The following is a 57,320-nucleotide window of genomic DNA, read 5'->3' on the forward strand; positions in this document are numbered from 1 at the left end:
GGGAGGCGTCGTAGACGAGCGCGCGGGCGGACGTGGTGCCTTGGTCGATGGCGAGGATGAGGCTCATGGTGGGTCTCCCGATCAGGTTGTCGGCGCTCTAACGGCGCCGTTGGTCAGTGCATGCTTGTGTCTGGGTGTTACGCGGCGGCGCGCCTTGCAATCAAGGTATCAATCGCGGCCTGCACCTCGTCAAACGCCTCTTGGGGTCGGTCGATTCCAAGTTTGCAGCGGCGGAAAAGGACATCCTCGGCCGTGCGTGCCCATTCCTCCTCCACCATGTGAGCAATCTCGCTTGGAAAGAGGCCGCATGTCAGTGGCGTCTCTTTGCCCGCGCCGATGATGCCAGCGATTGACTGTGCCGAGCGTCCATAGAGCCGCACCAGCCGTTCGGCCTGGGCGCCTGCATCGACGACGCCGAGTGCCTGCGAGAGCTGGGCTTGAACCTGTTCCAAAACGTGACCGCGTGCCACATCGTCAACAAAGGCATCATCGAAGGCGGTGTATCCGGTCCAACCGCTTTCCAGGCCGTTTGACGACGGGCTGGTGACCGTTGCCAGATCGTCCACGACCTTTTGGGAGAGCGTGCGGAAGGTGGTCAGCTTGCCGCCAAACACATGGGTAAGACCGGCTTTGAGATGCTTGGCCGTGATGATCTTGTAGTCGCGCGTGACTTCCTGAGCATTTTGCGACCCATCGTCGAGCAGCGGGCGTACGCCGGCAAAGGTCCAGGCGATGTCGTCGTGGGTGAGCGGTGTATTCAGATAGAGATTGGCGGCTTTCAAAAGATAGTCGGTCTCTTCCTCGGATATGTGGACCTCTCCGGGATCAAGATGATCGGCGTCCGTCGTTCCGATCAGCGCAAATTCACCTTGATAGGGAATGATGAAAACCACGCGCTCGTCAGGCTGTTGGAAGAGGTAGGCATCATTGAGGCCAGCCGGTCGGCGCACCACAATGTGCGAACCGCGCACCAAACGAAGTCCGATAGGTGAGTTCGATCCGGTGAGCAGATGCGCGACTTTGTCGGCCCATGGGCCGGCCGTATTGACCACATGACGGGCGTGGATCTGATATCGGGCGCCGTCGCTCTGGCGCTCCATGGTGAGTTTCCAAAGGCCGTCGCTGGGGGTTGCCTCGACCAGTTTTGTGCGCGGCTGAATGGTGGCGCCGCGCTCAGCCGCATCAGTGAGGTTGGCAAGCGTCAGGCGCACATCATCCACCTGGCAGTCATAATAGGTGAAGCCGCGCGTGCGCAGGTCGGGTTTCAGGACATCGCCTGCCGGATCAGCGGCAAGATTGATGCCCTTCGAACCAGGCACCTTCCGCGTCATCGACAGATTGTCATAGAGAAACAAGCCAAGCCTGATCAGCCAGGCCGGGCGCATGCCCGACCCGTGCGGCAGCACGAACCGCAGCGGCTCAACCAGGTGCGAAGCCACCGAAAGAAGCCTGGCGCGTTCAATGAGCGAGGCGCGTACGAGGTTGAACTCGTTGTGCTCCAGATAGCGCAGGCCGCCATGGATGAGCTTGGTCGACCAACTCGATGTGGCGCTAGCAATGTCGCCCATCTCGACCAACAGGACCGAGTAGCCGCGTCCGACAGCATCGCGCGCAACGCCGGCACCGTTGATGCCGCCGCCGATCACGCACACATCGACCGCTTTTGGGTTTCGCTCGCTTTGCGACTGGCTCATGGAGGCGGGTCCTGAACGTTGCTGGTGGGCCACAGTTGCCACGCGCGAAGGTCTAGCATGTGGCTCAACTTTGGTCTTAAGTCGCAAGGACGTCGGTGAAAACCGGCAAATCGTCACCAATTATGATTTACCACACCGCAGCGAGCGGACTTACGAGGGAATGAAAGAGCATGGCACGCGCAAAGTTTGATGAGTTGGAGCGCGGCATCGCGCAAACGCGGGCCCAAGTGCAGGAGATCAATTCCACGCAAGAGAAGATCGATGAGCGTCTTGGCACGGTGCTCGGCGACAGCCAGATGCAAACGATCGACGTCAACATCGATGATCAGGACTTCAAGGCTGTGGTGGAGAACGAAGACAAGTTGCAGGGCAACATTGCCTCGCTTGTCTACGGCCTGGACGAAATCACCCAGACGTTTGGTTCTGAGTTCAAGTCGATGAGCGAGTCGACATTCATGGAAAAGCTGACGGGCATTTTCTCGCGCCGCCGCGCTGAAGAGATGAAAACGAGCCGTATCCGCAACGCGGACATTCGCTCCAACCTCAACAATCTGATCGAAAAGTCCGAAGTGATCCGCGGTCTGCTGGAAGAGCAGTTGGCGGTGATCGATGACCGGCTGGACAAATCCAAGACGGCCCAGGCCGATGTGCTGGACCGCGCGCAGACGACCGCCCGCCAGATCGAGGAAACCGATGCACAGCTTGACGAGTTGGCGCCGCAGATTTCGGCCATTGATGCCAAGATTGCTGATGCGACCGGCGAAGAGTTGAAAGCCCTCCAGGCCGACCGGGCGGAGCTTGCCAACACCTACAATGAGGCGACGGCCAAGAAGCAGGAGCTTGTGGCCACGCAGCAGTCTTTCGAGCGTTACGGCTCGATCTACGCCAACTATGTGGAAAGCTTGGCCAAGCAGAAGGCTGCACAGCAGACTCTGATCTCCAAGCTCAACATCGACACCGAACAGCGCACGATCATGTACGATGCGCTGGTGGAATCGCTGCGCACGTCGGCTCAGCAGAACATTGGTCACCGAATTGATGATGTGGGCCGGGAAACTGATGCGCAGGCCGAGGCCATGATCACGCAGATTGGCATTTCTTCTGAAAACCGCATCGTTTCCATGATGGAAGCGCATGAGATTTACATGAAGCGGACTGCTGACATTCGTCAGAAGGCGGACCTTGCCAACGCGGAGTTTGCACGCCGCTTTGGCAAGATCGTCGATCAGGTCGAATCCGGCAAATATGTCGAATAGGTCTGCGCAGCTTTGAATGCGATCCACCAAACAACCCCCGATGTTCGGCGGGTCTATTTCCAGACACTGGCGCGGGTAACCGCTGGGCTTCTGCAATCCTCCGACACGGTGTTGGTGGATTTGGCCGCGCGCCTTGATGCGCTGTTTGGCTTGCTCGACAAGCGTGATGCTGGCGGCCTGCCGGCGCGGGTTGACCGCAATGATAGCGGCTTGCCGATCCTTGCCGATGTGATCGCGCTGGCGCGGGACGTGAAAGAGCGCAAAGAGCCGGAGCAAAGTTCTGCAAGCCTGCGCGAACGCCTGCTCGATCAGATGATGGAGCGACGTCGCGTGCCACGCGCCTTGCAATTGCAGGAGATTGGCCGGGTCATCTATCAGGAGGCGGTGCGTGGCGCGTTGCCGATATTCTGGCCGGAGGGGCGTTCGCTGAACCCCCAGGATGAGGGGCGGTTGAAGCAGATTTCCTGGGATCATTGGGACGGTGGCACCAACCGGCCTGTGTTCACCCAGGCGTGGCTCGAATATCGCCAGCCCCAAGCCTTCCCTCATACCGAGATGCAAGCTTTGGCGCGCAAGTTCTCCGGTACCGGATTTACGCCTTTGGCCAGTGCTATTGAGTTCGATGATGCGTTCGACACGATAGCGCTGAAACGCCTGAAACGGTGGACGCTGGGGCCGTTTTATTCGCCCATCTTCATGGATGTTCCGCCAGCATTTGAGCCCTTGTTTGCCGATCTGCCCATCGAGGATGCCTGGATGTTTGTTTGGCACGTCGATGAGGTGATGTCTGTGGGCACCGAAGAGACCAAAAGCTGGTTTTTGGCGCCGACCCGGTACCGCGAAACCTATGCGGTGGACACTACCGATGGGCTGGCCACAGAGCGTGGCGCCAGCGCCTCGCGCGCCCATGCACTGCTGCCGCACCGCGCTCATCAAAAACTGGCTGGCTATGATGGTGGGATCGACACGCTGATGCGCGGCATGCGCGTGCACTCGCTTTCGCCGGGCGGTGAGCTGTTTGAGGATATCTGAGCAATGTCAGTAAAAGTTGCAGACTTTTACGCCCGCGACATTGCGGCAAGGGGAAGTGTTCTATGATCGAAGCGAGTTCGGTTCGCATTCCCGAAGCGCGGATTGTCGAAGCCTATCCGGCAGCGCTTGGCCTGATGGAAAACGCGCAAGTTGAGGAGGCTCTGCCGCGTCCCGCCGATGCGCCGGGCAGAACGCGCTTTGTCTCGCCTATCGCCGGTGCTTCGGCGCCACGCCGTATGGTACGCGCGAACTTGGAGGTGGCGCTTCGTAAGTCCGGCGGCGATGATCCACTGCTTTCGACGCGTGAGCACGGCATTTTGGTGTCGCTGCGTCGGGCGCTGGCTGTCGGGATGACGGTTTCAGAGTTTTTCATCGAGCCGCTGGGGTATCTTGATCTCGGTGAAAAAAAACGCTCGTCCGGTCTCTCAGCCGCGGATGAAAGCCAATTTCGTTCGCTTGTGCGGGCACGGGCTCTGGTGGCGGCGTTTGTGACCGCTTCGCACTTCCTGCACGCGTTAGGCGACAGTCCGGCAGGCGACCCTACGGCGCTTGATGAGCCAGGCTATGACACGGCCAACGACGCGTTGAGTTTTGTGGTGGCGCAGGTTGCTAAGGCTGCGACCGATGCGGTGGATGATGAAGATCTAGGGCCGCGTATCGCGCGTGCCATGGCCGACGTGATCGACCGTGTTGAAGGCGATGCGCACCGGATTATGGGCGACAGCTTGGCGGCGTTTCTGGCGCGCACCTATGCAGTGGAAGCCGATGACTTCCATGTGCGTGGGTTCGAACGGTCAGCCTCGACGAAAGGCCGCAAGCCGCTGGTCATGCAGTTCAAGCAGGTGCACGAGGTTGTCGGCAACCACATCGCCAAGGCGCAGGCGATCAAGCTCGCCAAGATGCTTGTCGCCTACGACTTCGAACGGCAGAAAAACCCATTTGTCGAGCTGGGAGGGTTTCTTTTCACCTTTGTCGGCGATGGCTTTCCGGGCACTGGCAAAACGACGCTGATCCAGATGACTGCAGGTCTTGTGAAAGAATATTGCGATCTAGCCGGATACCCCTTCGTTTACGAGAATTTCGGCATCGATCAGATCAGCGAGTACCAGGGAAAATCAGGTCAGAACTGCCGGGCGTTCATTGACCGGGTTTTGGACCCGCAAGCCATCGGCTTTGGCACGATTGACGACATCGATCAGGTGGCCGGCAAGCGCGATGATCGGCAAAGTTCCTCGGGACAACAAGAGGTTACCGGTGTCCTGATGGCCGCATTCTCCGGCGCGGAAACCGTTGTGCGTGGTAACGCCAGTTTCGGGATGTTTTCCAATTATCCAGAGAAGGTGGACGATGCTTTGCGCCAGCGCGCAGGCGCGCGTTGGCTGGTGGATGGGCCGCAAACCGAGAACGACTATATCGATATCTTCCACCTGCTTCTCGGCAACAAACATGACGTACCGCTCGGCCAGGATGACTTCTTTGCTGACCAGGCTTTGAAACAGGCGGTGGCGAAATCCTACGCGCAGCATAACCGCCCACAAGAGGATGGTTTGCTGGCGGTGTGGGAGCGCTTTGTGGATGAGCATGGGGAGCCGAAGACGATCCGTGATGTCGGGCTTTATCTCCATGCGATCAAAGAGGCCGAGCCACGTTTCACTGGACGTGCGATTAAGAACGTGACGGATGCCATCAAATACCGTGCGATGGATGTCGAACTGCCGGATGAGTGGTTCGAGAATCCTGAGGCGTTCTTGCAGAAGGGGTATGACGACAAGCTGGCGATGATTGAGGACCTGCAAAAACCGATCTCGATGGACTTCATCTTGCAGGAGATCAACCGGTACGCGGACTCGGAGTTCCGCTACTCCGACAAGTCCGATGAGGCGGCGATTCAAGCGCTGCTGCGCGACCATCGCGTGCGCCAGAAAGCGTCTGAACGCCTCGACGACTTAGAGGACGACTAGTGCAACGTCTCATTGAAGAGGGTCTGCGCTTTGGTGGGCTTTTGCATGTCGATCACGCCCATTTGGTGGCGCGCTACAACGCGGCGCTGAAGGCGCTCGGGCTGCCGGAAACGGAACTGACCGACTTTTACATCGATGCGTCGGGCTATTCCTACGAAGTGGCGCTGGAGATGCAGAACGCCAGCTATCTCGATCCGGAAGGCATCAACCGGCGCTTCATTATCCTGTCGCCTGACCAGGCCGATCTGCCGCTGATCCGCACCTCGTTCTCCGCCGATGGGCAGGTGATCCGTGCCTTCTTTGCGGCCAATGACCGGATGATCCGCGCGGTGACGCTAAAAGACGCGCTCTATGGCGAGATCGAGAACCTTGTGTTCGATGTCGAACGCCCTGCCGATGTGCTCGGCATCCGCGATGTGCGCTTTTTGGTGCGAACGCCAACCGGCCTGCTTGAAGAAGCACAGACGCTGAAGGTACAGATGGACCGGTTCCTGAAGGAGCCGAATGCTTGGGCGGACCAAAAACTGCTCGATGCCATCGTGTCCGGTGCCAGCCGTGTTGGCGATGTACGCCGCAACGGATTCCTGCCGCAAAAGCTCTCCTTCCAGTGGCCGAACGTCTTTTGGACCAGCCATTTCGGTGGCGCCTATGTGATCAGTAAGGACGATGGTGCTGTTATGATCGGCGATCCCGATCAGCTTCAGCCCAAGCCCTTTGGTGCGTCGATCATCGCGTTGCACGAAACGCCGGTGCTCTTTTCCTATCTTGAGGAAGAACGCCTGCTGGAGCCATTCAATCCAAGATGGCTGAAAGAGTCCGGTATTTTGGAGCATCGCCTGCGCCTGCTGGTGGCGGAGCTTTTGATGCTGGGTGACCATGAGTTTGATGCCACGCCGATGATTGACGACGCGTATCTGTCGCGCTGGATCGCCGACAACATGGCCAAGCTCAATCCCGATCGCAGGTTCCGCGTGGTCAGCCAGATGCGCGGGCTGCTCGATACACCGGCAGAAGCATCGGCCTATGAGCGGCGCTTAACCGCCGAGCAGCGCTTTTACTTCCGCCGCGCGGTGCCCGATGCGCCGGGTGCTGGCGACATCAATCGCATCATTGTCGAGCATCTGCCGTTCGATCTGCTCTCGACGTTTATTCTCAACAAACGCCGTTTTTATGCGATCTATGAAACCTACACTGAGCGGCAGAAGGCGTTTGCGGTGGACTATCTGACCACCCATTATGCGCCCAACACCCATGACCGCTGGCGCATGCGCGCCAAAGTGCGCGAAGCGTTTTTCGGGCTTCATTAGGCCCGCGCAAGAAGGACGAGAGACATGCTCGACCCCCTAATTGACTGGATCAAAGCCATGTGGCGCGGGTTTATCGCGCTGTTCCGCCTGCGCTTGCCAAAGCCTGAAGAGGGCGGGCCGGAGAAGATGCGCGGCGTTCGCGCCACGGGCCGTATCTTTTGGCGCGGCGGGCTGCTGATCTTCATCATCCTGTTCCTTATCTGGAACATCACGTTTTTCTGGAATGTGCTTTGGACGCGCGGCGATACGCTGACCTATCCGCAAGAGGTGCTGCGCGCCAACGCGATGATTGCCACTGAAGAGACCGCGACGGTCGATGGCTCGCCAAGTGATGCGCGCACCTGCGACCGCTCACAGATCGTCGATATGCAGGTCTACCTGCTCGACTTGATGGTGAACCGCAACGCTTGGGTTCCGTCGATGCCGCAGTATAAGGTGGGTATTTTGGGGCTTATTGAGTGGGAGGCGACGCCCTATTTCGACAACAAGGCTGCTTTTCAGACCGGCGTGTTGATCGCGTTGCGCCGCACCGCCGTTGAGCTGGTGGATGTGCTTGGTCGTGAGCGCGGAACCTCGGGCGCCGATAGCGATTTGGAAACCGCCCGTGGTCGCTTGCAAACCGACGAGCAGACCTGGTGGTTCAACCCGTTTGACGATCAGCGTCCCTTTGGGCCGGTCCAGCCGTCCTCCCGGCTCTACGCCAACGCCATCCCGCTTTACGAGCGCTACAATGACCGGCTGGAAGCGTGCGATGCGCTGTTCGATGCGCGTGCCGACAATCTCATTCAGTTCCTGGATCGTGTTGCCCGCGATATTGGCTCGTCAGTCGATCAGCTGTCGCGTCGCTCCACGGGCCGCCAGTATGACGCTGAGCTCGATACATTTGTGCGTGGCGAGGGCAATGATCGCGGCTGGTTCGACTTCCGGGCCGACAATCTTTTCATGGAAGCCTCGGGCCAAATGTTCGCCTATCACGGTCTGCTCCAGGCGGCGCGGGAGGACTTTGCCGATGTTGTGGCTTCTCGTAATCTTGGCGGCGTCTGGGACCGCATGGAGCAGCATATCGCTGAGGCGGCAGCGCTCGACCCGCTGGTCATCTCCAATGGCCGCGAGGATGGCGTGCTGATGCCCGATCATCTCTCGATCATGAGCGAGAACATCTTGAGGGCTCGCACGAATATGAGCGAAATCCGGGGCATTCTAGAGCGGTAGTAATCTCACTCACCGTCGTTGTCCCTGTGCCTATCACATGGATCCATTTCTCAATCGCTGCCGACTGGACCCTCGGACTAGCCCGAGGGTGACGGGGCCGGCCCGTCGTGCTTTTCCGAAGTGACGATCCATCACCGAGGGGCACCCATGATCGAACACGCGCTTGATATTATCGTTCTAGCGATTGAGATCGCGGGCATTGGTGCCATCGTGATTGGTGCGGTGGTGTCGCTTGGCATTTATCTGCGCGGCTGGCTTGGCAAGGCGCCGCACGAAGAATGCTTCAAAGCGCTGCGGGCCAATCTTGGGCGTTCGATCCTGCTTGGGCTGGAGTTTTTGGTGGCCGCTGACATCATCAAGACCGTGGCGTTTGAGCTGACATTGGAGAACGTGCTGCTGCTCGGAGGGATCGTGCTCATCCGCACGTTCCTCAGCTTCGCCCTTCAGGTGGAGATCGAGGGGCGCCTGCCTTGGAGCGGCAAAAGCGAGACGGTTTAGGCCCATCTTCGGTGATCCCTGTTGCGTCACAGGGTCGAGATGACGATCTAGCATGAGGGTCGGTTGATGCGATCGGGCGGCAGCGTGTTGCGTGCCGTTGATCCAACCCCACTATCCGTTTTTGACGAGCAGGCTTCGGTGCAGTTCGTTGCTGTTTAAAGTTGAATGGCCGGGTCACACGCTTGCGTGTCGCCCGGCCATGACAACCATGAAGGGCTAGGCTGTCGCCTTCAATTCCAAACGTGCCTGGTGCAGCAAGGGCTCGGTGTAGCCCGACGGCTGCTCGCGGCCCTTGAAGACCAGATCGCAGGCCGCTCTGAAAGCCACACCGTCATAGCCGGGCGCCATCGGCGTATACGTCGGGTCGTCGGTGTTCTGCTGATCGACCACTTTGGCCATGCGCTTCATGACGTCCATCACCTCGTCCTCGCTGACGACGCCATGATGCAACCAGTTGGCCATGTGCTGGGAAGAAATGCGCAGCGTCGCGCGATCTTCCATCAAGCCGACATCATGGATGTCGGGTACCTTGGAACAGCCGACACCCTGGTTCACCCAGCGCACAACGTAACCCAGGATCCCCTGAGCGTTGTTTTCAAGCTCATCTTTAACTTCGTCCGGCTGCCAGTTGGGTCGGTCGGCCAAGGGAATGGTGAGCACATCATCAAGGCCTGCGGTGGCGCGCGAACGCAACTCTGCCTGTCGGGCTTTCACATCGACCTCATGATAGTGCGTCGCGTGAAGCGTCGCGGCGGTCGGGGACGGCACCCAAGCGCAGGTTGCGCCGGCTTTCGGGTGGCCGATCTTCTGTTCCAGCATGGCGTGCATCCGATCAGGCATCGCCCACATGCCTTTGCCGATTTGCGCTTTGCCGGGCAGACCACAGGCCAGGCCCACATCGACGTTGCGATCCTCATAGGCAGCGATCCAAGGCGTCGCCTTCATGTCGCCTTTGCGGATCATCGCGCCAGCTTCCATGGAGGTGTGCATTTCATCGCCCGTCCGATCGAGGAAGCCGGTGTTGATGAAGACCACACGGTTCTTTGCGGCACGGATACACTCCTTCAGGTTCACCGTGGTGCGGCGCTCCTCATCCATGATCCCCATTTTGAGCGTGAACTCCGGTAATCCAAGATGGCCTTCGATGGCCCCGAACAAATCGTTGGCGAAGGCAACTTCGTCTGGTCCATGCATTTTCGGTTTGACGATGTAGACCGAGCCTTGCGTGGAGTTGCGCTTTTTGTGGCTGCCGTCCTTGTTGAGGTCGTGCATTGCGATCATCGCGGTGCAAAGACCATCCAAGATGCCTTCAGGGATTTCGTTGCCGTCAGCGTCAAGAACGGCAGGCGTCGTCATCAGATGCCCCACATTGCGCACGAGCATCAGCGAGCGCGTCTTGACCATGAACGGCTCACCGTTTGGCGCTTTGTATTCAAAATCGCCATAGAGCTTGCGGGTGATTGCCTTGCCGTTTTTCTCCAGCTTCTCTTCCAGATCGCCTTTCATCAGGCCGAGCCAATTGCGATATGCGAGCGCCTTGTCGGGTCCATCGACAGCGGCAACCGAATCCTCGCAATCCATGATCGTGGAAACGGCGGCTTCCAGATTGATGCCTGCAATGTTGGCCTTGTCGGTCTTGCCGATCGGGTTTTCGGCGTCGAACCACATCTCGAAATAAAGGCTGTTGTTCTGGAAGAGCAGCATGGACGGCGCCATTGGGTCACCATGAAAGCCCTTGAACTTCTCCGGGTCCTTCAACTCGGTGATCGTACCGTCTTCGAGCGTCGGCACCAGGCGGTCATGGGCGACAACATAGGTGACCACATCAGCATGGCTGCCGACTTCCAGCGGGATGGTTTTGTCGAGAAAGGCTCGTCCCCACGCGATGACGCGCGCGCCACGCTGCGGATCATAATCTTTGCCCTCTGGCAGATCGCCCAAGGCGTCGGTTCCGTAAAGGGCATCGTAAAGTGATCCCCAGCGAGCGTTGGCAGCGTTCAGCGCATAGCGGGCGTTCATTATCGGAACGACAAGCTGCGGCCCAGGGATCGAGGCGATTTCCGGATCGACATGGGTGGTTTCGACGGTGAAATCGGGGCCTTCGGGTACCAAATAGCCGATGTCGCTAAGGAAGGCTTTGTAAGCGGACAGGTCAATTGGCTGACCTTTGCGTTCGCGGTGCCAGGTATCGATCTTGGCTTGCAGTTCCTCGCGTTTTTCCAAAAGTGCGCGGTTACGTGGTGCGAAATCGCGCACGAGCGCGTCAAGCGCTTGCCAGAAGGCAACGGCGGTGACCTCAAGGCCCGCCAGGGCGTCCTCTTCGATCAACGCGCACAGGTTGGTTTCCACCTGCAGGCCGACTCGCGAAACGTAGGAATAGGTAGGCAAATGAGCCATCGTGATCTCCATGGGCGTTTAATCGCTGGGGACGTTACTTATCCGAACATGCGGGTCAATGCGGTGCAGCATAGATGGTGTTTTTCTTTTGCGATTAGGGCCGTAGAGCGTCTTCTCAGTTTGCGTTTTTTCTAAAAAACGTTTGTTCGGGCCACCTTTCGTTTACCGTTGGTTTAATGCGCGTCGTTTAGTTTGGCGCCTATGTACATCGACGTCGCGCCTCTCGACATCATGGTAATCGACGATTCGGCTTATATGCGCCGGATCGTATCGGCCATGCTGCGCGGGTTTGGCGCCCGGCGTATTCATGAAGCCGAGGACGGTGCCGATGCGCTCGAAAAAATCGAGATGCAGCCGCCCGACATGATCATTGTCGACTGGGTGATGCCGGTGTTGGACGGTGCGGAGCTGGTCAAGCTGATCCGTCAGCCGAACTTTGTGTGCGCGTATGTGCCAATCATCATGCTGTCAGGGCACACCGAGCGCAGCCGCGTGCTGGCCTCGTCGAAACTAGGCGTCAATCACTTCCTGTCCAAACCAGTGTCCGCCAAGGCTCTCTACAACAGGATGGCCGACTGCATCCTCTATCCGCGCCGCTTCGTCAGTACCGATGAGTATTTCGGGCCGGAACCGCGCAGTCAGAACGAAGGCCAATTGCGCACGCAAATTGGTGTGGCGCTGGACGAAAACGGGATGCCGGTGGAACAGACCGGCTGATCGATAGTCCAGGCCCGGATCGCGCTCATCCTGCGCCAGCCCTCCAATCGCCAAAAAAAAGGTGCCTTGCGGCACCTGGAGGAGATTCAAGGGAGGATGGATGCCGAGGCACCCATTGGCAAATCACAGGATCGCCAATGGTCAGAGCATCTCACGCAATCCAAACCTTTGGAAGTCGGACGAACCCCGTTCGTGCAGTTGCTTAGCGGCGTTAGTCTAAGAAGGGCCAAGCAAAGCCGAAGTATAGGCCGAGGGATTGGGTGTGGCAGTTACCTACCCGGAAGGCCTTGAAAGCTAGATGACCTTAAGGTCGTTTTCGCTGGCGCGGGGCATGCTGGTCGACTTCTCGGCTGTAGCGCCCGACGCCGTCGCAGCGACGATCTTCGATCCGGACGTGTCTTTCGACTTGCCGGCTGTGGATTTTGCCGACTTTCGGCTGCCGGTCGTTTTGGCAGGCGCCTTGGTCGAGGCCTTGCTGCTGCCACTACGGGCGGGGCCCTTCTTCTTCGAACGCAGGCGGTCGCGTGCTTCAACCAGTGAGGTCACCAGATTGCTGTCGGCGCCATCCTGTTCGGCTTCGTCGAGCAGCGCGTTGATGCGATCCTGACCATCAAGCTCAATGGCAGCGTTTGCTGTTAGCGACGCGGTCATCTCATCAATCGAGGCGCGCAAGCTGTCGAGATCTGTCGGTGGTGTATCGGTGTTGGCTGCAGGTGACACAAGTGGCGGGACGGGAAGTTCTTCGCCGTCAACGCTCACCAGCTGCGGACCGGGGCGGGGCGCGTTGCGCAGCTCTGTTTCGAGCTCTGAAATTTTCGCCATCAGGCTGTCACGCTCAGCATCGAAATCGGCTTTGGCAGCAGCGAGCGCCTGATTGTCGTCGCGGGCATCGAGCAACAGTCGAGCACGGGCAGCTGACGCTTCGGCAGCATTCTTTTCAGACCGCAAGCTGCGTACGGTCTCCCGCAGGTTTTCAATTTGGGTGCGTGCCATCGCGGCTGCATCGCCGGTTTCGGCCAGTTGTGAGACGGTGCTGGGATCGGCGTCGCCGGCCAGATGGGCGGCCAACTCAGCACGGAGGCTTTCGGCCTCTTGCGTCAGGCGGCCAATATCATCGTCGCGCATCGCCAGTTCCTGACGCACATCGGACAGGTCGCGGCGCAGGTCGGCGAGTTCGGAATTGCGGCGCATGAGGGTCTCTTCATGTTCGCGCAGACGTTCCCGGGTCGTGTTCAGCGTGTCGCTCAAATTCACCAGCGAAGATTGCGTGTCGTCGCGCTCGGCCAACGCCAGAGCTGAGGACGAGGTCATCTGGTCGGCCATCAGGCGAGCTTGGGCTGACATTTGCCGCTCTCGGTCGAGCGCCCGTTCCAATTCGCGGATGCTGATGGCGGCGCGTGCTTGGGCGCCAGCGATGCGCGCTTCGAAGGCTCGCAACGTCTCCGGTCGGTCGCGTTCGAGGCGTGCGCGTGTGAGGCGAACGGCGCGAACCCAGATCAACCTACAGGCTATGAGGCCTAAGAGGCACGCGCTGAAAAACCCGAGCAAAAAGACGACGATATCGGCTACTGTCACTGGATTACCACCTGCCAAAACGCTGTTAATCTACTGTCAACCATGGGCGATTTTTACGCAAGGCCCGACTGGCCAACAGGCTTAACAAAACAGCCTGACGGTCCCGTGACGGTGGTCACAATTTGTTGGTTTTGGCGCCGATGCTTTCCCTAACGACAGGCAAACCGGTATGACGGTGCGCCGTTTCAGTAGTTAAAGCGCGTTAAAACGGGTTCCAGGTCGGCTGGCGAGTGAACTTCAGATAGCCAACATTGATGCCAAGGCGGGCGCCTATGCCTGCGCGAATGGGCGCAACCACGACCTGCGCGGATTGGTTGGCTGATGCTGACAAGCCGCCGACGAGAAACGCCGATCCGCTGACGCCTGGAAAGCGCTGATACATCGTGTCGACCGACGGCAGATTGTAGACCAGGATCATGGTGCGGGTGCCATCGCCGCCCATATCGAAGCCGATCGATGGACCTTGCCAATACACGCGGTGGTTGCCAGCGTTGCGCGTGTAGAGCACGCCTTCGCCATAACGCAGACCGCCGAAGAAAGCCGCGCTGGCTTCCTCGCCCAGAATGTAGCCGTTTGGCTGGCCATATTGGGCGGTCAGGCTTTCAACCACGTCAGCCATGCCGCGGGCCATATTGCCGAAGAAGACGTGCCCGGAATCCACCAGTTCCTGAGAGGAGAATGTGTTCCCCGCGCCTGATTGTTGTTGCGCATGAACCATCAGCGGCGAAATGAGCGTCAGAACACCAGCTAACACAACGGCAAGCAGCGTGCCTTGAACGCGGCGCCAGCTTGCAGTGGCGATGGCGGATGGCGAGAGGGCAAAGGCGAGGGACATGATCGGTTCCTTCCAAAATCTATCCCGGGGACGTGCGCTCTCATGCTGCACGCGTGGGGCTAACTCAGCTGCCGGCGGTTTTCTGGTTTGGCTTAACGGACCGCTTAACGATCAGCGCTAAGATTTGACCATTGTAAGGCCGCGGCCGGCTTTGGGACGGGCAACGGCCCGTTCGTTCGCGTTCCGTTTAAGAATACAGGCAACATGGTGAACAAATGGTTCAAAAGGCGATGACTGGTTTGCAAACGATCGTTGCGCGCTGCCTCGCCCTGCGAAGCCTGATGGTCGCGTTGCTGGTGGGAGCGCTTGTTGCGCCGGTACCAGTCGCCATGGCCAATGAGCGGATCATCTCCGATCCTTCCGATCGCGTCGCCCTGTTTGGCTTTGACCCAGTTGCCTACCTCGCCGATGGGGAAGCACGTGAAGGCCTTCCCGAATTTGAGCTTGTCCGCGATCGATTGGTTTGGCGTTTTGCTAACGCAGGTAACCTTGAGGCTTTCGTCCAGGACCCGGAACGGTTCGTTCCCGCTTATGGCGGACATGGTGCGCTGATGGTTTCTCGTGGCGCTGTTGCCATCGGGCACCCGGCCGTCTGGCTGGCCCTTGGCGGGCGGGTGTTTTTGTTCCGTGATCAAGCCTCGCGCTATGCGTTCCTATTAGAAGCCGCTGCCTTGATTGATCAAGCTGACGCCGCTTGGCCCGTTGTGCGCGATACGCTGGCGCCCTGACGGGCGTTCCTACGCAAAAGAACACGGCTAAGCGTTTCGCAGCGGCCTTGGACTGCTAAACTGGCGCCGATTCGATCTCTAAGGAGAGCGTCTGGAACTGGTTCGAGCGGGGGTGATGCCCGTTTCGTGTCCGGCCTAATATTCAGGTGCGCCGTCACAAAGGAATATCCGCGATGTCTGCCTTTCCCGAACCAACCCCGATGGAGTTGGCCTCATTGATTGTGAGCAAGACGTGCCACGACATCATCTCGCCGGTTGGCGCATCCTCCAGCGCGATGGAAATGTGGACGACCGCGAACGATGACTCAACGCGGGAAGTGGCGCAGACGCTGATGCAAAAATCGGCGGCGCAAGCGGTTCACAAACTCAGTTTCGTGCGCCTTGCCTATGGCGCCTATGGCGATGTCGGCGGCGACGTTGATCTGGGCGAAGCGAAAGACGCGACCGTGCCTTACATCACTGATGATCGGACCATCTTGTCCTGGAATTTGGAGCGGGTGATTGCGCCAAAGGCTGTGGCCAAATTGGCAATGGGTCTGTTGGCGCTCACCAAAGATGCGGTTCCGCGCGGCGGCGAAATCACGATCGACGGCACCGACCTGACCGGCAAGGCCCAGTTTGTCGTGCGCGGCGAAGCAAAGAAGGTCATCATCCCTCAAGGCGCCGAAGACGCATTATCGCGCCGGTTTGCTGATGGCGTGCACGCGCGCAACGTGCATCTTTTCCATCTTATTCGGATCGCCGACGAGGTTGGCGTGCGCATCGAGCCGGATATGGATGAGACATCCATCACCTTCAAAACGGTGCCAATCTAGGCGAAACTGAGCCCAGCGCGCTAAGGAAATTCTGGCGTCGCGCGTGCGCGGCTGACCAACAAATATACCAAGTGCTGGCGACTGCTTCCGAGGCGATACAATCTCGGCGAGTGGTTTCAGTTTAAATTAACCGTTCCCACTCACAATCCTACGTGAAAGTGCTTGGCTCGAGACGTTGCAGGCTCAGTCCAGGCGCAGACACAAGTCCGCCTTTCGCTTGTCGAGGCGCCTAACAGGGGTGTGAGTATGGATGACCTGCTTCTAGAATTTTTGACGGAAACCAATGAGAGCCTCGACGTTGTCGACGTGGAGTTGGTGAAGTTTGAGCAAGATCCCAACAACGCTCAGATTTTGGATAACATCTTCCGTCTGGTTCATACGATCAAAGGAACTTGTGGCTTCCTTGGTTTGCCGAGACTGGAAAGCCTGGCGCATGCCGCCGAAACCCTGATGGGCAAATATCGTGACGGTTGCCCGGTCACGACAGATGGCGTCAGCCTTATCCTGCTTTCCATTGATCGTTTGAAAGCAATTCTGGCAGATCTGGAAGCAAGCGGAAGCGAGCCGGCTGGCGACGATCAGGATTTGATCAGCGAACTTGAGCGCATGGCGCTGGCCGCTGACGAGACTGATGCCGCGGCCGCCGAGGACGTGGTCGCCGAAGAGCCCGAGCCCGCACCGGAACCTGAGCCTGAAGAAGAGCGCGAAGTGCGCGTTGGCGAAGTTCCGCTGGACGAGCTTGATCGGATCTTCAATGAAACCGAAAGCGATTATGACGCCGAAGCCGCTGCCAAACAGCAGATGGAAGAAGCGCTGGCCGAAGTGAAAGCCAAGGCTGGTGACGCAGAAGCTGACACTGAGGCACCTGAGGCTGACGCTGCACCTGAACCGGTGAAAGCGGAAGCACCCAAAGCGGAAGCCAAACCGGCACCGGCCAAGAAGGCTGATGCCAAAGGTGACCAGAAGGCTGCGCCGGGGGCATCTGGTGAGGCCAAGCCAAATGGCGAGAAGTCACTGGCATCGCAATCTATCCGTGTTTCGGTCGATACGCTTGAAAACCTGATGACGATGGTCTCCGAGCTGGTGCTGACCCGCAACCAGCTGTTGGAAATTGTCCGTCGCCACGAAGATTCTGAATTCAAAGTGCCGCTGCAGCGCCTGTCCAATGTGACGGCGGAACTGCAGGAAGGCGTTATGAAGACGCGCATGCAGCCGATCGGCAATGCGTGGCAGAAGCTGCCGCGTATTGTGCGTGATCTCGCCGGTGAACTTGGTAAGGACATCGACCTTGAGATGGTCGGTGCCGAGACCGAATTGGATCGTCAGGTTCTTGATCTCATCAAAGATCCATTGACTCACATGGTCCGCAACTCGGCCGATCACGGTCTTGAATTGCCGTCTGACCGCGCCGCCGTCGGAAAGCCGGAAAAGGGCACGATCAAACTTTCAGCCTATCATGAAGGTGGGCACATCATCATCGAGATCGCCGATGATGGTAAGGGCCTGCCGACGGAGCTTCTCAAGAAGAAGGCAATCGATAACGAGCTTTACACCGAAGCCGAAATCGAGCGCATGTCCGAAACGCAAATTCATAAGCTGATCTTCCATCCGGGCCTTTCGACGGCTGCCAAGGTGACGAACGTCTCGGGCCGAGGTGTCGGCATGGATGTGGTGCGCACCAACATTGAAGCTATTGGCGGTACGATCGACCTTAAGAGTAAGGAAGGTCACGGCACTGTCGTGATGATTAAGATCCCGCTGACACTGGCCATCGTCTCGACGCTCATCGTGGAGTCTTCAGGTGAGCGTTTCGCGATTCCGCAGCTGGCTGTGGTCGAACTGGTCCGGGCTCAAAAAGACTCCGAACACAAGATCGAGACGATCCGCAACACGCCGGTACTGCGTCTGCGCGACAAGTTGCTGCCGCTTTCACCGCTTTCGCATCTGCTTGGCGCCGAACCCGCCAACGAGCCTGGCGACATCGGTGAAGAGGGCTTCATCGTGGTTATGCAGGTCGGTAACCAGACCTTTGGCCTGGTGGTCGATGCGGTGTTCCACACCGAAGAAATCGTCGTCAAACCGATGTCGTCAATGTTGCGTCATTTGGCAATGTTCTCCGGTAATACCATTCTCGGTGACGGCTCGGTGATCATGATCCTCGACCCGAACGGCATCGCCAATGCCATTGGCTCGGCAATCGACAGCGAAGTGGCCGAGCAGGCGCAGACCGAAGAGAAGGTGATGACCTCCGATGAAGCCCAGTCGGTTTCACTTCTGGTCTTCCGTGCTGGAGGCGAGGAACCCAAAGCCGTCATGTTGTCCTTGGTCACGCGGCTTGAAGAGATTCAGACCGAGGCCATCGAGCACGCCAATGATCGTGATCTGGTCCAGTACCGTGGCAATCTGATGCCGTTGGTGAAAGTCACCGACAACATGCAGCTACGCGATAAAGGCACGCAGCCAATGCTGGTCTTTGCCGATGAGCATCGCTCGATGGGTTTGATGGTCGATGAGATCGTCGATATCGTTGATGAGGTTCTCGACATCGAAGTTACCTCCGAAAAGCCCGGTGTGCTCGGGTCTGCCGTCATCAAAGGCAAGGCAACCGAAGTCATCGATGTCGGCTACTTCATGCCGCTGGCATTCGACGACTGGTTCATGATGAAGGATGTCGGTTCGGCGCAGGAGAAATTTGATGTTCTGCTGGTCGATGACTCAACCTTCTTCCGCAACATGCTCGGCCCGGTTCTTAGGTCCGCCGGTTACAGCGTGACCACTTGCGAAGATGCGCAAGAAGCACTGGAACTGCTCGAAGAGGGACGTCAGTTCGACGCCATCGTCTCCGATATCGAGATGCCAGGTCTATCCGGTTACGAATTCACAACCCAAGTGCGCAAGGATGCGCGTTACGCGGACACGCCAATCATTGCCATGTCGGCGCATGCAACCCCTGCGGCCATCCAAAAGGGTCGTGACGCAGGCTTTTCCGACTATGTCGCGAAATTCGACCGCACCGGTCTGATTGCCGCGATCAAAGAGCAAACCAGTGAAGTGGAGTTGGCGGCATGAGCGCCATTCGTGATGCAAACAATGATGACAGCCGTATCGCCTCCGGGCTCGACGTGTTGTCGAAAGATGTCACCCAGTATGTGACCGTTTACATTGCCGATCAGCTGTTCGGCCTGCCGATCAGCCGCGTGCACGATGTGTTCATGCCGGACGCAATGACGCCCGTGCCGCTGTCGAATAAAGAGATCGCCGGCGTGCTCAATTTGCGCGGCCGGATCGTCACCGCGATCGATATGCGCTGGAAACTGGATCTGCCGATGGCGGACGAGGGTGTGAAGCGCATGGCCGTGGGTATCGACTATAAGGGCGAAAGCTACGGCCTGATCATCGACCGTGTCGGCGAGGTCTTGAACCTGCCGATCGGCGAGCGTGAACCGAATCCGGTCAATCTCGATCCACGATGGGCGGCGATTTCAGCCGGCGTTCATCGTTTGGAAGGGACCCTGATGGTAATTCTGGACGTCGATAGCGTGCTGCAATCATTGAATGTCGGCGTCGCTGCCTAAATGATCTCTGCCTCGCGGCTCTGACCGGTTCTTGAAAGGACACAGCGCAATGAAAACCTGCCTGGTTGTTGATGATTCCAGCGTCATTCGAAAAGTCGCGCGGCGCATCCTCGAGGACCTGGAGTTTCAGGTCGAAGAGGCCGCAGACGGTCAGGAAGCGCTGGAGATTTGCCGCCAGTCGATGCCCGATTCCATCTTTCTGGATTGGAATATGCCGGTCATGGACGGTCTGGAGTTTTTGAAGACGCTCCGCGCTGAAGACGGTGGCAACGTGCCCAAAGTGGTGTTCTGCACCACAGAGAATGATGTTGCACACATCGCTAAGGCGATGCGTGCCGGCGCCAACGAATACATCATGAAACCGTTCGATCGCGAGATCGTCGAGGCCAAATTCGCCGAAGTTGGACTTGCCTAGTCTAGCGCTCCTTGCGCCTGGCCGAACCGCTTTCGTTGAATTTCGTGCTGCCCCTCCGCGCCATCGTGTGTGGCTCCTCTTTCTAGGTTAACGTTCATGTCCGCAGTCGCCGCTCGCCAACCAAGACCTGTTACCGACCCGGTTCGTGTGATGGTTGTCGATGATTCCGTCGTTGCCCGCGGACTGATGGCGCGGTGGATCGACGAAGATCCCTCGCTTGCGGTCGTCGGTACGTTGCGGACCGGTAAACTGGCAGTTGAGCAGATAACGGCGCTTGAGCCAGACGTCGTGGTTCTGGACATCGAAATGCCGGAGATGGACGGCCTGACGGCGCTGCCGCTGCTCCTGAAGGCGCGGCCTGGCATCCAAGTCGTCATGGCATCGACACTGACCCGTCGCAATGCTGAAATTTCGCTCAAGGCCTTGTCGCTCGGGGCGGCAGACTACGTCCCGAAACCGGAGAGCAATTCCGGAGTTTCGACAAGCCCAGAGTTCCGGCGCGATCTTGTCGCTAAAGTTCGCGCGCTTGGTGCACGCGGAAAGACGACTGCACGTTCGCCACACATTTCGCGACCGGATGCTCCGGTCAAGATTGAGCGCTCGGCGGCCTCACCTTTGGTGCACAAGTCGGAAGTGTCGCTGGCCAATATGCGCCGCTGGTCTTCCAGCGTGCCGCGCATCCTGGCGATCGGTTCATCGACTGGCGGACCGCAGGCCCTGGCAAAATTCTTTTCAACCGTCGGTCCGGCTGCCAAGCGCGTGCCGATCGTTGTCACCCAGCACATGCCGGCGACATTCACCGCGATCCTTGCTGAGAATCTCGGCAAGGCTGCCGGTCTTCCTTCGGCTGAAGGTCGAGACGGCGAGGTTCTAAAACCGGGTCAGATTTATGTCGCCCCTGGCGGCAAGCACATGATCGTCAAGAACAGCCCCGATGGCATGAAGATCGCTTTGACGGATGGTCCACCTGTGAATTTCTGTAAGCCTGCTGTTGATCCTCTGTTTGACTCGCTTGCCGAGGCCTACGGGTCGGCGGTCCTGGCGACGGTGCTGACCGGCATGGGCAATGATGGTGGCAAGGGTGCGGTGCGCATCAGCGACGCCGGCGGCAGCGTGATTGCCCAGGATGAAGCGACATCGGTGGTGTGGGGTATGCCTCAAGCCGTGGTGCAGAACAAAGCCTGTTGCGCGGTTCTTCCGCTCGATCAGTTGGCCAGCAAGGTCGCCCAGCTTTTGAAAGGGGAGCGCCCATGACACCGGCAGATTACGATTTTCTGCGGTCTTTTTTGAAAGAGCGCTCCGGCCTCATCTTGTCCAATGACAAGCAGTATTTGATTGAGAGCCGCTTGATGCCGGTGGCCCGGCAAGAAGGTCTGGATACGATCTCGGCTCTGGTTGCCAAATTGAAGACACCGCTTGGCCGCTCGGCTGGCGAAAAGGTCGTCGAAGCGATGACGACCAATGAAAGCTTTTTCTTTCGCGATAAGACGCCGTTCGATCATTTTTCCGATGTGATGCTTCCGCAGATGATGGAGGCACGCAAATCCCAGCGGAAAATTCGGATCTGGTGTGCTGCCGCGTCGACCGGCCAGGAACCTTACTCGCTGGCCATGATCATCAAGGATCAGGGCCTAAAGGCCTCGGCGTTCCGCTTTGACATCATCGGCACCGATATCTCCCGCGACGTTTTGGATCGCGCGAAAGCTGGGTCTTATTCGCAATTTGAGGTCCAGCGCGGATTGCCCATCCAAATGCTTCTCAATCATTTCACTCAGAAAGGTGAAACTTGGGAAATCTCGCCCGCAATCAAGCAGATGGTTCAGTTCCGCCCGCTCAATCTGTTCGACAGTTTTTCGTCGCTCGGCACGTTCGATGTTGTGTTCATCCGCAACGTCCTTATCTATTTCGAGCAGGCTGCGAAGATCGAAATCCTGGAGCGCGTTGCAAAACAGATGGCTCCGGATGGTTTCATGGTACTTGGCGCGGCTGAAACCGTGGTCGGATTAACCGATGCCTTCAAGGCTGTTCCGGGCAGCCGCGGGTTGTATCAGCCCAATCCGGACTTTGTCGCCGGTTCTTCGTCAACCTTCCCGGTTCGTCGCACGGCCTAAAAAGCCAATTCGAAATTCGGCGGCGTATATGACTGCCATCGAAAACCCGGCCTCGCGGCCGGGTTTTTGTTTGTGACATGGGCCCGGCGGGTGACGACCTACATTGACCAAGGCCGCAACAAAAAAGCCGCCCCAAGATGGGGCGGCAATTTCAGTGTCTGGATAGGGATTTGGTTGAAACGACGCTCTTAAGCGCTTTGCTTCATTGTCGACTCGTCAGGATCGCGCAACACATAGCCGCGGCCCCAAACGGTTTCGATGTAATTGGAACCGCCGGTTGCAGCCGCCAGCTTCTTGCGAAGCTTACAGATGAACACGTCGATGATCTTCAATTCAGGCTCATCCATGCCACCATAGAGGTGGTTGAGGAACATTTCCTTGGTGAGCGTGGTGCCTTTGCGCAGCGAGAGCAGCTCCAGCATCTGGTATTCTTTGCCGGTCAGATGGACGCGCTGGCCGTCGACTTCGACGGTTTTGGTGTCCAGATTGACCGTGACATCACCGGTGGTGATGACCGATTGAGCATGACCCTTGGACCGACGCACAATGGCGTGGATGCGGGCAACAAGCTCATCTTTATGGAATGGTTTGGTCAGATAGTCATCGGCACCAAAGCCGAGACCGCGAACCTTGTCCTCGATACCTGCAAGACCGGAGAGGATTAAGATCGGTGTCTTAACTTTCGACAGGCGCAGCGTGCGAAGCACTTCGTAGCCTGACATGTCCGGGAGGTTCAAATCGAGAAGAATGATATCGTAATCGTACAGTTTTCCGAGGTCGACGCCTTCTTCACCAAGGTCCGTCGTGTAGACATTAAACGCTTCGGATTTCAGCATCAGTTCGATGCTTTCTGCCGTTGCGATGTCATCCTCGATTAGCAATACACGCATGCCAATCCCCTTTGCCCTATCCTAGGTTTTCGCCGCTCGAAAACGCGAAACAACGAAGGGCTTCGTTCTGCCCCGTCGTTAACGCTACCCTTCAGTGGTAAGCGAAAGGTTAAGACAACCTTCCACAGGACTGATTTACGCAACACTTTGGAAAGCATGCGGGGTGATTCGCCCGCTTTGCGTTAAGATTTATCAGACAGCGAATCAGCGGTGCAACCGTTTTCAGGGCGAAGAGATAGGCGATTGGGTAGATGACGTTGCGGAAAGTCCGGCCATGCACGACCTAGCCGACCAGATCGATGATCTGCTTGACCGCGAGGTGTTTGGACGCGTCACCGGCATTCAGGGCTTGCTTGTGGAGGTTGCTGGTCCTTTGCATCTGTTGGCGGTTGGCTCGCGCCTGGCGGTGGAGATCAGCGAGAGCCGCTCGGTTTTGGTCGAGATCGTTGGCTTCAAACCCGAACGCGCCCTCTGCCTGCCCTATGATCCGCTCGATGGCATGCGTCTTGGCTGCCGCGCGGTTTTGGTGGCGTCCGAAGCGCTGACCAAACCGTCGCCGGCATGGCTCGGCCGTGTCATCGATGCACTGGGCCGCCCAATTGACGGAAAAGGTCTACTGCCGACCGGGGCAGACGCTTATGATTTGCGGGCTGCGCCGCCGCCGCCGGCCAATCGCGCCAGGGTCGGTGGTCCGCTGGATCTGGGCGTGCGTGCGCTCAACACGTTCGTGACCTGCTGCGAGGGCCAGCGCCTGGGCATCTTTGCTGGGTCTGGCGTCGGTAAGTCGGTATTGATGTCGATGTTGGCGACCAACACCAAGGCTGATGTGGCGGTCATTGGCCTGATCGGTGAACGCGGCCGCGAGCTACAGGAGTTCATCGAGGACGATCTTGGTCCGGCGGGCATGAAGCGCGCGGTGGTTATCGTTGCAACGTCGGATGAAAGCGCTTTGATGCGCCGACAGGCCGCTTACATGGCGATGACGGTGTCTGAGTTCTTCCGCGCGCAAGGAAAGAATGTCCTTTTGATGATGGATAGCGTCACGCGATTTGCCATGGCGCAGCGTGAGATCGGCTTGGCCGGCGGTGAGCCGCCGACCACGAAAGGCTACACACCGACCGTGTTCACCGAATTGCCGCGCCTGTTAGAGCGCGCAGGACCCGGTCTTAAAGGCGAGGGAACGACAACTGGCCTCTTTACCGTGCTTGTTGAAGGGGATGATCACAATGAGCCGGTGGCCGATGCGGTGCGCTCCATCTTGGATGGCCACATCGTCATGGAGCGTGCCATTGCGGAACGCGGCCGTTATCCCGCCATCAACATTCTTAAATCAGTTTCGCGCACTATGCCTGGGTGTGTGCCAGAAAGTGCGCGCGATACGGTCCGCCGTGCTCGCGCTTTGTTAAGCTCTTTCGGCGATATGGAAGAATTGATCCGTCTGGGCGCGTACCGCCGAGGATCGGACAGCGATGTTGACGAGGCCATTCGCCTCAACCCCCAGCTGGAGGCGTTTTTGAGCCAGCAAAAAGGGGAATCGACGTCGCTTGCCGAAGGATATGAGGCGCTCGCCGGCATTCTGGACGAGGCGCCTGACGCGTGATTGGGAGTATTGAGTCATGAAGTCGCGTGAAAGCCTGATCCGCCTGAAGCGGTATCAAGTCGACGAGAAGCGCCGCCAGGTGACGCAGATTGAAGCCATGATGGCCGATTTCGAGCGTATGGCGAGCGAGCTGGATCGAGAGGTTTCGATCGAGCAGGAAAAGGCCGGTATCACCGATATGGGTCACTACGCCTATCCGACCTACGCCAAGGCCGCTGCGCAGCGCCGTGATAATCTGCGTGAGTCCGCTGATAATCTGCGTGGTCAGTTGGAGGCTGCTCAAGACGAGTTGGCCGAGGCGGTCGAAGATCTCAAGAAGGTTGAGTTGCTCGAAGAGCGCGATCAGGAAGCGCAACGCGCAACCATGGCAAGCCGCGAGCAGGCTGAATTAGAAGAGCTCAGCCAGTCGCGCCGCTCGCGTGGCGGTATGATCGGCTGATCGACGTCTAACAGCGATTGTTTGAAATCAAGCCCGGCAGGTTGCCGGGCTTTTTTTGCACTCGGCAGCTAGTTCAACACGTCCTGCCACTCCTTGTGGCGTTGGAGTTGCGCCTTGGCGAAGGGGCAAAGCGGCATGATCTTGGTGCCTGACGCACGCGCATCCATGACCGCACGCTCGACCAACTTCACGCCGACGCCCATGCCACGCAGTTCGTCCGGCACACCGGTGTGATCAATTATGATCAGCGTATCGCTGGCGCGCGAGTAGGTGAGCTCCGCATTGGGTTTGCCTTCGATGTGGGACGTGTATGTGCCCTTCGACCCCTCCTCATGATGCGTGATGGTCAGGTCAGGGGTCGGTTTTTCCATGCTGTGTTTTCCTAAGGGTCTGAGAAATCCGCCAACGGAATTTGCGGTGCTGTCTGACGTGGTAGAACGCCAGTCAAGCGGGGATCGGGACTGAGTTCAAGGCGTTGTCGGAAGGGTCTGAACCCTTGCCGCCGATAAAAGGACAGGGCACCAGGGGAATCGAAGGTGCAGGTGTGCAGCCATGCGCGTTTGGTCTGCGGTGTCCAAGCCGCCGCTAGGCCATGCTCCATGAGAACCGAACCGAGTTTTTTGCCGGTCGCTTCGGGGACCAGTCCGAAATAGGTCACCTCCAGGGTTTCTGTCTCTTGCTGCTCGACCTCGAACAGTCCGATGGGCAAACCGGATGGGTCGAGAAGATAGCGCAGCGTTGTCGTAGGCGCGGTGAGGATAGAACGAATAACCTCATCGCTTTTCTGCAAGCGACCGAACCAGAGCCAGGGGTCGCCCACGGCACGGTACAGCTTTTTGAAGTCGTCAAGGTTCACCGGGTCCGGTTGAACGAATTGAAACCCGGCGGGCAGGGGATAGGCGTCACTGTTCGGTGGCGTGGTCCTTTCTAGGCTGGTTTCGATGGTTGCCAGCAGGCCCGCCGGAACGACGGCGAACCCATTCTCCAGGGCAAGAGAGGTTGGCATGGGGGTGTCTGACATTAGGCGATCTGTCCGAACGTCTTCAGTTTGGCGCGTGGGTGCACTTCGGCTTGACTGAGGATGGCAGTTTGCGGGCGGAAGCGCTCAATGATCGCGCGAATATGGCGGCGGATGCCTGGCGAAACGAGCATCACCGGGACTTCGCCTTGCTCGGCGGCGGCGTTGAAGGCGGTGTTCACCGAGGCGATGAACTCCTGCAGTTTGGTCGGCGCCATGGCCAAGTGCTTGTCGTCGCCTTCGCCAACCAGCGCATCGGCAAAGGCCTGCTCCCAAGTCGGGGACAAAGGCAAGAGCGGCAGATACCCAGCTGGCGACTGGTGCGCGGCGCAGATCTGCAGCGCTAGGCGCGTGCGCACATGCTCGGTGATCGCCTGCGGTGTACGGGCAAAGGCACTGGCCTCGGCGATGCCCTCCAGAATGGTCGGAAGATCGCGGATCGAAATGCGTTCAGCGAGCAGACTTTGCAGAACGCGTTGGATGCCTGAAACCGAAATTTGGCCCGGTACGATGTCATCGACCAGTTTCTGCTGGGCGGCGGGAAGCTCGTTGATGAGGTTCTGCGTGTCCGCGTAGGAGAGCAGGTCGGCGGTCGAACCCTTGATGATCTCGGTCAGGTGGGTGGAGATCACGGTAGCCGGATCAACAACCGTGTAGCCTTTGATTTCGGCTTGGTCGCGGAACTTGCCCTCGATCCAGGTGGCTGGCAGGCCGAAGGTTGGTTCGGTGGTTTCGCGGCCTGGCAGTTCCACCGGTCCGCCGGTCGGGTTCATGGTCATGAACTGGCCGGAGAAGACCTCACCGGTGCCGGCCTCAACCTCTTTGACTTTGACCACATAGGTGTTTGCGCCAATTTGCATGTTGTCGAGCAGGCGCACCGAGGGCATGACGAAGCCAAGCTCGCCGGCAAGCGAACGGCGCAGGGCTTTGATCTGCTCGGTCAGGCGGTCCGCCCCTTCGCCATCGTCGATCAAGCCAAGCAAACCATAGCCGAGTTCAATGCGAAGATCGTCGATGCGTAGCGATTTGGAGATCGGCTCTTCGGCCGGCGGTGCTTCGGCAGTCGCCTTGGCCAGCACCTCCTGGGCCTTGGCCTCGGTGACCGCATCCTTGGCTTTCCTAGCCGATCGCCAGGCGAGATAACCCGCGCCTCCTGCCAGTCCGAGGAAAGGGAGCACCGGAATACCCGGCAGCATGGCGAGGACCACCATGACGAAGGACGACATGCCGAGCGCTTTGGGATAGCCGGACAGTTGGGTCATTAGTGCTTTGTCGGCAGCGCCGGTGACGCCGGCCTTGGAGACCAGCAGGCCAGCAGCGGTGGAGACGATGAGCGCTGGGATTTGGCTGACCAGTCCATCACCGACTGTCAGCAGCGTGTAGGCCCGGCCAGCATCGCCAAACGACATATCCATCTGGGCAACGCCGATCACGATTCCACCGATGATATTGATGAAGGTGATCATCAGGCCGGCAATGGCATCGCCGCGCACAAACTTTGAGGCACCGTCCATGGCGCCGAAGAAAGAGCTTTCGTCTTCCAGTTCTTTGCGGCGAGTCTTGGCTGTTTCTTCGTCGATCAGACCGGCAGATAGATCGGCATCGATGGCCATTTGCTTGCCAGGCATCGCGTCAAGAGTGAAGCGCGCAGCCACTTCGGCGATGCGGCCAGAACCCTTGGTGATGACGACAAAATTCACGATCACCAGGATGCCAAAGACGATCAGGCCGATGATGAAGTTGCCGCCCATCACAAAGGAGCCGAACGCTTCGATCACTTCGCCGGCCGCGTCTCCGCCGGTGTGTCCTTCGGCAAGGATAAGGCGGGTTGAGGCAAGGTTCAGCGCCAGGCGCATCATGGTGGCGATCAGCAGCACCGTCGGGAAAGCAGAAAACTCCAGCGGCTTGTGGATGAACAGCGACGTCATCAGGACGAGGACGGAAAAGATGATCGAGACCGCCAGGAACAGGTCGAGCATGAAAGGCGGCATCGGCATGATGAGAACGACGAGGATCGTCATCACACCGAAGGCAAGCGCCAGATCACCGCGGATCAGCGCGCCTTTGAGCTGCTCCAAGCTTGGAAGCGGGAAGGGCAGGCCGGATTTGGCGGAGCCGGAAGTGCTTGTGTCAGTTACCGACGTGTCGGCCATGCGCGGTGCCTCGCTCGGCATCTTCCGGTTGGGAAAATGCGACTAGGCAGTTTTTGCCGCTTTTAGGGTAAACAGATGGTTAATGGTTTTGCTCAGCCGGAGTGAAAAGGGGGGAAAGTGACCGATGCCATGACGCTCATGGCCAGCATTGCCCTGGTGGGCTTTATCTGGCTGACTCTGTTTCAGGTGCTGCTTGCTCTTGGCTTTCCGATGGGGCGCCTTGCATGGGGCGGTAGTCACCGCGTGCTTTCGCCAAGCCTTCGCGTTGCAAGTGGCGTCAGTGCCTGTTTGGCGGCATTTGGCGCAATCTGTGTGGCGCAGGCGCTGGGCCTTTTGGACTGGGTGCCTGCTTTGGTTCTGCGCCCAGCCCTGTTGGTCTTGGCAGGACTGTTTGGACTCAGCTTGATTGCCAACGCTCTGTCAAAGAGCCGCGTGGAGCAGGTCCACGGGGTCGTCCTTACAACACTTCTTTGTGTTGGCTCACTGGCCGCAGCCTTTCAGGTTTCTGCCTAACCTAAACATCAAGGTCATAGACGACGATCCCATCGGTGCCGCCGACACAGGATGCGCACAAACGAGCACCCAGCGCTTGATGGGTGGGATGGTCAGCATAGCGCTCCAAAGCCTCTTTGGAGGCAAAGCGAATGACAAACCCGAACTTGTGGTCTGGTGATTTGCCTTCGAAGTCGAGGTTTGGGCCGTAGTGGAATGCCTCGACGCCCTCCAAGGTCTCGCTGAAGGTTGCCAGCTCGCTCATGGTTTGCAGCAGCGCATCAGCCGCGCCATCCGAGGGATGGCAGAACACGCAGTGGAGGATCATGATCCTAACCTGCCATTTGCGTGCGGGCTTGGCCCGGTTGCGGCACGGCAACGCCTTGGGCGTTGTAGTCGTTGAGCTTGTTGCGCAGCGTGCGAATGGAAATGCCAAGAATGTTGGCGGCATGGGTACGGTTGCCGAGACAATGGTCGAGTGTATCGAGAATCAATTCCTGCTCGACCTCCGCGACTGTGCGTCCGACAAGCGCGCGGGTAACCGCTTCGGCCGTCATCGCTACCTTTTGGACCGCACCTGATGGCGGTGTGGATTGGGCAGCAAAGTCTGATCCGTCGGGCGTGATGAGTGCTTCGGGGCCGATTTCAGGACCAGACGCCAAAAGCACAGCGCGGTGGATGGTGTTTTCGAGTTCGCGCACATTGCCCTGCCAATGGGCCGACATCAAGCGCGTGCGCGCAGGCTCTGAGATCGGGCGCAGCGGGAAACCGTTGGCCTTGGCGTATTTTTTCGCAAAATGGTCCGACAAAGCGAGAATATCGGCGGGTCGTTCGCGCAGCGCCGGTAGTGCCAGGTTGACCACGTTAAGGCGGAACAACAGATCTTCGCGGAACGAACCTTCTTTGACCGCCTCAGCAAGGTTACGGTTGGACGTTGCGATGATGCGCAGGTCAACGGGCACCGGCTTGGAGCCGCCGACGCGGTCGATCACCCGCTCTTGCAGGGCACGCAGGAGTTTTGCCTGCAGGCGTACATCCATTTCGGAGATTTCATCGAGCAGCAGCGTGCCGCCGGAGGCTTCCTCGAATTTGCCGATACGGCGGGCCAGCGCGCCGGTGAAGGCGCCTTTTTCATGGCCAAAAAGCTCGGACTCAAGCAGGTTTTCTGGGATAGCAGCGCAGTTGACCGACACGAACGGCATCGTCGCTCGGTTCGACTTGGCGTGAACGTAGCGCGCCATCACCTCTTTACCGGTGCCGGATTCGCCGGTGATCAGGATCGAGGCGTCCGACGGCGCGATCTGTTCGGCAAGGCGAACCACCTTCATCATCGCCGGATCGGTGGACACCATGTCCAACTCTTCGGTTGTAACCGCAGCCAGCACCGCGGCGATGAGAGCGGGATCCGGCGGCAAAGGAATGTACTCGCGCGCGCCGTCCTTGATGGCTTTGACGGCGGCGTCGGCATCGTTCTTTACGCCGCACGCGATTACCGGCGCAGAAATGTGCTCGCGCTCCATGGCCTGGATCAGCGCTTTGATGTTTTCAGCGACGTCAACCATCACCAGATCGATGGCTTGACCACCCCGCAACGCATCGAGCGCCGTCGCCTGATCGTCGGCATGAATAACTTTGGCGCCGCGCTCCATCGCCATGCGCGTCGCGCTGGCCATTTGTCCGCCGAGATTGCCGAAGATGAGAAGTCGCATGGGTTGATCCTGCCGCTAGGTCTTATTTGTCGCTTTTGATGATTTCAGTCATGGTCACGCCGAGCTTGTCTTCGACGAGAACCACCTCGCCACGCGCGACCAGACGGTCGTTGACGAAGATGTCGATGGCCTCACCTACTCGCCTGTCGAGTTCGACCACCGTGCCGGGTCCGAGATTGAGCAGTTCAGAAACCTGCATGCCTGATCGTCCAAGAATGGCCGATACACGCACCGGCACGTCGAACACCGCTTCAAGGTCGCTGGCATCCTTGGCGCTGTTCGGATCGTAATCCTCGTCGGTTTCGGTGCTTGGCGGCCCTTCCAACTGGTCGAGCTCGACGCCTTGTTTGCCCGCTAGCTGATCGTCGTCGGTGTCACTCATCGAGAGAGCCCTCCATTGAGGCTTTCATCTGTGAGGCCTGGTCTGCCTCAGATGGGGTTGGGGGAGAGGCGTGGGGTTTTACGCCTCGGGCCGACAGATAGTCGCCAATTAAATCGTCAATGGCCTTTTCGATGTCGTCTTGACTGCGCGCCAATCCTCCATCGGCCCATTCAATACGCGTGTCGCTGGGGGCGAAGTCCTCTTCGCCCATGAAGATCAGCCTGCCTTCAAACCCTTGGGATTGGGCGATGGATTCAAGGCGTTCGCGCACGGCGTCGACATGGTCGGCGTTCATGCGCACGACCAAATGGGAGGCGTCGAACATGGGCGCGAGGCAGGAACGGAATAGTGCTTCGACTTCGCCGATCGGCTGGGCGTCTAAGAGCCGGCGGGCAAGCTTTTTCGATGCCGAGATGGCGATGCGAACCGCGCGCTCCTCGCGCATCGCGATTTCCTTGTCGAGCCGGGAGAGCAGGGTTTGAACAACGCCGGTCAGGCGCTGCGTTTCTTCAGCCAAAGCCTTGGAACCTTCTTCGAGTGCTTCCTGGCGTCCGGCCTCATGGGCTTCGGTGCGCACCCGCCGCTCCAGCGCGGCCATCTGCGCTTCGTGCTCGTAGAGGCTGATTGTTGGCTCAACCTCGACCTCTTCCTTGGCGCGGTTTTCCGCGTCGAAATCGAGATCGAACAGGTAGCGTGGAGCGGTGGTTGATGCGGCCATCAATAGATCACCTCATCATCACCGGAGTTTTTCGAGATCACCATCTCGCCCTTGGCGGCGAGGTCCTTGGCCAGATTGACGAGCGACATCTGCGCTTCGTCGACGTCACGCAAGCGCACCGGCCCGAGAATTTCCATCTCCTCGCGGATGGTGGTCGCCTGGCGGGTCGACATGTTGCCGAGGAAGAAGTCGCGCAGCGTATCGTTGGCGCCTTTGAGCGCGATCGGTAGCTTGGTCATATCGGCGCTGCGCAGCAGGATCTGGATCGAGGAGGCGTCGACTTTGCCGAGATCCTCGAAGGTAAACATCAGTGCTTTGATCTTCTCGGCCGACTCGCGGTTGTCTTCTTCCAGCGTTGCGAGGAACTTGGCCTCCGTTTGGCGGTCGAAATTGTTGAAGATCTCGGCCATCGTCTCATGGCTATCGCGGCGGCGCGTGGTCGATAGGTTCGACATAAACTCAACGCGCAGTGTCTCTTCGACTTTGTCGAGAATTTCCTTCTGCACGCTTTGCATTTTCAGCATGCGCTGGATGACTTCCAGGGAAAGTTCCTCTGGCAGTAGCGACAGCACTTTGGCGGCGTGATCGGAACGAATTTTCGACAGAACCACGGCGGTCGTTTGCGGGTATTCGTTCTTCAAATAGCTGGCCAGAACGTTTTCCTGAACGTTGGAAAGTTTCTCCCACATGTTGCGTCCGGCCGGGCCGCGTATCTCTTCCATGATCGCCGCGACCTTGTCGGTCTCCATGAAGGAGGCGAGCAAGCGTTCGGTGGCTTCATAGCCGCCGGTGAGCGCCTTGTTGGTCGTCACATTGTCGATGAACTCGATCATGACGCCTTCAATGACGTCCGTCGAAAGGCGTCCGACCACGGCCATGGACTGCGAGACTTCACGCAACTCCAGTTCGTCCAAACCGCGCCATAAGGGTTCGCCATGTTTATCGCCGAGCGCGAGCAACAGAACCGCGGCTTTCTCCGCGCCGGAGAGATCACCAAGTTTGACCGAGGATTGGTCGCCACCGGCGGTTTGTTGCGCCAGCGTTAGCTGCTGACCAGGCTTAGCAGTCGGTGGACCAGCGGCGGCTGCGGCGGCTTCGGCAAGGGCGTTGGCTGCGGACATTGGTTACGCCTTCGCCGGTTCGGACAGCCAGGCGCGCAAGACGCCGACAGCATCGTCAGGACGCTCTTTGATCAGGTCGCCAACCTGTTCCAATGATTTCTTCTGCAGCGCGCCCAGCGCAACAGCATTTTCAAAGGCCTTAACTGTCGTGCTTTCCAGCGCGATCGCAGGAACGTTCGGCATTGGCGACTGCAACACCTCACCGTTCGGCCCGATCACCGTGCCTTCCGCGTCTGGCCCACCGGCCGGCAGGGCTTCCGGTGCGGCGCTTTCATCCTCGAAGACGCGGGCGAGCAGAGGGCGCACGACGAAGAACAGCACGATCAGCGTCAGGACGGCGATGATGGCAAGTTCTGCTGCGCGGTAAATATCGTCGCGGGTGAACGAGAACAAACCTTCTTCGTCAGGCAGGGTAAGATCGGGGCGAGCAGCGAATTGAAGGTTCACGACCTCGACGACATCGCCGCGTGTTTGATCAAATCCGACGGCCGAGCGGACCAGCATGGCGATCTGATCGAGCTGCTCTTGCGTGCGCGGTGCATAAACAGGCGCGCCGTTCTCATCCTGGGTGTAGAGGCCATCGACGAGCACGGCGACGGAGAGCCGCTCCAGCCGGCCGGCTTCCAGAATTTCGGTCCGATTGGTGGAGGAAATTTCGAAGTTCGTGACCTCTTCAAGCGTTTCGCGCGCTTCCTGGATGCCGCCAGCCGTCGCGCCGGCGTCGGCGCCTGGCAACTCATTACCGACCGTAACTTCGCCCGCGGTGGTGTCGTTGGTGGAGCCGTTTTCTTCGCGAACCTGCGTTGAACGAACGACCTGACCATCCGGATCAAAGACTTCGGAGGTTTCAGAAATGCGATTGTGATTGAGCTCGACGGCGACGTTGACCCGGGCGCGACCTGGACCGACGACTTCGGACAGGATGTCTTCGATCTGGGTGCGGATGCGGTTTTCCATCGCGATCGAGCGCTCGTCCAGCGAGGCGGCCATCATGGCTTCCTCATTGTCTCCGGCGCCGGATGCAAGCAGTTGCCCGGCCTCATCGACAATCGAAACCCGGTTGGCCGACAGCCCATCGACGGCTGATGCTGCCAGATGTTGAATGGCGCGGATTTGCCCCGGGTCCAGGTCGCCGCGAACGCGCAGCACGATCGACGCAGTCGCCTCACGCTGATTGCGTTGGAAGAGTTCGCGCTCGGGCAGCACAAGGTGGACCCGTGCGGCCGAAACCCGATTGATGGACTGGATCGTGCGGGCAAGCTCGCCTTCCAGCGCACGCAGCTGGTTGACGTTCTGAACGAAGCTGGTGGCGCCGAGTGTGCTTGATTGATCGAAAATCTCGTAACCGACGGTGCCGCCCGATGGCAGACCCTGCTCGGCCATGTCCATACGCAGACGAAGAACGCGCTCCTGCGGCACAAGAATGGTGGTGCCATCATTGCGCAACTCGTAGGTGACTCCGTTCGCGTCGAGCTGGCGAATGACTTCTGAGGAATCCTCGAACGTCATCTCGGTGAACAATGGCACCATGACCGGCGCGGTGACGCGCATCGTGATAAAGGCGAAGAATCCGATGAGCAGCGCTGCGACGATGCCCATCGCGCCCAAACGGGCAGGACCCAAGTTCTGAAAGAAAGCAACCATGAATGCCCGTTAGCCCATCTCGATCGCTTCCCTTGCCCACCTGTCGGCGCGCTATCGAAGCAGATAGGCAAGAATTGCCCGGTAGATGGTAAACAGGTCGTTAACTCTTGGGTCGAAGCTGCATCGAACGGCGAAAAAAGACATAAACGCAAAAAGCCGGCCCATGGTTTGAACCCGGCCGGCTGTTTGGTTTCGATGTTACGGTTTGTGAAGAACGCGGCGCGGAAGGCCTCGCTTTCGATGAACCGGTTGGGCGTTAGGCCCGGTACTGTTGGATGCGCGTTGTGCGAAGTCCTGCCAGCCCATGCTGATCAATCGACATTTGCCAGGACAGGAATTCTTCCACCGTCAGACGATAGCGCTCACACGCTTCCTCCAACGACAGCAAACCACCGCGAACGGCGGCAACAACTTCTGCCTTGCGACGGATAACCCATCGCCGGGTAGATGTTGGCGGTAAATCCGCAATGGTCAGCGGGCTACCGTCGGGCCCAATGACATATTTAACGCGCGGACGCTTGAACTCGGTCATCGTACTCTCACTAAAACACTCGATAACGCGAGAGTGAGACTAGTCGATGGTCCTTAAAAACACCCTAAGGGCCTGGTCATGCTTCGTTAGGACTTTGCGGCGGTTGTGTGACAGCAATACCAGAGTGTCTGCGCACCTTAGCGGTAGCTTCTAAATCACTGAAGTAGAGGGATAAAGTCTATCGGCTTGCGACCGGTTTAGACTAACCGGCGCGCCCAAACTGTTGATTTCGGGCGCGCGCAGGATCGCTGGATATCAGGACGTCGGGGCCTGAATCTCCATTACCGAGCTAAGGTTGGCACGCACATCACCAATCTGCAGGACTGGCTCGCTTCCGGTGAAATCAACGCCGGTCACCTTGCCGGTGACGGCCGCATAGACATTCACCGCCTGGCCATCACTGGTGTTGCCGACCACACGGATGGAGTAGACGCCGTCAGGCGCGTCGGTGCCGTCATTGGTCTTGCCATCCCAGGTGAAGGTGCTCTCACCGCGGTCCACGGCATGTTTCGTCGTAAATATCTCATTGCCGTTGACGTCGTAGATGGAGATTGTGGAATCCGGAGCGGCGACGCCGGAGACCAGTTCCCAAGAGGCCTGGCCGCTATCGAGTGTGGTGGACACACCTGCTACCGTTACCGTCGAGCCCAAATAGTTGACCGCGGCGTTGACCGATTGTGCCTCTGTGGAGGTGATGAGATTCTCCAGATAGGAGTTGGTCTGGATTTGCTGCTCGACACCGGAGAACTGAACCAGTTGCTGTGTGAATTGGTTGGTGTCCATCGGCTCCAACGGATCCTGATTGCGTAGCTGCGTGGTGAGCAACTGCAAAAAGGTGTCGAAATCATCAGCCAGCATCTGCTGGTCGCGCTGTGCATTGGCTTGCTGCACCGAAGCCTGCGAGGCGGCTGCAAGTTGATCAAGTGTACTCATAGGTCCGGGCTCCTTTTACGCCGATACTAGATGCGGACATCCAAATGGCCGGTGGCATAGAGTTGCTGACGGATGGCTTCGGGCGAAGCCATGTCGTCGGGAAGCATGGAATCCTCAGGGCCAGCAGAGGCTGGGTCGCCCGACCCAGACTCACCGGACTGATCCTCGGCGCCGGCGCTGTGCTGGTCCTGGGCAAATCCGTCGGCAGCATCCTGCGCCAATTCAAAGCTCACCGAACCGGGCTCGGTCTTGAGGCCAGCCTGCTGAAGTGCCCGTTCAAGGTTACGCGCGTCGGTGGTCAGCATATCCAGCGTTTCAGCCCGTTCGACCACCAGATGGGCGCGTGTCTGACCGCTTGCATCCATTTCCAAGCGCACATTCAGGCGCCCCAGCTCCGGTGGGTCGAGCCGGATGTCGAACTGGGTTTTGCCATTCATTGCTTGGCGCGTGATTTCGACAGCCAGGGCCGTCACCGGCACGGCCTGACCGGTCGCGGCCTGCGGCACGGCCGTCATCGCCGCCTGGGCGCCGGTGGCTGTGGTTTGACCTGTTGTCAGGACGGGAGCGTTGGAGTTGCCGGGTTCAAGGGCGGCGCTTGCTTTGGCCATGGCTTGGGTGACGAGCGCATCAAGGCTTTCCGCGTCCATGCCGCCATTCGTCATCGAGGTGCTCGCCATCGCATCGGCAAAGCTCATCGTTTTGGACTGGCTAAGCCCTTCTGGCGTGGCGGTCTTCAGACCGCCTTCAAGCGCGCCATCCATGGCGCCGTTAGTTGGGGCGCCGCTCAACGCCTGCTCGCCGGCCATGCCGGCCTGGCCAGCCAGTTTGTTCAGGACGGGCGCATTTTGACCCAAGGTTCCTTCAACTGGACCCGATACTTGCGCGAACCAGCGACCAAGAGCGCCAGGGTCGGCTTGACCCGTTGCCTGAGGCGGCACAAGCGGGACCGTTTCGCCGGTCAGTGCCGTGACGACGATCTCTTGGACCACATCATCGGTTTCGGCGGCCAAGGCAGGGTCCGCCAAGCCGGCAAACGGGTCTGCTTCGGTATCGGCGGCTATCAATGGATCATCGACCAGTCCAGGGTCTTGGCTTGCAGCGGTTTGTTCGGTTGCCTGGGCGCCGTTGATGCCTGCATTGTGGCCTCCCTCACTGGAGGTGGCCTGGGTTGAATCACTGGACGACGACTTTTTTGGAGAGTCTGGCGTCTCAGTGACGTCTTTGTCGTCCGTGCTTGTCGCCTCCGCCCTTTCTGCCGGTTCTTCTGTTTCTCGCCGCTCGTTCTCAAGACGATCGGAAAAGCGTGGCTCATCCTCACGGGGAACGCTGCGCTCGCGCGGCGTGGGGCGCTCGGCGGGTGCGATTGGAGCTAGAAGATCTGGCAATGTGGACACGGGGCAGGCTCTCGCTGTGCATCTTTCAATGTGCGCAGGGTGTTTCAAGTGTCGTGCCAGATTGGAAAGTTGTTATCTTTCAAGGGCTTTCAATGAACGTTGCACGAAGCCGTCAGCGCTGACGCGGCAAGGATTGCCGGGTGAAGGGCGCATCTTGCCGGGCAGGGCGCATTGCACTAGGACTGCACGCCTCATCTCAGGCTCTTGACCCCTGCTGCATGAAGGCAAAACCGATGGATCTTTTTCTGCCCGGCAACCCGGAGCCGGCAGCCACACGCATTGTTGTGGCGATGTCCGGGGGCGTTGACTCATCTGTGACCGCAGGCCTCGTCAAAGAAGCGGGCTTCGACGCGGTGGGCATCACCCTTCAGCTTTACGATCATGGCGAGGCGATGCACCGCAAAGGCGCTTGTTGTGCCGGCCAGGATATTCACGACGCGCGCAACGTCGCCGATACGCTCGACATGCCGCATTATGTGCTCGACTATGAAAGCCGCTTCAAAGAACAGGTGATTGATACGTTCGCCGATAGCTACCTCGCCGGTGAGACACCGATACCCTGCGTGTCGTGCAATCAGAGCGTGAAGTTTGTCGATCTACTGAAAACCGCGCGCGAACTTGGCGCTGCGGCCTTGGTGACGGGGCATTATGCCGATACGCGCATGGATCAGACCTCGGGGCACATGGCGATGTATCGCCCTGCGGACCTCGATCGCGACCAGAGCTACTTTCTGTTTGCAACGACGCAGGAGCAGCTTGATTTTGTTCGCTTTCCGCTTGGCCATTTGACCAAAGCCGAAACGCGCGCCCATGCCGAGCGCATGGGGCTTGAGATCGCCGACAAGCCCGACAGCCAAGACATCTGTTTTGTGCCCAACGGATCCTATGCGGACATCATCGCCAAGCTGCGGCCAGAAGCGGCTGAGCCAGGTGAAATCGTTGATGTGCAGGGCAAGGTTTTGGGCCGGCACAACGGAATCATTCACTACACCGTCGGTCAGCGTCGCGGTTTGGGCATCGCTGCCGGCGATCCGCTCTACGTCGTCAAAATCGATGCGCCGGCGAAGCAGGTAATCGTCGGACCGCGCGAGGCCTTGGGCGTCTCCCGTGTCGCCTTGCGCGACTTCAATTGGATTGGCGAGCCCAGCGCTGATCTTTCCAGCGGTGTTCCGGTGGCAGCGCGCGTGCGGTCCACGCGGCCGCCAAAACCGGCCAGCTTGATTGTGCGCGACGGACAGGCCTATGTTGACCTCATCGAAGGTGAAACCGGCGTCGCGCCAGGCCAGGCTTGCGTGCTCTATGTGCATGATGGCCCGGGGTCGCGTGTGCTGGGTGGCGGGTTCATCGCCCGGGCGATCAATGCCTTTGAGAAGGATGCGGCGTAGCTGCGGAACTTGGTTGACAGGGGGCGGGAGCGCCCCCTATACGGCCATCTCGCTCGGGGTTTTTGTGCCCGATGCTCTTTTGGGGCGGAGTAGCTCAGCTGGTTAGAGCAGCGGAATCATAATCCGCGTGTCGGGAGTTCAAGTCTCTCCTCCGCTACCATTTTCCCAGTAAAATCAGTGGTTTCTGAGTAGTCCTGGCCGATCTGACACGTAGCGCAGTGGTAGCACAGTCTTGCTCTCGCGTTTTTGGTTGTCGGGCGCTACACATAACACTGTGTTTAACACACTGTTGGAGAACGCTGGGTTTGAGCCAGTGATTGCTGACGCAGTCGCGAAAAATGTGGCGACCAGCCAAAAAACTTTGGTGGATACGCGTGCCAAAGCTGAGCCCTAAAACGATTACCCTGCTCGATGGCGAGATCAGGCTTTTTCGGCGGGCTCATAGCCAGGCCTTTCAAGCTGCCTTCAAGATTGGTGATCGATGGGTTCGCAAGAGCACCGGCACCAAAGACCTTGGCAAAGCCAAAAAACGCGCCGTTGATCTGCTCTACGAATATCGTGCGCGCCACAAAACCGGCATGCCTATCGTCACCAAGCGGTTCTCAGATGTCGCGGCATACTGCGTTGCGGAGATGGATCGATTGACGGCGGAAGGATCAAGCAAGCGGTCGTTTCGCGATTACAAGATCGTCATCGACAAGTATCTGGTGCCCTATTTCGGGTCCAAATCCATCGCCAACATCAAACAGACTGACCTTGAAGATTTTGCCATTTGGCGTGCGAAGCAGCTTGGTCGTGAACCAAGTGCTTCGACGCTGAGCACGCACAACAGTGCACTTAACCGTATCTTCGATGAGGCTGTGTCGCGCGGCTATGTCGAGAAGCGCCAGATCCCCGATCTGACCAACAAGGGTAAAAAGAGCGAGCGCAGGCCTGACTTTCGGATTGAGGAGTATCGCACGCTCATCCGCAAGCTACCTGCATGGATTGAAGCGGGCCGGGACGGAAAGTCACGTGAGATGCGCCATTTGCTGCGTGACTATATCCTGATCCTTGCCAACACCGGCATCCGCCCCGGTACCGAGACCGACAGTCTCATGTGGCGACATGTGCATCTGTTCACCGAAAACGGTCAGCAGTTCTTGGAGCTGCGCGTCGATGGAAAAACCGGACCACGCGACCTGATCTGTCGCGCGAACACAATCAACTTCCTCAAGCGCATTCATGAGCGCACCAAAGACATTGCCCATCTCAGCTTTGATGAACTTCTCGATGCTAAGATCGACAAACCGGTGTTTCGGCTGCCGAATGGGACGGTCACGAAGAACTTGCGGCAGACCTTCAAAATCCTCATGGACGACACAGGTTTGCTTTCATGCCCACGCACTGGCCTCAACAGAACGCTTTACAGCTTCCGACATACCTACGCGACTTTCGCTCTGTTGAATGACGGTATGAGCATACACACGCTTGCCGTCCAAATGGGAACGTCGATACAAATGATCGAGCGCCACTACAGCCATCTACAACCAAGGCTGCAAAAAGAAGTGCTCACCGGAAAGCGCCACGATCCCGATCAAGATGAAGCGGCAACCAAGGCTACGGTGGCGTCCAACGCGATCTCAGCTGACAACCTCAAAAATCGGGTTGGCAACACAGCCATCGATGAACCAGACGAACTTGATGCGCTTATCAAGGCGGATGAGGCTGCAGAGCATGGCCAGACTGCGGTTCCGGGGCAAGATATCAACAAACTCAGCTCTCCTACATCAATGGCTCCTGCGATCGACAAAGCCTTCGACATGTTCGACGCAGGCAAACTCACCGAGGCCAGTTTACTGGTAACGCTCAGATCAGGCGGCGCTGCTTACCAATGCAGCGAGCAACACAAGCTACGAGCACTCAAGGCTGTCGAAGAGCAGCGACTGAGCGAGGAGGCATTGCAGGCGATCCTCGTCGGCACCTAGCTGTGGATAACCACGGAGGGGCTCACTCAGGCATAATGAAAAGCGAAAGAGGGCGGGGAGCTGACCTAAGAGACTGCAGGAGTTCAGCGCCTCTTGATCCCCATAGCGGAAATAGGGGGCTGCGCGCGTTTGACCTGCAAAGAACACTCCAGCAGTGTTAGTTCTGGGCTCTTTCGTCCAATCGGCGATGCTGCTCCTGAAGCTCTTCTGGCCATTGGCTCTTAATGAAGGACAGGACCGCTTCAATCTCACCGTCAGTCAGAACGCCTTCATACGCTGGCATGGCTGACTGATACCCTTCGAGGTTTGCAGCCTCGACGATCCCGTATTTCGTGATGGCAAACAGAAGGTCGGTTGGATGATGCCAAGTATGGCCGGTTTCATCGTGCGGGGGTGCAGGTATGAGGCCATCTGCACCAGGTGACTGCCAGTTGGGTTGACCTTGAAGATTCACACCGTGGCAAGCAGCACAGTTGGCCTGATAGACGTGTTGACCGAGCTGAATTTCAGCGCGTTTATCGGCGCTGAACCAACCTAGCACTCGTGGCTGATCAAAGGCGTTTTCCACCGTAAACAGCGCCAGAATGAGCGCTAAGGTTAGCGCTGCACTCAGGAAAACCCGTTGCATCATCCAACCTGAAACCAGCTGTTCATGCCGGCTGCGGCGTGCTCGAGCATATGGCAGTGATAGAGCCATTTGCCGGGATTATCGGCAACAAACGCGATCTCCGTCGTTTGCTGTGCGCCAATAAGAAAGGTGTCACGCCACGGCTGACCGTCATCCGCCTCCGCACCGCTCCTACTGAGGACCCGGAAGTGGTGGCCATGGACGTGCATAGCGTGGACCCACCGTGTTCGATTGATGGTCTCAATAAGAACCGTCTCGCCTCTCTCAACCTCAAACATGGGGTCATCGGTCAGGTTTGCGACGCCGTTGAAAGCCCACATCTGCCCATAGTCCTGCATCAATTGCCGCGTGACGGGACGGCCTTGAAAGGTCATATCGACCCGTCCGCCCATGGCTCCACCTTGCATCTCAACGCGAATGCGGCGGGCATTTGCCAGATCAGGCTCAGGTAAAGCGCTGGGTGTAAGGCTCGGGACCGGCAAGGCGGTTTGGCGAGGACCAGACACTTCGAAACGCGTGATGGGGTAGGCCCGACCTTCGACGAAGGTCTCCAGTGCGAAGTCTTCGGTTGGCGTCACCAGAAGATCGACCCTCTGGGCTGGACCAAGGAGCAAGGGCGCGTAGTCCAGCCTCGTTGGCTCCGACAGGTTTTGGCCATCATATCCGATCACCTTTGCTGCGAAGCGGTTGGGATCGAATTCAAAAACGCGTGCATTGGCGGCGTTGATCAGCCTTAATCGGTAGGGTTCGTTTGCCTTGAGCTGAAGCGTTTGCGCCAGCTTACCGTTCACGCTGATATAGTTGCCCAAACGTCCCGCATGGCTCCAATCCATGAGCTCGCCGATGCTCGCGACATCGAGCGTACCTTGGCCAACCAAACGCCAGTCATCGATCATCAAGGTCAGGTCATGTTCGGCGTCGAACGGGACCTCGGGTTCGTCGATGATCAATGGCCCATAGAGGCCACGAGCCACTTGGTTCCAGCTGCGGTTGTGCGCATGGTACCAATAGGTTCCAGCATCGGGCGCAACGAAATCGTAGGCAAAGCTCTCTCCAGGCATGACGGGTTGCTGGGTGAGGCCAGCTACACCATCCATGCTGTTTTCGATCCGGATGCCATGCCAGTGGACTGACGTTGGTTCCTCCAACTGATTGGAGAAGTTCACCCGGATGCGCTCTCCGCGCTTGATGCGAATTTCTGGCCCCGGAAGCCCGCCATTATAGGTCCAAAGGGGCGACAAGGGCCCATCGTCGCTGACCAGGCTCAACTCTTGCGGTGCCGCTGTCAGCTCAAAAAGGCCTTCGTCCACGTTGGCAAGCACAAGCCGCGGCAAGCCGGGTAGAAGCGAGAGCGTGGACGCTCCCAGTAGAAAGTCGCGACGGGTTGGTTTCACGATTGGTGGCTCCTAGGCGGTTGGAACGGTGAAGGATGTGGTGAGCAAGGCGGTGGCCGTGAAGATCATGAGAAAAACTAAGGCTTCCCATCGCAAAGACGTGCGAAAGCGTTTGGCGGCCCCGGCGGCTTGCATCTCCATGGCGGGAACAAGGCGCAGCTTATTCAACGCCGCGATACCGAGAACCAAAGCCACGATGACAAGCTTGAGCAGAAGCATCTGACCGTAAGCCGTTGAGACGACGGCCTGAAGCGACCCCAAGAGCAGGTACGCAAACACGCCTCCAACGGCGATGAGGATGGGTACGATGATCGAAGCCTGCCGCCCAAACCGATGCGACAGACGTGCCGCTTCATCCGTATCGAGGCCTGGTTTGGAAAGTTGGTAGAGTGGTAGCAAAGCACCGAACCAAAAACTCACGGCCAACAGATGTATGGTGATCAGGACCAAGAGCGCCCATTGCGGATCACGCGTCGCATGGCCGGTAAGGCCAAATGAAAGGGCAACGCAGGCAGCCCCCAGAACCGCTGCACCTGTCCGCACTGAAGGGGCAAGGACTCCCAACAGCAAGATCGCCAAGCCAATAAGCCTGGCCAAGGTCGATGTACCAAGCGGGCCTTCCAGGCTGATGGCGATGATCTCCGGGTCGGTCATGAAAGCCAAATCATCCATGAGCCGCCCGGCTTGAACCATCACACGCCAGATCGACGCAACAACGGAAACCGCAACCGCGGCTGCGATTGTCCCTAGCAAGGATCGCTTGATGCCTTCCTGCTGGGTGGGGAGGGCGACCAAAACAAGTGCGAGCCCGGCAGCAAGGAAACTGCTGATGTAAACAGCCAGTTTTGCTGACGCAGCCATCAGCCCCCAAAGACTGAAGCTCGACTCCGTTAAGGCCGCCCAAAGCGAATAGCCGATATCCATGATGCGTTATTCGGGTGCCACGGTATAGGTCACGGTGCCATCCATGGCATGGCCATCCTCACCCAGAACCCGCCATTCCACGTGATAGCTTCCTGCGCCCATATTTGGGCCTGAAAACTCCATCCTATCGGTCATATCCCGGCTAGGAATTTCCAGCTCCATCATGCGGCTGGCGGACCCATCCACCGTGGTATGGGTCACTTCAACCTTCATGAAGCGACCTGGTTCTGCCAGCATCAATGTGAGCGTTTCAGGTGCTGCCTGCACCGTCGCACCATCAGCCGGGTCTGAGCTGTTGACCGGTGAATGGGCCAGGACAGGCCCATTGAGTGAAGTGAGCAGCGCGGCTGCAAGAAGATGATGTTTCATGGGATAATCCTTGTTGGTCAGAAAATGCCGTTGGCACGCTGCAACTCGCGGACATAGGCAATAATGTCGCCGACTTGGCTTTGGCCTACACCCTCGATTGCGGGCATGTTGCCAAAGCGCCAATGGTGCGCTCTCACGCCGTAGCGCACTGCCTGGTAAAATGACTGGTCACTGTGGTGATTGGGCTCATAGATGATGTGTACCAAGGGGGGAGCAACACCATCCTGGCCAGCTGCATTGACGCCATGGCACGCCGCGCAGCTAACCTCAAAAACCTCTCGCCCAGCTTGTGCAACACCAGAGAGCTCTGGAACCACAACCTCGACTAGGGGCGCGCCAGCTTCGCCCGTTGTGGCTTGGACAGAATGCGGATTTTGCTGATCCATCTCCATGCGGTGCGGGAACAAACCTTGATAGAGGTACATCAGCCCAGCCACCCCGAAAAAGCCGAGAACAAAATACTTAGGCTTCACGCTCGAAGTCCTTGGCCAAATCATCGAGAATAGGACACTCAGGCCGGTCGTCTCCTGCACAGCTTTCAACGAGCGTCGTTAGGGTTTTGCGCAGGCTCCGCATCTCAGCCAAACGACAGTCGATCTCCACGATTTTGTCAGTCGCCAGAGCCTTCACGTCGGCACTAGCTCGCGACTTGTCATAGTAAAGGGAGAGCAGCTGACGACACTCTTCGATGTTGAAGCCGAGGCCACGTGCTTGTCCAATGAAAGCAAGCCGATGGACGTCGTCGCCGCTATAATCGCGGTAGCCATTGTCGGCTCTGGATGGCCGCACCAGACCAATCTGCTCATAATAGCGAATGGTTTTGGCCGGCAGTTTGCAGCGATCAGCTGCTTGGCCGATATTCATCTGCGCGCTCCAATGACATACCCGACTGCAACTCCAGCGCCAAAGATCAGCGCCACAATTGCGAACATGCCGAGGCCCATCCCCCAGCCGCCCATCATTCCTTCTGTTCCGATAAACATGGTTTTTCAGATCCTATACTGGCTTGGTTTCGACTTCCCGGATCAGACGTTGAACGTCAGCCGCACGGCCTTGTCGGGTGAGGTGTCGACAGCATCGACACCGTCAGCGCGCACAACGTGCATCTCGCCACGAAAAATGACGATTGATCTTGAGAAACGGGGGAGTGATCCTAGCCTTGCAACGGCTTTTTCACGCGTTGCAGATGGAGATAAAGAACAGATGCCTGTTCTAGGGTGACTTCAATACCGACTGCGCATGAAGTGCGCAGGGTTCGTCACAGCATTCGTGGAGGATCAGTAGGACCAGACGGCTGGATGCCTGTGAGAGCAAGTCCACATGCGTCAAACACGGCGTCACCAGAGGCACGCGTATCGACATATGCCCCAGTGCCTTCAAACATTGCAGGCATGGTGAGGCAGGTATGCGCACGCTCCGCGCTATCATCACAACAGGCCGAGAGATCGTCAGCGGCACTTTCAATTACAGAGTGATCATGATCTTGCATGACCACATGACCGGACCCGACTGCACCAGAAAGGGATGCAGACAGAGTAAGGGCAACGATCAGAAGCAGGCGAACCATGGCGATGAATAACACAAGTTGAGCACTAACGATGTGCGGAGCGAATTTCTTATCTCTAAGTAATCAAGCCTAATCCTTCCCCTTGGTGGAAGGTCAAGCCTCCAATTTCGCTCGTTTCAAGCGCAACGCATTGGTGATCACTGAGACAGAAGACAGGCTCATTGCCGCTGCAGCAAACATGGGCGAGAGCAGCGCACCGAAAACAGGATAGAGCACGCCAGCAGCGAGCGGCACACCCGCCGAGTTGTAGATGAACGCAAAGAACAGGTTCTGCTTGATGTTGCGAAGCGTTGCCTCGGACAGTTTTCGTGCCCGGACAATCCCCAACAGGTCACCCCGGAGCAGGGTTACACCGGCACTTTCGACGGCCACATCGGCACCCGTTCCCATAGCAATACCGACTTCGGCCGCTGCCAAGGCTGGTGCATCGTTCACGCCATCGCCTGCCATGGCTACTTTGTGGCCCTGCGAGTGTAGATCATCGACGAGAGCCTTCTTGTCTTCGGGCAGAACACCGGCGCGAACTTCATCGATGCCAAGCTGATCGGCCACCGCTTGCGCTGTGCGCTCGTTGTCGCCTGTTGCCATGATGATTTTTAAACCTGCGTCGTGCAGCGCCTGGATCGCACCCGCAGTCGTCTCTTTAATCGGGTCTGACACCGCGATTAGTCCCGCCAAATCGCCGTCGAACGCAATAAACATGACGGTCTTGCCCTCAGCGCGCAGCGCATCGGCCTTGGCGTCGAGCGCTCCATGGTCGACGCCCATGATGTCCATCATAGCAACGTTGCCCAACGCAATAGTGCGCTCGCCTGAGCGGCCTCGCACGCCCTTGCCCGTGACGGCTTCAAAATCAACGGACGGCGCCGCTTGGATATCGCGCGCAGCAATACCTTCAACGATCGCCTCAGCAAGCGGGTGTTCTGAACCTGCTTCCAGCCCGCGCACGAGCGACAGTACCGTTTTCTCATCATGTCCCGCCTGTAGGACGACATCTGTCAGACTCGGCTTTCCCTCGGTCAGAGTGCCGGTTTTATCAACGACCACGACATCAACCTTGGCCATGCGCTCAAGGGATTCCGCATCTTTGATGAGTATACCTTCCTGCGCCCCGCGACCGGTTGCAGTCATGATCGACATGGGGGTGGCAAGCCCCAAGGCACATGGGCAGGCGATGATGAGTACCGAGACGGCTGAAACAATCGCAAAAGCAAAGGCTGGGTCTGGACCCACTACAAACCAGACGATGAACGCTATCACCGCGATGACCACCACGGTCGGCACGAAGTAAGACGAGACCTTATCGGCAAGGCCTTGAATGGGCGCGCGTGAGCGTTGTGCGGCGGATACCATAGCGACAATACGCGAGAGCATCGTGCCTTCGCCAACCTTGTCGGCAACAATAATCAAGCCGCCATTTTTGTTGAGAGTACCGCCGGTAACGCGATCTCCCTCGCCTTTTTCAACTGGCAATGGCTCACCGGTCAGCATGCTTTCATCGACCGATGATCGACCCTCTCTGACGACTGAATCTACAGGAATTGCCTCTCCTGGCCGAACGCGAAGAACGTCGCCTTCGATGATGTTTTCCAATGGAGCGTCATACTCATCGCCATCGGGCGTCACACGGCGCGCCGTCTTAGGAGCCAGATCAAGAAGCGCCCGAATAGCGTCACCCGTGCGCTCGCGGGCGCGCAGTTCGAGCACTTGGCCAACAAAGACCAGAGCCACGATGACAACCGCAGCTTCGAAGTAGACTGGCATATGCCCGCCAGGCATCTGTAGACCAGCAGGAAAGAGCCCAGGTAAGAAGGTGGCAATCGTGGAGTAGATGTAGGCCGTACCGACGCCGATCATGATCAACGTCCACATATTCAAATTCCAGGTTTTGAGTGACGTCCAGCCCCGATGAAAAAACGGTGCCGCCGCCCATACAATAACCGGCGTTGCCAGGGCAAACTCGAGATACAAGGTCACTGACTCTCCGAGCCATTCGCGGATCGGCAAGCCGAGCATCGGACCCATGGTTAGGATCAGCAGCGGAATCGCAGCCAAGGCAGACACCCACAACCTGCGGGTGAAGTCGATCAATTCATGATTGGGGCCTTCTGCGATGCCATCCATCGGCTCCAGCGCCATGCCACAAATCGGACACGTCCCGGGACCTTCCTGGATGATTTCGGGGTCCATAGGACAGGTGTAAAGGGCCGTCTTGTCAGCCGGCGGTTTCTTCCGAGCCTTGTTTCCAGACACGTAAAACCAGGGATCAGCGTTAAACTTTGCGCGACAACCTTCGGAGCAAAAACGGTAGGTGTCGCCTTTGTATTCCAAAGAGGGTTTGTCCGCATCGAGCTTCACCGTCATGCCGCAGACCGGGTCTATAACGACGCCATTTTCTGGCTTCGTCGCACGCTCGTAAATTGAGCCTGACTTTTCATCCCCCGTGTCGTGGTGACCCCCACAACAACTGCCGTCTGCGGCGTGGTGATGCTCGTGATTGGCTGTTTTTTCCATCTCGACCTCTTCTGTTGAGATCAATCTAGAGGTTCCAGTGACTGTAAGGTCAAGCGCTGGATCGACTGGAGGTCTCTGACCCAAGCTCACTCTTCAAGATCGGCGATCAACGCCTTCATTTCATCGATCTCACGTCGCTGCGCTTCAATGATTTCATCTGCAAGCTGCCGAACGCGCGGATCGGAAATGTCAGCCCGTTCGCTCGTCAGAATAGCGATCGAATGATGCGGGATCATCGCTTTCATCCACGCCACGTCTTGAACCGTTTCCTGGCTCCGCACGAGCCATAAGGAAGTGGAAAACACGATGGCGCTCCCCACCACGATCGCAATGTTGACGGCTGGTTTGGTGTACATGCTTAGCATAAATCCAAGCATGATGATCGCCATCACTGCACCCATGAACAGCGCCATATAGGCGCGTGTTTCGCTGAAAAACACGTGATCGATGGTGTAGCTGTTGAGATACATCAGCCCGTACATGACCAGTGTTGAAGTAACAATCATCGCGAAGAAGCGCGCATAGGACATATCCATCTCCCGGTGGTGGTTTCACATCTGCGGCACTTTTGACCGCAACCAGCAAACAACCTTCCAGTCTGGGAGGGTTCCAAAAATACCCGTTTAGCGTTTCACGCGTTATGCAGGGCGTATGTTCCCCGCCCCGTTTTGCGGATCAGACCACGCTCAACGAGGGCGCTGAGCGCGCGATAGACGGCCTCATGAGACAGACCAATTTGCGGTGCGAAGCTCTTCCAACTGTCCGGAGTAAGTCCGGCTTCCATAGCTGCCAGCACGCGCTCATCGGCGCGCCTGATCGCACATAGCTGCATCAATAGGCGGTAACGCTGCACCTGACCCGACATGTTCTCCAACAGCGCCATGGCCACACCATCACGCTCTTTCAGAGCTGCGAGAATCTCTGTTTTGGGAAAGACTGTGAGTTCGCATGACGACATGGCAACCGCATCGCAGTGGTAACGATCGGCGAAGAGAGATGCTTCTGCAAAACTGTCGCCTGGGCCTGCCCTATGGAGCACCACCAGGCCCCCATTCTGCGTTGTGCGCGTTAGTTCAACGATCCCTTGATGGACGGCGAAAAACCCTACTGTTTGGTCTCCCTGTCGAAACAGGTGAGCGCCAGCCCGCACATTCAAACTGCGCCCGGTGACAGCCAGACCATCTGTTAGAGAAAGAGCACCGGTATCCATCATATGATTGTAATCATATAGGTGCAACGCTGCGGGCGCTAGGTTGACCCCGTACTTCTATGGAGCACCCGATGAACACGATGACCCTCGCCGCCGCCTGCATATTGGTTTCCACTTCCGCTGCATCAGCTCAGGACCATGATCAGAGTCATGGGACCCACCAGGCAGATGTGATTTCGCAGGCCCTGCCAACCGAAGGCGGCCAGGCCGGTTTCTCGGCAATTGCCGAGATTGTGGTGTTGCTGAGCGATGATCCAACAACAGACTGGGCTTCTGTGAATGTTGATGCACTGCATGAACATTTGTTGGACATGGATTTGCTGACGACGGCGACGCGTGCTCAAACGGAACTACTGGAGAGCGGGGCCCGTTTCACAGTCGAAGCGGAAGGTCGGGCAAAGGAAGCCCTGCAGCGCATGGTATCGGCTCACGCCCCGTTTCTGACTGATGCAACCGGTTGGATAGCAGAGGCGCAGATGACTAGCGGTGGGGCAACGCTTACCGTCACTACCTCTGTGGAAACCGAGGTGCCGCAAGTCCAAGCGCTAGGTTTCTATGGCTTGATGTCAACTGACAGTCACCATCAAGCGCATCATCTTGCGATTGCAAAAGGGCGGTTTGAACACTGAATTTGAGTGACCGGGACAATGTCAAAACCGAGCGATTCAACATGATCACGCAGTAATGCGCGCGCAGCCGGGTGACACTTATGTCTCCGACTCCGAAAACCGTCGGTTTTGGAACGACACTAAACGCTTCGATTATGTCTGGTTTGCCGCCACGGGCAGACTTCCTTGGTTGAACCCACGAACGGCAGGTTTGGGCCGATATTGCCCAACCGGCTAACGGCAGCTTTGCCGCCACATGCGGACGTCTCGGGCCAAACCTGTGAATGCCAGCAGAGAGCCAAGAGCACCCGCTTACCAAAGCTAGGTGGTCGTCGGAACTGGCGTCCCATGCGGTCAAGATCGATGGAAAAATGACTACGATTGGCACGGTCAACGGCCTGTCTGAGGTTTCCGGGTGATAGGAAACGCTCGGCACTTCTCAGTACCGAGCGATCCAAGGAAGCGCAGCAGATTATTGCTGTTGAACCGGTTTAGCTTTTTCTCTTGGGTGGCGCTTTGCGGTTTCTTGCGGCCAGTTCCAGCTGTTCATCCAATTCGCCCGCTGTGATGCCTTGAAGGACGGTGGCAAGCACAGGCAGCAGTTTGTCCTTGCTACCGACTGCGATTGACGCAGCTTCTTTTGAGATTGGCAGGACGCGATTGCCGTCTCGCAGTGTGATGAGCCATTGGCCTTTGTCGTCTTGCCACCACCATGGCTTGACCGGACGCTGCTGTGTGAGAAGCGTTTTTTCTCCGGTTTCCTGATGCGTGACCCAGTGTTTGACCTCCTCTGTGTAGGTTTCCCCGGCAAGGGCTGCCTCGGCAGCTTTGAGCTGCGTTTCCAGTCGCTGAATCAAACGCAGTCTCTTGCGCTCTAGTGGCGAGCGCTCAGAGCGCGGTGTTTGGGGTGTGAGAGTAAGGGACTTGAGATGTGGCATGATAACCTCCTGGTTGCAGAGGTGTTCATGAAATAAAGCCATCTATCTGATATATCTATCAAAAACCGTATCGAGAGCCGAAGGCTGCGGTGCTCAGGAGATAAATAAACGTGCATGAGGCGACCCTCATCGCAGTCCTGGAGCAACGCATGACACCATCGCAGGCCCGCGCACTCAAAAGTGCGCATATTTCTCATATACAAACCATGAAGCCGACTTTGTTTCTCAATCTTGCTACGAACCAACCTTGGGGCGTAACCAAGATGCGCTCGCTCTTGCGCAATTATCTCGCGCGCATTGATCGCGCCTATCTTGGAACGCGTTGGTGCAAAGAACCTGCCTCCAAGCGGATGAATGGCGTGTTCACCATCGAAGGCGTCTACACCAACGTTCATGCTCACGGTCTGCTGCGCGCGACCTATGGCAACACGCTTGGAATCCAGCTGCATTCAAACGAGATTTGGGACAAGCTTTGTCCAAGTGGTTCTGTCGTCGCGAAACCCATTACTGACCTTCAGGGTGTCGCCAACTACGTCCTCAAAGATGGTTGGACGGAAACGTTTTTCGAAGATCAGATCGTGTTTGCCAGCGAGTTTATGGGAGCTTAACAAACGCCCAGCACAAAGCTCGTCGAAAGCAACGCGTAGACTGAGCAGTTGGGAATGAAACCATTCGATGCGAGGCGCAGTGAGCCGCGCAATGGATAGTTCAAGGCTTCTTTTCAGACATCATCGAAATACATTGCATTGGACAACATGTTGATGGTTGTCGAGCATCAAAGGTCATTGGAAATGATTGAAATGCTAAAGAACCAAAGATCGATATTGGACGCAGAAATTTCGCACTTTAACCCCATTCCAGACAGAACAGCGCTTGTTCGTGTTTGGATTTGAATTTCAGAACCAATTCCCCTTGCTCATTGAAAGTAACGCGACGACAGAACACAGGATCATCAACGCCCTGTTTGATTTCATCTAATAGCAACTTCCTGTTCGCTGGCCTTTCAAACCAGAGGCGCATGACGTCTGTATATCGAGATAGATACCTGTCCGCGTGTTTAGGGATCGGTCCTTTGACATCGATGTCAATTATCTCCTCACACATCCCATCGCTCCCAGGTTAGTTCTTAATCATGGCTGTTGGATTGAGGTTGGAGGACTTGTGACTTGGCAATGTAAGAAATTAACTAGAATATTACATTTCCCAATAGCTCATTGAATGCCTTGACTGAAATGCATTGATTGCTCCGAATAAAGAAAGAAAATATAATCAAATCAAATATTTGAACGAAATTATGATATTTGGGAGCTCGATTGAAACAGGCCCATGTGCTCAGTGAACACGAACTTCGACGTGTGCTTCACATGTGCACGACATCCAAGCATGGCGATCGCAATCGAATGGCGGTTTTGCTGTCGCATCACGCAGGTCTTCGTGTCGGCGAGATTGCCAGTTTGACCTGGGATCAAGTATTGGACGTCAACCGGGAAATCAGACGTTCGTTCTACCTGCTCGCCGCCAAAACAAAGGCGGGGGAAGCACGCGAGGTTTTTCTCAATGGAGTGCTACGTCGCGAGCTCACGCGGTTTTTGGATGGACAGCGGGTTCAAGCCGCTAAACCAGCGCCAATCATTCGATCTCAAAAAAATGGCGCGTTCTCGGCCAACAGCCTCTGTCAGTTGTTCGCTCGCATTTACCGACATGCGGGTGTCACCGGTGCCACATCACACAGCGGCAGACGCTGGTTTATCACAAACCTGGCACACAAAGGTGTCTCGCCCAAGGTCATCATGGAACTGGCCGGTCACAAGCAGCTCACCACCACCCAGCGTTACATCGAAGTCACTGGCGATATGAAGAGCAAAGCAGTTGGGTTGTTATAGCTCGTTCTGATTTGGTCGCGAACGACGGTTCGGCGGACTATGTGACGGGGCGGCGAGCCGCTCAGATTTGTACTAACGCTTTGTGCCAAAACGACTTTTGTGAAGTCGCCAAACGAGCTTTGATTATGGAGCTACTTCAGCGTTCACGAATGTGAGAATGACGACGTTGCACACTCCAAAACAAAAGCAATGGAACAGCTATGAGTTCCATCCCCAATCCGATTTGGTGGCCGATCGATGGCGCACCGTCGCTTGCCAGTGAAACCAGCCGCGCAAGACCGCCGATAAACGTAAGCGTGGCGAGTAGCTGGAAGCGTTGAAGCCAGTTCCCGATTCCGAGCGCAACGCTCCAATAGGCCAGGCCCATCGCGAGGAAGATGCCGGACAGGAACCGAAAATGACTTTGTGAGTCAGGGTTGGCCACCGATACGTCGAAGCCCGGAAACGCCAACCCGTAGAAGACACCGGCAGCCCCGGCACTGATCGGGATCAGCGCCAAGACAGCAACAGTGATGCGAAAGGCGAGCACGTTCGGTTAGACCGCGTTGCCACCTGCCGGCTCGAACCTGAGAGCCAAGCCGTTAAGGCAGTGGCGCTCGCCGGTCGGGTCTGGACCGTCGTCGAAGATATGGCCAAGGTGACCTTTGCAGCGTCGGCAGTGCACCTCAGTGCGCGGGATGAAGAGGGCGTTGTCTGGCTTGATGCGAATCGCGTCGTCGATCGCCTGCCAGAAGCTTGGCCAGCCGGTCTGGCTGTCGTACTTCGTCTCTGACGCATAGACCGGTAAGTTGCAGCCCGCACAATGATAGGTGCCGTCGCGTGTTTCATTGTTGAGTGGACTGGTAAAGGGTGTTTCGGTCTTCTCTTCGCGCAGAACCAAAAACTGGTTCTCGGTGAGACGTTCACGCCACTCGGCTTCGCTAAGTTCGATCTCATAGGCGTCACCGAAGTCGTTCAACTCTGAGTCCGCTTGGTCAGAAGCATCCAAGGCCGATCCAGACCGCAGCCAGTAGGCGCCAGTCGATCCAATGGCGATGGCGGCCGCGGAACCAAGAAGAAGTGTGCGTCTGTTCATTGGGATGGTCCTCCAAATGGTCGGGTGGAGCCCCACGCACTGCTAGACGTGCGCGGGGTCCCCCAAAGACCGCGCGCTGCGTAGGACGCGCGGATTGGTATCGGTGGAAAGGGGTAAGGTCACATGCCCTTGGATACGGCGAAGCTGCCAAAATCCGGGCTTCCCAAGTCGGCCAGCATGGTCGCTGCACCTGATTCCAAGTCGATCGTGTAGAGACCTGCGGTATCCTGCCCATCAATCTGCAGAATGGCGTAGGCTTCGTCAGCGCCTTCTTCGGGCGAGACGATATCAAAGCCGCCGACCGGCAGAATGTCGGCGGGCTCGCCGTCAATCGTGACCAAGCCGATCGTCTCAAGCGTGCCAGCATTGTTGGCCAAGCTCACCAGAGCGTTGGCACGAGCATCGAGCGCATACTGAAACGTGCTCTCAGCCGTCATGCCGTTGATCGCATTGGTGTAGGCGTTAGCGAAGATCAGAGGGTCAGCACCCTCAGAGACATCACCTTCAGCATAGAACAGGTCGGTGAAACGGCGTACCGAATTGGCCCGTTCATCCATGTCGCCAAAGCCGATCGGGAAGTAGACGAGATTGTCGCCCTCGCTTGAAACGGCTCGAACGGCGTCGATCGCATTGTTGAAGTCGAACGCCACAACTGCGTCAGCGCCGATCATGGCGTCGTCCATGAAGGTGGCATCTTGGTCCATGGTTTCACCGCTCATCGGGTCGATGACGACGATGCTGCCGTCGGCATACCCAACCAGTTTGCCGGTTACTGGGCGCCATGCGATAGAGCGCACGGGCGTGGACAACTCAACAGTCTGTGCCTCCCCTGGAGCGGCCAGGCTGCTCATCATGGTGAGGGATACACCATCGGCAGACAGCGCGTAGCCGGAGGTACCGGCATGGTGATCGGCAAGTGCGGGTCCGGCAAAGATGGCCAGGGCGGAAACGGAAATAAGAAAACGTGTCATGAGACTATCCTTGGGGGAAAGTGGGCGAAGGGGTCGCGTAAGCGCACAGGCGCCGGGTGACCCCGGCTCGGTCAGGCAAAAGGCCTGACAAGCCGGGGCGCTGGCCTAACGACGATGCGCTTATTCTGGGAGCAGAACGCCATCGACCACGTGAATCACGCCGTTCGATTGATCGACATCGGCAATGGTGACTTCAGCCGCGTTGCCGCTCTCGTCATAGATGTAGACGGAGCCACCGTTCATCTGCGCTGACAGCGCGTCACCAGACACGGTTTGCATGTGGAAGAAACCATCGCTGGAAGCGTTGATGCCTGCCATCAGGTCGGCAGCGGAGATGTCGCCGGCAACGACGTGCGCGGTGAGAATCTTCACCAGCATATCTTTGTTCTCTTCCATCAAAAGCGTTTCAACGGTGCCCTCAGGCAGTGCCGCAAACGCGTCATTGACCGGTGCGAACACCGTGAACGGGCCCTCACTGGAAAGCGTGTCGACCAAGTCGGCAGCCTGAACGGCGGCAACTAGCGTGGTATGGATCGGGGAGTTAACAGCGTTTTCGACGATGTTTCGTTCTTCCAGCATCGGTGCACCACCAACGGTTGGGTTCATGGCGTATGCTGCACCGGCGAAGGCCATTGTCGTGGCGGCTGCGGTCGCGAGAAGAGTCTTTGAGAAAGTCATTGGTTCGTCCTTTGTTGATGTCTGGGGTAGACACAAACAAGGACGGGACGGCTGGTGGGAAAGTTTCAGCGTGGCCGAAAAAATCTGATCATTTTACCCGGTAGAATCGCTAGCTCTCTGATAACAGTCACGAAAATCGGCCGAAATAAATTCGGAAATGATCGGTCACGATTAAGTCTGCAGAGCAGCAAGTGGGCTGACCGCCAGAATGTCGCCGGTTGGTTGACCGGTGGGCGATCCGCCGTTCGGCTCATCGCTGATTGCAAGATCTGTTCCGATGTTGAGCTGACTGGCCAAGCTTTCATCGACCGCAATCTCGACCCTTTCTCCCGAGGGGAGCGTACCCAGCGAGACCGGGGGTCTATCCGGTGCGATCAGCCACAGCTCAAAATCGCGGTCTGCGGCGGGCTCGCCGGATGCACGGGTCAAGACAAGCGTTGCCGAACCCGGCTCGAAGTACGCTGCAATGCTCAGTGAGCCCCCTTCGTTCTGCAACTGCGCAATGAAGGCCTGGCCCTCGGTCCGTGGACCAAAGCTTGGCAGGTAAACGGCCAAAGCCAAGAACAGCGCCGCAGCCGCGGCAACAGCAGAAAAGCTCCGCCAAAACCACAAGCTGCTTAACCAACCCGAATTTGCCTCTTGTGATGAAGCGTCTGCGAACAGCCGCGTCTCAATCGCTGCAAGCGCACCGGATGGTGGTGCTACGGGCTCGAAATCGTCGGCGAGCGGAAGGAAGGTCTCATCCCACGAAGCAACAGTTGCACGCAGCGCCGGTTCATCGCGAAGCCGTTGTTCGAAGGCTTGGCGCTCCGCCGCATTGAGAAGGCCAAGAGCGTACTCGGCGGCGAGAGCTTCATCGTCGGGTTGGCCGAGGAGGTTTGGATCGGTCACCATCACGCCCCCTCTATACAGGTCTTGAGCTTCGCAAGGCCGCGTCGCAGCCAAGTGCGTACAGTATTAAGTGGCACGTCGAGCTTGTCAGAAATTTCCTGGTAGCTGTCGCCGAGAACGTAAGCGTCGCGAACGGCGAGTGCCTGTTTGCTCTCAAGCTCCTTAAGGCAGCGCGTAAGCTGCTCACCAAGCGATGTGTTCAATGCCTCTTGCTCGGGGTTCTTTGCTGGATCAGCAGGCTCAGACACATCATCAATAGGTGCTGAAGCAGGCGTGTGTGCGCGCATGAGATCAATGGCATGGTTGCGCGTCAGCACCACCAGCCAACCCATCGGGCTATGCTGACTGCCGGCAAATGCCGGGGCTTTTTGCCAGATTTTGACGTAAACCATCTGAAGGGCGTCTTCCGCATCGTGTCTGTTCTTTAACAGACGAAGCAACACGCCAAAAAGTTTCGCACTGGTCTCAGTGTACAGAGAGCGAAACGCCTCGCGATCGCCAAGGGCAACGCGCGATAGCAGTGCCCGAAGGTGATCGGCGTTCATAGGCTACGATGCTTTCGATAGATCAGCATCTTGTCTGTATGGCATCCGATGACACCGAAAGCGAGCGCCCGCGTTGGCATTAAGCTTCTGTAGCAGACAGCAACAAAGCCAGTTTTCGAACAACGATTGTTTTTGGATTTTGGAATGATTTGGGTTGTTCAACCTGTCGACTAACCTGCTATGCGCGCGTCACTGATTTGGCCTAGATGTGCCTCAATGGGGTTTGGTCTACCGAGCAAGAAGCCCTGGCCGGCAAAGATACCCAATCCCTTTAGTGTATCGCGCTCCGCATTCGTTTCGATGCCTTCAGCAATTACCTTTATGCCCATCTCGCGCGCAAACATTACCATGCCCGCAGCAAGCGAACGTTTGGCGTTGTCGCTGTCAATACCGCGCACCAAACTCATGTCCAGTTTTATGACATCCGCGTTCAACTGGATGATGTGGGTGAGGCTGGCATAGCCTGCACCGGCGTCGTCGACCGCAAGCTTCAAGCCACGCTCGCGCAACGGTTGCAATGCCCTCAAGAGTGCCTGGTAGTCCCGTACTTGCGAATGCTCGGTGATCTCGAGCATTAACCGGCTAAGATCCCGCCGGCCTGCGAAGAGGCTCTTGAACGT

Annotated in this window: 58 protein-coding genes and 1 tRNA gene (2 of these 59 running past the window's edge); 23 read left to right on the forward strand and 36 right to left on the reverse strand. The window is 57.7% G+C overall.

What is annotated here, in order from left to right; genetic code table 11:
• Together glpK and glpD are read right to left on the reverse strand one after the other, a co-directional pair.
• Positions 1-67, reverse strand: partial view of a glycerol kinase GlpK gene (gene glpK / locus JJ917_15710; protein ID MBO6700274.1) — the beginning only. The gene continues 1,418 nt to the left of window position 1, outside the view; the window shows 67 of its 1,485 coding nt (coding positions 1-67); the start codon lies at positions 65-67; the stop codon falls past the left edge of the window.
• 70 nt (positions 68-137) lie between these two features.
• Entirely contained in the window at positions 138-1,694 is a 1,557-nt protein-coding gene (gene glpD, locus JJ917_15715) for a glycerol-3-phosphate dehydrogenase (GenBank protein ID MBO6700275.1), read from the reverse strand.
• A gap of 170 nt (positions 1,695-1,864) precedes the next feature.
• On the opposite strand from glpD, the gene JJ917_15720 reads away from it, so the two are divergent.
• The 6 genes from JJ917_15720 to JJ917_15745 all read left to right on the forward strand — a co-directional run bounded on the left by JJ917_15720 (position 1,865) and on the right by JJ917_15745 (position 8,960).
• Positions 1,865-2,950, forward strand: a complete 1,086-nt coding sequence (locus JJ917_15720; GenBank protein MBO6700276.1) for a hypothetical protein — start codon at positions 1,865-1,867, stop codon at positions 2,948-2,950.
• 12 nt (positions 2,951-2,962) lie between these two features.
• A complete protein-coding gene (locus JJ917_15725) occupies positions 2,963-3,982 on the forward strand; it encodes a hypothetical protein (GenBank protein ID MBO6700277.1) in 1,020 nt (339 codons plus the stop codon).
• 62 nt (positions 3,983-4,044) lie between these two features.
• Positions 4,045-5,943, forward strand: coding sequence for an AAA family ATPase (locus JJ917_15730; GenBank protein ID MBO6700278.1), 1,899 nt, complete (start codon positions 4,045-4,047; stop codon positions 5,941-5,943).
• Entirely contained in the window at positions 5,943-7,250 is a 1,308-nt protein-coding gene (locus JJ917_15735) for a hypothetical protein (protein ID MBO6700279.1), read from the forward strand. Before JJ917_15730 ends, JJ917_15735 begins: the two co-directional genes overlap by 1 nt.
• Positions 7,251-7,274: 24 nt before the next feature.
• Complete coding sequence (locus JJ917_15740; protein MBO6700280.1) at positions 7,275-8,462, forward strand: DUF2333 family protein; 1,188 nt, start codon at positions 7,275-7,277, stop codon at positions 8,460-8,462.
• A gap of 147 nt (positions 8,463-8,609) precedes the next feature.
• A complete protein-coding gene (locus JJ917_15745) occupies positions 8,610-8,960 on the forward strand; it encodes a DUF1622 domain-containing protein (GenBank protein ID MBO6700281.1) in 351 nt (116 codons plus the stop codon).
• Positions 8,961-9,176: 216 nt separating this feature from the next.
• Here the strand turns inward: JJ917_15745 and JJ917_15750 are convergent, their stop codons facing one another.
• Positions 9,177-11,357 (reverse strand): malate synthase G, encoded by a 2,181-nt coding sequence (locus JJ917_15750; protein ID MBO6700282.1) that lies wholly within the window; start codon positions 11,355-11,357, stop codon positions 9,177-9,179.
• A 201-nt stretch (positions 11,358-11,558) separates the two neighbouring features.
• Between JJ917_15750 and JJ917_15755 the strand changes: the two genes are divergently transcribed.
• On the forward strand, positions 11,559-12,074 hold the full coding sequence (locus tag JJ917_15755) for a response regulator (GenBank protein MBO6700283.1): 516 nt from the start codon (positions 11,559-11,561) through the stop codon (positions 12,072-12,074).
• 294 nt (positions 12,075-12,368) lie between these two features.
• Here the strand turns inward: JJ917_15755 and JJ917_15760 are convergent, their stop codons facing one another.
• Entirely contained in the window at positions 12,369-13,574 is a 1,206-nt protein-coding gene (locus JJ917_15760) for a hypothetical protein (protein ID MBO6700284.1), read from the reverse strand.
• Positions 13,575-13,851: 277 nt separating this feature from the next.
• Entirely contained in the window at positions 13,852-14,484 is a 633-nt protein-coding gene (locus JJ917_15765) for a DUF1134 domain-containing protein (GenBank protein MBO6700285.1), read from the reverse strand.
• A 230-nt stretch (positions 14,485-14,714) separates the two neighbouring features.
• Here JJ917_15765 and JJ917_15770 point away from each other — a divergent pair, with 230 nt between their 5' ends.
• From JJ917_15770 to JJ917_15800, 7 genes are all read left to right on the forward strand, one after another.
• Entirely contained in the window at positions 14,715-15,212 is a 498-nt protein-coding gene (locus JJ917_15770; GenBank protein ID MBO6700286.1) for a hypothetical protein, read from the forward strand.
• A gap of 173 nt (positions 15,213-15,385) precedes the next feature.
• Complete coding sequence (locus JJ917_15775) at positions 15,386-16,027, forward strand: hypothetical protein (GenBank protein MBO6700287.1); 642 nt, start codon at positions 15,386-15,388, stop codon at positions 16,025-16,027.
• Positions 16,028-16,273: 246 nt separating this feature from the next.
• Entirely contained in the window at positions 16,274-19,096 is a 2,823-nt protein-coding gene (locus JJ917_15780) for a hybrid sensor histidine kinase/response regulator (GenBank protein MBO6700288.1), read from the forward strand.
• The gene (locus tag JJ917_15785; GenBank protein ID MBO6700289.1) at positions 19,093-19,602 is read left to right on the forward strand and encodes a chemotaxis protein CheW; all 510 of its coding nucleotides are present in this window, start codon (positions 19,093-19,095) and stop codon (positions 19,600-19,602) included. The genes JJ917_15780 and JJ917_15785 overlap by 4 nt, the downstream gene beginning before the upstream one ends.
• 49 nt (positions 19,603-19,651) lie before the next feature.
• On the forward strand, positions 19,652-20,017 hold the full coding sequence (locus tag JJ917_15790; GenBank protein ID MBO6700290.1) for a response regulator: 366 nt from the start codon (positions 19,652-19,654) through the stop codon (positions 20,015-20,017).
• A 150-nt stretch (positions 20,018-20,167) separates the two neighbouring features.
• Complete coding sequence (locus JJ917_15795; protein MBO6700291.1) at positions 20,168-21,271, forward strand: chemotaxis response regulator protein-glutamate methylesterase; 1,104 nt, start codon at positions 20,168-20,170, stop codon at positions 21,269-21,271.
• On the forward strand, positions 21,268-22,128 hold the full coding sequence (locus tag JJ917_15800; GenBank protein ID MBO6700292.1) for a protein-glutamate O-methyltransferase CheR: 861 nt from the start codon (positions 21,268-21,270) through the stop codon (positions 22,126-22,128). Before JJ917_15795 ends, JJ917_15800 begins: the two co-directional genes overlap by 4 nt.
• Positions 22,129-22,316: 188 nt before the next feature.
• Here the strand turns inward: JJ917_15800 and JJ917_15805 are convergent, their stop codons facing one another.
• Positions 22,317-23,018, reverse strand: coding sequence for a response regulator transcription factor (locus JJ917_15805; GenBank protein MBO6700293.1), 702 nt, complete (start codon positions 23,016-23,018; stop codon positions 22,317-22,319).
• A gap of 274 nt (positions 23,019-23,292) precedes the next feature.
• Between JJ917_15805 and fliI the strand changes: the two genes are divergently transcribed.
• Positions 23,293-24,618, forward strand: a complete 1,326-nt coding sequence (gene fliI, locus JJ917_15810) for a flagellar protein export ATPase FliI (protein MBO6700294.1) — start codon at positions 23,293-23,295, stop codon at positions 24,616-24,618.
• Positions 24,619-24,634: 16 nt separating this feature from the next.
• Positions 24,635-25,057 carry a flagellar export protein FliJ gene (gene fliJ, locus JJ917_15815; GenBank protein MBO6700295.1) on the forward strand — a complete coding sequence of 141 codons (423 nt, stop codon included), beginning with the start codon at positions 24,635-24,637 and terminating at the stop codon, positions 25,055-25,057.
• A gap of 68 nt (positions 25,058-25,125) precedes the next feature.
• On the opposite strand, the gene JJ917_15820 is transcribed toward fliJ, so the two are convergent.
• Genes JJ917_15820 through flhA form a run of 3 tightly spaced genes read right to left on the reverse strand, consistent with a single transcriptional unit; the run spans position 25,126 to position 28,249 of the window.
• Complete coding sequence (locus JJ917_15820; protein MBO6700296.1) at positions 25,126-25,428, reverse strand: N-acetyltransferase; 303 nt, start codon at positions 25,426-25,428, stop codon at positions 25,126-25,128.
• A gap of 11 nt (positions 25,429-25,439) precedes the next feature.
• Positions 25,440-26,078, reverse strand: a complete 639-nt coding sequence (locus JJ917_15825; GenBank protein MBO6700297.1) for a GNAT family N-acetyltransferase — start codon at positions 26,076-26,078, stop codon at positions 25,440-25,442.
• Positions 26,078-28,249, reverse strand: coding sequence for a flagellar biosynthesis protein FlhA (flhA, locus tag JJ917_15830; GenBank protein ID MBO6700298.1), 2,172 nt, complete (start codon positions 28,247-28,249; stop codon positions 26,078-26,080). Before flhA ends, JJ917_15825 begins: the two co-directional genes overlap by 1 nt.
• A gap of 96 nt (positions 28,250-28,345) precedes the next feature.
• On the opposite strand from flhA, the gene JJ917_15835 reads away from it, so the two are divergent.
• Complete coding sequence (locus JJ917_15835) at positions 28,346-28,741, forward strand: hypothetical protein (protein ID MBO6700299.1); 396 nt, start codon at positions 28,346-28,348, stop codon at positions 28,739-28,741.
• A gap of 1 nt (position 28,742) precedes the next feature.
• Here the strand turns inward: JJ917_15835 and JJ917_15840 are convergent, their stop codons facing one another.
• The 9 genes from JJ917_15840 to JJ917_15880 all read right to left on the reverse strand — a co-directional run bounded on the left by JJ917_15840 (position 28,743) and on the right by JJ917_15880 (position 37,153).
• Positions 28,743-29,048, reverse strand: coding sequence for a Dabb family protein (locus JJ917_15840; protein ID MBO6700300.1), 306 nt, complete (start codon positions 29,046-29,048; stop codon positions 28,743-28,745).
• Between the two features lie 4 nt (positions 29,049-29,052).
• Positions 29,053-30,429: a sigma-54-dependent Fis family transcriptional regulator gene (locus tag JJ917_15845; GenBank protein MBO6700301.1), complete on the reverse strand. Its 1,377-nt coding sequence runs from the start codon at positions 30,427-30,429 to the stop codon at positions 29,053-29,055.
• A gap of 22 nt (positions 30,430-30,451) precedes the next feature.
• On the reverse strand, positions 30,452-30,811 hold the full coding sequence (gene fliN / locus JJ917_15850) for a flagellar motor switch protein FliN (protein ID MBO6700302.1): 360 nt from the start codon (positions 30,809-30,811) through the stop codon (positions 30,452-30,454).
• Entirely contained in the window at positions 30,804-31,529 is a 726-nt protein-coding gene (locus JJ917_15855; protein MBO6700303.1) for a hypothetical protein, read from the reverse strand. Before JJ917_15855 ends, fliN begins: the two co-directional genes overlap by 8 nt.
• Positions 31,529-32,650 carry a flagellar motor switch protein FliG gene (gene fliG / locus JJ917_15860; protein MBO6700304.1) on the reverse strand — a complete coding sequence of 374 codons (1,122 nt, stop codon included), beginning with the start codon at positions 32,648-32,650 and terminating at the stop codon, positions 31,529-31,531. Before fliG ends, JJ917_15855 begins: the two co-directional genes overlap by 1 nt.
• 3 nt (positions 32,651-32,653) lie before the next feature.
• A complete protein-coding gene (gene fliF / locus JJ917_15865; GenBank protein MBO6700305.1) occupies positions 32,654-34,294 on the reverse strand; it encodes a flagellar M-ring protein FliF in 1,641 nt (546 codons plus the stop codon).
• A 256-nt stretch (positions 34,295-34,550) separates the two neighbouring features.
• On the reverse strand, positions 34,551-34,826 hold the full coding sequence (locus JJ917_15870; protein ID MBO6700306.1) for a DUF1153 domain-containing protein: 276 nt from the start codon (positions 34,824-34,826) through the stop codon (positions 34,551-34,553).
• A 255-nt stretch (positions 34,827-35,081) separates the two neighbouring features.
• Positions 35,082-35,759, reverse strand: a complete 678-nt coding sequence (locus JJ917_15875; protein ID MBO6700307.1) for a flagellar hook assembly protein FlgD — start codon at positions 35,757-35,759, stop codon at positions 35,082-35,084.
• A gap of 26 nt (positions 35,760-35,785) precedes the next feature.
• The gene (locus tag JJ917_15880) at positions 35,786-37,153 is read right to left on the reverse strand and encodes a flagellar hook-length control protein FliK (GenBank protein MBO6700308.1); all 1,368 of its coding nucleotides are present in this window, start codon (positions 37,151-37,153) and stop codon (positions 35,786-35,788) included.
• Between the two features lie 218 nt (positions 37,154-37,371).
• Here JJ917_15880 and mnmA point away from each other — a divergent pair, with 218 nt between their 5' ends.
• Together mnmA and JJ917_15890 are read left to right on the forward strand one after the other, a co-directional pair.
• Complete coding sequence (mnmA, locus tag JJ917_15885; protein ID MBO6700309.1) at positions 37,372-38,538, forward strand: tRNA 2-thiouridine(34) synthase MnmA; 1,167 nt, start codon at positions 37,372-37,374, stop codon at positions 38,536-38,538.
• A gap of 83 nt (positions 38,539-38,621) precedes the next feature.
• Positions 38,622-38,698 (forward strand) — tRNA-Met (locus JJ917_15890).
• A gap of 118 nt (positions 38,699-38,816) precedes the next feature.
• Here JJ917_15890 and JJ917_15895 read toward each other — a convergent pair.
• A complete protein-coding gene (locus tag JJ917_15895; GenBank protein ID MBO6700310.1) occupies positions 38,817-39,107 on the reverse strand; it encodes a hypothetical protein in 291 nt (96 codons plus the stop codon).
• Between the two features lie 291 nt (positions 39,108-39,398).
• Here JJ917_15895 and JJ917_15900 point away from each other — a divergent pair, with 291 nt between their 5' ends.
• On the forward strand, positions 39,399-40,505 hold the full coding sequence (locus JJ917_15900) for a site-specific integrase (GenBank protein MBO6700311.1): 1,107 nt from the start codon (positions 39,399-39,401) through the stop codon (positions 40,503-40,505).
• A 157-nt stretch (positions 40,506-40,662) separates the two neighbouring features.
• Here the strand turns inward: JJ917_15900 and JJ917_15905 are convergent, their stop codons facing one another.
• The 9 genes from JJ917_15905 to JJ917_15945 all read right to left on the reverse strand — a co-directional run bounded on the left by JJ917_15905 (position 40,663) and on the right by JJ917_15945 (position 49,114).
• A complete protein-coding gene (locus JJ917_15905; protein MBO6700312.1) occupies positions 40,663-41,133 on the reverse strand; it encodes a cytochrome c in 471 nt (156 codons plus the stop codon).
• Complete coding sequence (locus JJ917_15910; GenBank protein ID MBO6700313.1) at positions 41,133-42,500, reverse strand: multicopper oxidase family protein; 1,368 nt, start codon at positions 42,498-42,500, stop codon at positions 41,133-41,135. Before JJ917_15910 ends, JJ917_15905 begins: the two co-directional genes overlap by 1 nt.
• Before the next feature lie 39 nt (positions 42,501-42,539).
• Entirely contained in the window at positions 42,540-43,451 is a 912-nt protein-coding gene (locus JJ917_15915) for a CopD family protein (protein ID MBO6700314.1), read from the reverse strand.
• A 6-nt stretch (positions 43,452-43,457) separates the two neighbouring features.
• Positions 43,458-43,820, reverse strand: coding sequence for a copper resistance protein CopC (locus JJ917_15920; GenBank protein ID MBO6700315.1), 363 nt, complete (start codon positions 43,818-43,820; stop codon positions 43,458-43,460).
• 17 nt (positions 43,821-43,837) lie between these two features.
• Positions 43,838-44,245, reverse strand: a complete 408-nt coding sequence (locus tag JJ917_15925) for a cytochrome c (protein MBO6700316.1) — start codon at positions 44,243-44,245, stop codon at positions 43,838-43,840.
• Positions 44,246-44,282: 37 nt separating this feature from the next.
• A complete protein-coding gene (cueR, locus tag JJ917_15930; GenBank protein ID MBO6700317.1) occupies positions 44,283-44,684 on the reverse strand; it encodes a Cu(I)-responsive transcriptional regulator in 402 nt (133 codons plus the stop codon).
• 796 nt (positions 44,685-45,480) lie between these two features.
• The gene (locus JJ917_15935; GenBank protein MBO6700318.1) at positions 45,481-47,901 is read right to left on the reverse strand and encodes a heavy metal translocating P-type ATPase; all 2,421 of its coding nucleotides are present in this window, start codon (positions 47,899-47,901) and stop codon (positions 45,481-45,483) included.
• 86 nt (positions 47,902-47,987) lie between these two features.
• Positions 47,988-48,431 carry a DUF305 domain-containing protein gene (locus tag JJ917_15940; protein MBO6700319.1) on the reverse strand — a complete coding sequence of 148 codons (444 nt, stop codon included), beginning with the start codon at positions 48,429-48,431 and terminating at the stop codon, positions 47,988-47,990.
• A gap of 101 nt (positions 48,432-48,532) precedes the next feature.
• Entirely contained in the window at positions 48,533-49,114 is a 582-nt protein-coding gene (locus JJ917_15945; protein MBO6700320.1) for a Crp/Fnr family transcriptional regulator, read from the reverse strand.
• Between the two features lie 68 nt (positions 49,115-49,182).
• Here JJ917_15945 and JJ917_15950 point away from each other — a divergent pair, with 68 nt between their 5' ends.
• A complete protein-coding gene (locus JJ917_15950; protein MBO6700321.1) occupies positions 49,183-49,740 on the forward strand; it encodes a hypothetical protein in 558 nt (185 codons plus the stop codon).
• 470 nt (positions 49,741-50,210) lie between these two features.
• Here the strand turns inward: JJ917_15950 and JJ917_15955 are convergent, their stop codons facing one another.
• Positions 50,211-50,657, reverse strand: a complete 447-nt coding sequence (locus JJ917_15955) for a hypothetical protein (GenBank protein MBO6700322.1) — start codon at positions 50,655-50,657, stop codon at positions 50,211-50,213.
• Between the two features lie 263 nt (positions 50,658-50,920).
• Between JJ917_15955 and JJ917_15960 the strand changes: the two genes are divergently transcribed.
• Both JJ917_15960 and JJ917_15965 read left to right on the forward strand, forming a co-directional pair.
• Positions 50,921-51,265 carry a hypothetical protein gene (locus JJ917_15960; GenBank protein MBO6700323.1) on the forward strand — a complete coding sequence of 115 codons (345 nt, stop codon included), beginning with the start codon at positions 50,921-50,923 and terminating at the stop codon, positions 51,263-51,265.
• A 705-nt stretch (positions 51,266-51,970) separates the two neighbouring features.
• Positions 51,971-52,540: a site-specific integrase gene (locus tag JJ917_15965; GenBank protein ID MBO6700324.1), complete on the forward strand. Its 570-nt coding sequence runs from the start codon at positions 51,971-51,973 to the stop codon at positions 52,538-52,540.
• A gap of 136 nt (positions 52,541-52,676) precedes the next feature.
• Here JJ917_15965 and JJ917_15970 read toward each other — a convergent pair whose 3' ends face one another.
• From JJ917_15970 to JJ917_16000, 7 genes are all read right to left on the reverse strand, one after another.
• Positions 52,677-53,069, reverse strand: coding sequence for a DUF4345 domain-containing protein (locus JJ917_15970; protein ID MBO6700325.1), 393 nt, complete (start codon positions 53,067-53,069; stop codon positions 52,677-52,679).
• Positions 53,070-53,075: 6 nt separating this feature from the next.
• Complete coding sequence (gene msrB / locus JJ917_15975) at positions 53,076-53,615, reverse strand: peptide-methionine (R)-S-oxide reductase MsrB (GenBank protein MBO6700326.1); 540 nt, start codon at positions 53,613-53,615, stop codon at positions 53,076-53,078.
• A 119-nt stretch (positions 53,616-53,734) separates the two neighbouring features.
• Positions 53,735-54,586, reverse strand: coding sequence for a DUF4394 domain-containing protein (locus tag JJ917_15980; protein MBO6700327.1), 852 nt, complete (start codon positions 54,584-54,586; stop codon positions 53,735-53,737).
• A gap of 120 nt (positions 54,587-54,706) precedes the next feature.
• Positions 54,707-55,264: a fasciclin domain-containing protein gene (locus JJ917_15985; protein MBO6700328.1), complete on the reverse strand. Its 558-nt coding sequence runs from the start codon at positions 55,262-55,264 to the stop codon at positions 54,707-54,709.
• A 171-nt stretch (positions 55,265-55,435) separates the two neighbouring features.
• Positions 55,436-56,158: an anti-sigma factor gene (locus JJ917_15990; GenBank protein ID MBO6700329.1), complete on the reverse strand. Its 723-nt coding sequence runs from the start codon at positions 56,156-56,158 to the stop codon at positions 55,436-55,438.
• Positions 56,158-56,700 (reverse strand): sigma-70 family RNA polymerase sigma factor, encoded by a 543-nt coding sequence (locus JJ917_15995; protein ID MBO6700330.1) that lies wholly within the window; start codon positions 56,698-56,700, stop codon positions 56,158-56,160. Before JJ917_15995 ends, JJ917_15990 begins: the two co-directional genes overlap by 1 nt.
• A gap of 170 nt (positions 56,701-56,870) precedes the next feature.
• Positions 56,871-57,320 carry the 3' end of an EAL domain-containing protein gene (locus tag JJ917_16000; protein MBO6700331.1) on the reverse strand. Its footprint extends 753 nt past the window's final position, so the window shows 450 of its 1,203 coding nt (coding positions 754-1,203); its start codon lies off the right edge, out of view — the gene reads right to left on this strand; it ends in the stop codon at positions 56,871-56,873.

It is taken from the genome of Hyphomicrobiales bacterium (assembly GCA_017642935.1).
GTDB lineage: Bacteria > Pseudomonadota > Alphaproteobacteria > Rhizobiales > MH13 > MH13.

Coding starts and splice junctions, on each gene's coding strand:
- flhA (MBO6700298.1), bottom strand. CDS start 28,249: ATGCCGAGCGAGGCACCGCGCATGGCCGACACGTCGGTAACTGACACA.
- fliI (MBO6700294.1), top strand. CDS start 23,293: ATGCACGACCTAGCCGACCAGATCGATGATCTGCTTGACCGCGAGGTG.
- JJ917_15995 (MBO6700330.1), bottom strand. CDS start 56,700: ATGAACGCCGATCACCTTCGGGCACTGCTATCGCGCGTTGCCCTTGGC.
- JJ917_15770 (MBO6700286.1), top strand. CDS start 14,715: ATGACTGGTTTGCAAACGATCGTTGCGCGCTGCCTCGCCCTGCGAAGC.
- JJ917_15825 (MBO6700297.1), bottom strand. CDS start 26,078: ATGTCAGACACCCCCATGCCAACCTCTCTTGCCCTGGAGAATGGGTTC.
- JJ917_15905 (MBO6700312.1), bottom strand. CDS start 41,133: ATGCAACGGGTTTTCCTGAGTGCAGCGCTAACCTTAGCGCTCATTCTG.
- JJ917_15785 (MBO6700289.1), top strand. CDS start 19,093: ATGAGCGCCATTCGTGATGCAAACAATGATGACAGCCGTATCGCCTCC.
- JJ917_15855 (MBO6700303.1), bottom strand. CDS start 31,529: ATGGCCGCATCAACCACCGCTCCACGCTACCTGTTCGATCTCGATTTC.
- JJ917_15950 (MBO6700321.1), top strand. CDS start 49,183: ATGAACACGATGACCCTCGCCGCCGCCTGCATATTGGTTTCCACTTCC.
- JJ917_15840 (MBO6700300.1), bottom strand. CDS start 29,048: ATGATCCTCCACTGCGTGTTCTGCCATCCCTCGGATGGCGCGGCTGAT.
- JJ917_15960 (MBO6700323.1), top strand. CDS start 50,921: ATGCGCTCGCTCTTGCGCAATTATCTCGCGCGCATTGATCGCGCCTAT.
- glpD (MBO6700275.1), bottom strand. CDS start 1,694: ATGAGCCAGTCGCAAAGCGAGCGAAACCCAAAAGCGGTCGATGTGTGC.
- JJ917_15940 (MBO6700319.1), bottom strand. CDS start 48,431: ATGTCCTATGCGCGCTTCTTCGCGATGATTGTTACTTCAACACTGGTC.
- JJ917_15795 (MBO6700291.1), top strand. CDS start 20,168: ATGGTTGTCGATGATTCCGTCGTTGCCCGCGGACTGATGGCGCGGTGG.
- fliG (MBO6700304.1), bottom strand. CDS start 32,650: ATGTCCGCAGCCAACGCCCTTGCCGAAGCCGCCGCAGCCGCCGCTGGT.
- JJ917_15750 (MBO6700282.1), bottom strand. CDS start 11,357: ATGGCTCATTTGCCTACCTATTCCTACGTTTCGCGAGTCGGCCTGCAG.
- JJ917_15805 (MBO6700293.1), bottom strand. CDS start 23,018: ATGCGTGTATTGCTAATCGAGGATGACATCGCAACGGCAGAAAGCATC.
- JJ917_15990 (MBO6700329.1), bottom strand. CDS start 56,158: ATGGTGACCGATCCAAACCTCCTCGGCCAACCCGACGATGAAGCTCTC.
- JJ917_15945 (MBO6700320.1), bottom strand. CDS start 49,114: ATGATGGATACCGGTGCTCTTTCTCTAACAGATGGTCTGGCTGTCACC.
- JJ917_15745 (MBO6700281.1), top strand. CDS start 8,610: ATGATCGAACACGCGCTTGATATTATCGTTCTAGCGATTGAGATCGCG.
- JJ917_15935 (MBO6700318.1), bottom strand. CDS start 47,901: ATGGAAAAAACAGCCAATCACGAGCATCACCACGCCGCAGACGGCAGT.
- JJ917_15730 (MBO6700278.1), top strand. CDS start 4,045: ATGATCGAAGCGAGTTCGGTTCGCATTCCCGAAGCGCGGATTGTCGAA.
- JJ917_15765 (MBO6700285.1), bottom strand. CDS start 14,484: ATGTCCCTCGCCTTTGCCCTCTCGCCATCCGCCATCGCCACTGCAAGC.
- JJ917_15980 (MBO6700327.1), bottom strand. CDS start 54,586: ATGACACGTTTTCTTATTTCCGTTTCCGCCCTGGCCATCTTTGCCGGA.
- JJ917_15920 (MBO6700315.1), bottom strand. CDS start 43,820: ATGAAACATCATCTTCTTGCAGCCGCGCTGCTCACTTCACTCAATGGG.
- JJ917_15820 (MBO6700296.1), bottom strand. CDS start 25,428: ATGGAAAAACCGACCCCTGACCTGACCATCACGCATCATGAGGAGGGG.
- JJ917_15985 (MBO6700328.1), bottom strand. CDS start 55,264: ATGACTTTCTCAAAGACTCTTCTCGCGACCGCAGCCGCCACGACAATG.
- JJ917_15800 (MBO6700292.1), top strand. CDS start 21,268: ATGACACCGGCAGATTACGATTTTCTGCGGTCTTTTTTGAAAGAGCGC.
- JJ917_15925 (MBO6700316.1), bottom strand. CDS start 44,245: ATGTACCTCTATCAAGGTTTGTTCCCGCACCGCATGGAGATGGATCAG.
- mnmA (MBO6700309.1), top strand. CDS start 37,372: ATGAAGGCAAAACCGATGGATCTTTTTCTGCCCGGCAACCCGGAGCCG.
- fliF (MBO6700305.1), bottom strand. CDS start 34,294: ATGGTTGCTTTCTTTCAGAACTTGGGTCCTGCCCGTTTGGGCGCGATG.
- JJ917_15720 (MBO6700276.1), top strand. CDS start 1,865: ATGGCACGCGCAAAGTTTGATGAGTTGGAGCGCGGCATCGCGCAAACG.
- JJ917_15780 (MBO6700288.1), top strand. CDS start 16,274: ATGGATGACCTGCTTCTAGAATTTTTGACGGAAACCAATGAGAGCCTC.
- JJ917_15790 (MBO6700290.1), top strand. CDS start 19,652: ATGAAAACCTGCCTGGTTGTTGATGATTCCAGCGTCATTCGAAAAGTC.
- JJ917_15870 (MBO6700306.1), bottom strand. CDS start 34,826: ATGACCGAGTTCAAGCGTCCGCGCGTTAAATATGTCATTGGGCCCGAC.
- cueR (MBO6700317.1), bottom strand. CDS start 44,684: ATGAATATCGGCCAAGCAGCTGATCGCTGCAAACTGCCGGCCAAAACC.
- msrB (MBO6700326.1), bottom strand. CDS start 53,615: ATGAACAGACGCACACTTCTTCTTGGTTCCGCGGCCGCCATCGCCATT.
- JJ917_15775 (MBO6700287.1), top strand. CDS start 15,386: ATGTCTGCCTTTCCCGAACCAACCCCGATGGAGTTGGCCTCATTGATT.
- JJ917_15845 (MBO6700301.1), bottom strand. CDS start 30,429: ATGCGACTTCTCATCTTCGGCAATCTCGGCGGACAAATGGCCAGCGCG.
- JJ917_15740 (MBO6700280.1), top strand. CDS start 7,275: ATGCTCGACCCCCTAATTGACTGGATCAAAGCCATGTGGCGCGGGTTT.
- fliN (MBO6700302.1), bottom strand. CDS start 30,811: ATGAGTGACACCGACGACGATCAGCTAGCGGGCAAACAAGGCGTCGAG.
- JJ917_15955 (MBO6700322.1), bottom strand. CDS start 50,657: ATGCCACATCTCAAGTCCCTTACTCTCACACCCCAAACACCGCGCTCT.
- JJ917_15915 (MBO6700314.1), bottom strand. CDS start 43,451: ATGGATATCGGCTATTCGCTTTGGGCGGCCTTAACGGAGTCGAGCTTC.
- fliJ (MBO6700295.1), top strand. CDS start 24,635: ATGAAGTCGCGTGAAAGCCTGATCCGCCTGAAGCGGTATCAAGTCGAC.
- JJ917_15875 (MBO6700307.1), bottom strand. CDS start 35,759: ATGAGTACACTTGATCAACTTGCAGCCGCCTCGCAGGCTTCGGTGCAG.
- JJ917_15755 (MBO6700283.1), top strand. CDS start 11,559: ATGTACATCGACGTCGCGCCTCTCGACATCATGGTAATCGACGATTCG.